The sequence below is a fragment of the Enterococcus lactis genome, assembly GCF_015751045.1.
GTDB lineage: Bacteria > Bacillota > Bacilli > Lactobacillales > Enterococcaceae > Enterococcus_B > Enterococcus_B lactis.
Map to the genome: position 1 here is coordinate 173015 of NZ_BNJW01000001.1, position 56412 is coordinate 229426.

At 38.8% G+C, this 56412-nt stretch carries 55 protein-coding genes, 2 pseudogenes and 1 other annotated feature (1 of these 58 running past the window's edge); of the genes and pseudogenes, 7 read left to right on the forward strand and 50 right to left on the reverse strand.

Translation table 11 applies throughout. The features are described from left to right. From KFO35_RS00835 to KFO35_RS00890, 12 genes and pseudogenes are all read right to left on the reverse strand, one after another. Window positions 1-165 carry the start of a hypothetical protein gene (locus KFO35_RS00835; protein ID WP_083314233.1) on the reverse strand. The gene continues 393 nt to the left of window position 1, outside the view, so the window shows 165 of its 558 coding nt (coding positions 1-165); it begins with the start codon at window positions 163-165; its stop codon lies beyond the left edge, outside the window. 97 nt (window positions 166-262) lie between these two features. Further along, entirely contained in the window at window positions 263-400 is a 138-nt protein-coding gene (locus KFO35_RS14085; protein WP_231401902.1) for a hypothetical protein, read from the reverse strand. 355 nt (window positions 401-755) lie between these two features. Continuing rightward, window positions 756-1091, reverse strand: coding sequence for a hypothetical protein (locus KFO35_RS00845; protein ID WP_025477227.1), 336 nt, complete (start codon window positions 1089-1091; stop codon window positions 756-758). A 105-nt stretch (window positions 1092-1196) separates the two neighbouring features. Continuing rightward, a complete protein-coding gene (locus tag KFO35_RS00850; protein WP_070704993.1) occupies window positions 1197-1802 on the reverse strand; it encodes a Phi-29-like late activator in 606 nt (201 codons plus the stop codon). 17 nt (window positions 1803-1819) lie between these two features. Next, a pseudogene (locus KFO35_RS00855) lies at window positions 1820-3104 on the reverse strand (replication initiation factor domain-containing protein). A 381-nt stretch (window positions 3105-3485) separates the two neighbouring features. Beyond that, a complete protein-coding gene (locus KFO35_RS00860) occupies window positions 3486-3710 on the reverse strand; it encodes a hypothetical protein (protein WP_002314821.1) in 225 nt (74 codons plus the stop codon). Next, complete coding sequence (locus KFO35_RS00865; RefSeq protein WP_002314820.1) at window positions 3703-4065, reverse strand: hypothetical protein; 363 nt, start codon at window positions 4063-4065, stop codon at window positions 3703-3705. The genes KFO35_RS00860 and KFO35_RS00865 overlap by 8 nt, the downstream gene beginning before the upstream one ends. A 121-nt stretch (window positions 4066-4186) precedes the next feature. After that, window positions 4187-5038 (reverse strand): GRP family sugar transporter, encoded by an 852-nt coding sequence (locus KFO35_RS00870; protein ID WP_156271826.1) that lies wholly within the window; start codon window positions 5036-5038, stop codon window positions 4187-4189. A gap of 12 nt (window positions 5039-5050) precedes the next feature. After that, window positions 5051-5836, reverse strand: a complete 786-nt coding sequence (locus tag KFO35_RS00875; RefSeq protein ID WP_002314819.1) for a glucose-1-dehydrogenase — start codon at window positions 5834-5836, stop codon at window positions 5051-5053. Between the two features lie 391 nt (window positions 5837-6227). Beyond that, entirely contained in the window at window positions 6228-7169 is a 942-nt protein-coding gene (ribF, locus tag KFO35_RS00880) for a riboflavin biosynthesis protein RibF (protein ID WP_002314817.1), read from the reverse strand. A 3-nt stretch (window positions 7170-7172) separates the two neighbouring features. Beyond that, the gene (gene truB, locus KFO35_RS00885) at window positions 7173-8096 is read right to left on the reverse strand and encodes a tRNA pseudouridine(55) synthase TruB (RefSeq protein WP_002314816.1); all 924 of its coding nucleotides are present in this window, start codon (window positions 8094-8096) and stop codon (window positions 7173-7175) included. 367 nt (window positions 8097-8463) lie between these two features. Beyond that, entirely contained in the window at window positions 8464-10827 is a 2364-nt protein-coding gene (locus tag KFO35_RS00890) for a phosphoketolase family protein (RefSeq protein WP_156271828.1), read from the reverse strand. A 114-nt stretch (window positions 10828-10941) separates the two neighbouring features. Here KFO35_RS00890 and KFO35_RS14445 point away from each other — a divergent pair, with 114 nt between their 5' ends. Then, window positions 10942-11166 (forward strand): hypothetical protein, encoded by a 225-nt coding sequence (locus tag KFO35_RS14445; protein WP_002314814.1) that lies wholly within the window; start codon window positions 10942-10944, stop codon window positions 11164-11166. 107 nt (window positions 11167-11273) lie between these two features. Here the strand turns inward: KFO35_RS14445 and rbfA are convergent, their stop codons facing one another. The 15 genes from rbfA to rpsB form a co-directional block, all read right to left on the reverse strand. Beyond that, window positions 11274-11621 (reverse strand): 30S ribosome-binding factor RbfA, encoded by a 348-nt coding sequence (rbfA, locus tag KFO35_RS00895; RefSeq protein WP_002308906.1) that lies wholly within the window; start codon window positions 11619-11621, stop codon window positions 11274-11276. 26 nt (window positions 11622-11647) lie between these two features. Further along, window positions 11648-13948, reverse strand: coding sequence for a translation initiation factor IF-2 (infB, locus tag KFO35_RS00900; protein WP_002314813.1), 2301 nt, complete (start codon window positions 13946-13948; stop codon window positions 11648-11650). Window positions 13949-13960: 12 nt separating this feature from the next. Then, complete coding sequence (locus tag KFO35_RS00905) at window positions 13961-14272, reverse strand: YlxQ-related RNA-binding protein (RefSeq protein ID WP_002314812.1); 312 nt, start codon at window positions 14270-14272, stop codon at window positions 13961-13963. After that, entirely contained in the window at window positions 14269-14562 is a 294-nt protein-coding gene (rnpM, locus tag KFO35_RS00910) for an RNase P modulator RnpM (RefSeq protein ID WP_002288501.1), read from the reverse strand. The genes KFO35_RS00905 and rnpM overlap by 4 nt, the downstream gene beginning before the upstream one ends. A gap of 21 nt (window positions 14563-14583) precedes the next feature. Next, window positions 14584-15759, reverse strand: coding sequence for a transcription termination factor NusA (gene nusA / locus KFO35_RS00915; RefSeq protein WP_002314811.1), 1176 nt, complete (start codon window positions 15757-15759; stop codon window positions 14584-14586). Window positions 15760-15781: 22 nt separating this feature from the next. Continuing rightward, the gene (rimP, locus tag KFO35_RS00920) at window positions 15782-16255 is read right to left on the reverse strand and encodes a ribosome maturation factor RimP (protein ID WP_002308902.1); all 474 of its coding nucleotides are present in this window, start codon (window positions 16253-16255) and stop codon (window positions 15782-15784) included. A gap of 143 nt (window positions 16256-16398) precedes the next feature. Continuing rightward, the gene (locus tag KFO35_RS00925) at window positions 16399-20751 is read right to left on the reverse strand and encodes a PolC-type DNA polymerase III (RefSeq protein WP_156271830.1); all 4353 of its coding nucleotides are present in this window, start codon (window positions 20749-20751) and stop codon (window positions 16399-16401) included. Between the two features lie 211 nt (window positions 20752-20962). Further along, a complete protein-coding gene (locus tag KFO35_RS00930) occupies window positions 20963-22672 on the reverse strand; it encodes a proline--tRNA ligase (protein ID WP_002314809.1) in 1710 nt (569 codons plus the stop codon). Window positions 22673-22739: 67 nt separating this feature from the next. Next, window positions 22740-24008 (reverse strand): RIP metalloprotease RseP, encoded by a 1269-nt coding sequence (gene rseP, locus KFO35_RS00935; RefSeq protein ID WP_002314808.1) that lies wholly within the window; start codon window positions 24006-24008, stop codon window positions 22740-22742. 160 nt (window positions 24009-24168) lie between these two features. Further along, window positions 24169-24969, reverse strand: a complete 801-nt coding sequence (locus KFO35_RS00940; protein WP_002308898.1) for a phosphatidate cytidylyltransferase — start codon at window positions 24967-24969, stop codon at window positions 24169-24171. Then, window positions 24966-25778: an undecaprenyl pyrophosphate synthase gene (gene uppS, locus KFO35_RS00945; protein WP_002314807.1), complete on the reverse strand. Its 813-nt coding sequence runs from the start codon at window positions 25776-25778 to the stop codon at window positions 24966-24968. The genes KFO35_RS00940 and uppS overlap by 4 nt, the downstream gene beginning before the upstream one ends. A 194-nt stretch (window positions 25779-25972) precedes the next feature. Then, window positions 25973-26530 (reverse strand): ribosome recycling factor, encoded by a 558-nt coding sequence (gene frr / locus KFO35_RS00950; RefSeq protein ID WP_156271832.1) that lies wholly within the window; start codon window positions 26528-26530, stop codon window positions 25973-25975. Between the two features lie 2 nt (window positions 26531-26532). Then, window positions 26533-27255, reverse strand: coding sequence for a UMP kinase (gene pyrH / locus KFO35_RS00955; protein ID WP_002293877.1), 723 nt, complete (start codon window positions 27253-27255; stop codon window positions 26533-26535). Window positions 27256-27390: 135 nt separating this feature from the next. Further along, entirely contained in the window at window positions 27391-28272 is an 882-nt protein-coding gene (gene tsf / locus KFO35_RS00960; RefSeq protein WP_002293878.1) for a translation elongation factor Ts, read from the reverse strand. Between the two features lie 97 nt (window positions 28273-28369). Further along, window positions 28370-29152, reverse strand: coding sequence for a 30S ribosomal protein S2 (rpsB, locus tag KFO35_RS00965; RefSeq protein ID WP_002293880.1), 783 nt, complete (start codon window positions 29150-29152; stop codon window positions 28370-28372). Between the two features lie 358 nt (window positions 29153-29510). Here rpsB and KFO35_RS00970 point away from each other — a divergent pair, with 358 nt between their 5' ends. From KFO35_RS00970 to phnX, 3 genes are all read left to right on the forward strand, one after another. Then, entirely contained in the window at window positions 29511-29990 is a 480-nt protein-coding gene (locus KFO35_RS00970; RefSeq protein ID WP_002316352.1) for an arginine repressor, read from the forward strand. A gap of 219 nt (window positions 29991-30209) precedes the next feature. After that, window positions 30210-31301 (forward strand): 2-aminoethylphosphonate--pyruvate transaminase, encoded by a 1092-nt coding sequence (phnW, locus tag KFO35_RS00975; protein ID WP_050397138.1) that lies wholly within the window; start codon window positions 30210-30212, stop codon window positions 31299-31301. Then, window positions 31294-32079 carry a phosphonoacetaldehyde hydrolase gene (phnX, locus tag KFO35_RS00980; RefSeq protein ID WP_070704984.1) on the forward strand — a complete coding sequence of 262 codons (786 nt, stop codon included), beginning with the start codon at window positions 31294-31296 and terminating at the stop codon, window positions 32077-32079. The genes phnW and phnX overlap by 8 nt, the downstream gene beginning before the upstream one ends. 178 nt (window positions 32080-32257) lie before the next feature. Here phnX and argS read toward each other — a convergent pair whose 3' ends face one another. The 4 genes from argS to arcA form a co-directional block, all read right to left on the reverse strand. Next, entirely contained in the window at window positions 32258-33949 is a 1692-nt protein-coding gene (gene argS / locus KFO35_RS00985; protein ID WP_002308891.1) for an arginine--tRNA ligase, read from the reverse strand. A 76-nt stretch (window positions 33950-34025) separates the two neighbouring features. Next, window positions 34026-34224 (reverse strand) — a binding site (T-box leader). Between the two features lie 148 nt (window positions 34225-34372). Beyond that, entirely contained in the window at window positions 34373-35320 is a 948-nt protein-coding gene (gene arcC / locus KFO35_RS00990) for a carbamate kinase (RefSeq protein ID WP_002314803.1), read from the reverse strand. Window positions 35321-35434: 114 nt separating this feature from the next. Continuing rightward, window positions 35435-36454 (reverse strand): ornithine carbamoyltransferase, encoded by a 1020-nt coding sequence (argF, locus tag KFO35_RS00995; protein ID WP_002288437.1) that lies wholly within the window; start codon window positions 36452-36454, stop codon window positions 35435-35437. 90 nt (window positions 36455-36544) lie between these two features. Next, a complete protein-coding gene (arcA, locus tag KFO35_RS01000; protein WP_002308888.1) occupies window positions 36545-37774 on the reverse strand; it encodes an arginine deiminase in 1230 nt (409 codons plus the stop codon). A 460-nt stretch (window positions 37775-38234) separates the two neighbouring features. Between arcA and KFO35_RS01005 the strand changes: the two genes are divergently transcribed. Next, window positions 38235-38936: a Crp/Fnr family transcriptional regulator gene (locus tag KFO35_RS01005; protein ID WP_002314802.1), complete on the forward strand. Its 702-nt coding sequence runs from the start codon at window positions 38235-38237 to the stop codon at window positions 38934-38936. 61 nt (window positions 38937-38997) lie between these two features. Here KFO35_RS01005 and KFO35_RS01010 read toward each other — a convergent pair whose 3' ends face one another. From KFO35_RS01010 to galE, 8 genes are all read right to left on the reverse strand, one after another. After that, a complete protein-coding gene (locus KFO35_RS01010; protein ID WP_002314801.1) occupies window positions 38998-39687 on the reverse strand; it encodes a CpsD/CapB family tyrosine-protein kinase in 690 nt (229 codons plus the stop codon). A 375-nt stretch (window positions 39688-40062) separates the two neighbouring features. Next, complete coding sequence (gene tsaD / locus KFO35_RS01015) at window positions 40063-41079, reverse strand: tRNA (adenosine(37)-N6)-threonylcarbamoyltransferase complex transferase subunit TsaD (RefSeq protein WP_002308884.1); 1017 nt, start codon at window positions 41077-41079, stop codon at window positions 40063-40065. Next, window positions 41076-41540 (reverse strand): ribosomal protein S18-alanine N-acetyltransferase, encoded by a 465-nt coding sequence (rimI, locus tag KFO35_RS01020; protein ID WP_002308883.1) that lies wholly within the window; start codon window positions 41538-41540, stop codon window positions 41076-41078. Before rimI (KFO35_RS01020) ends, tsaD begins: the two co-directional genes overlap by 4 nt. Window positions 41541-41546: 6 nt before the next feature. Beyond that, a complete protein-coding gene (gene rimI, locus KFO35_RS01025; RefSeq protein WP_002329349.1) occupies window positions 41547-42089 on the reverse strand; it encodes a ribosomal protein S18-alanine N-acetyltransferase in 543 nt (180 codons plus the stop codon). Next, complete coding sequence (gene tsaB, locus KFO35_RS01030; protein WP_033704982.1) at window positions 42073-42795, reverse strand: tRNA (adenosine(37)-N6)-threonylcarbamoyltransferase complex dimerization subunit type 1 TsaB; 723 nt, start codon at window positions 42793-42795, stop codon at window positions 42073-42075. Before tsaB ends, rimI (KFO35_RS01025) begins: the two co-directional genes overlap by 17 nt. Before the next feature lie 193 nt (window positions 42796-42988). Beyond that, window positions 42989-43969 (reverse strand): LacI family DNA-binding transcriptional regulator, encoded by a 981-nt coding sequence (locus KFO35_RS01035; RefSeq protein WP_002314798.1) that lies wholly within the window; start codon window positions 43967-43969, stop codon window positions 42989-42991. Between the two features lie 24 nt (window positions 43970-43993). Further along, a complete protein-coding gene (gene galT / locus KFO35_RS01040; protein WP_002314797.1) occupies window positions 43994-45478 on the reverse strand; it encodes a UDP-glucose--hexose-1-phosphate uridylyltransferase in 1485 nt (494 codons plus the stop codon). 11 nt (window positions 45479-45489) lie between these two features. After that, window positions 45490-46479, reverse strand: a complete 990-nt coding sequence (galE, locus tag KFO35_RS01045) for a UDP-glucose 4-epimerase GalE (protein WP_002314796.1) — start codon at window positions 46477-46479, stop codon at window positions 45490-45492. 246 nt (window positions 46480-46725) lie between these two features. Here galE and KFO35_RS01050 point away from each other — a divergent pair, with 246 nt between their 5' ends. Then, the gene (locus tag KFO35_RS01050) at window positions 46726-46893 is read left to right on the forward strand and encodes a DUF3042 family protein (protein ID WP_002288457.1); all 168 of its coding nucleotides are present in this window, start codon (window positions 46726-46728) and stop codon (window positions 46891-46893) included. A 62-nt stretch (window positions 46894-46955) separates the two neighbouring features. Here KFO35_RS01050 and KFO35_RS01055 read toward each other — a convergent pair whose 3' ends face one another. From KFO35_RS01055 to KFO35_RS01100, 10 genes are all read right to left on the reverse strand, one after another. Beyond that, a complete protein-coding gene (locus tag KFO35_RS01055) occupies window positions 46956-48767 on the reverse strand; it encodes an FAD/NAD(P)-binding protein (protein WP_070704981.1) in 1812 nt (603 codons plus the stop codon). Continuing rightward, window positions 48764-49129, reverse strand: coding sequence for a DUF488 domain-containing protein (locus tag KFO35_RS01060; protein WP_002314794.1), 366 nt, complete (start codon window positions 49127-49129; stop codon window positions 48764-48766). Before KFO35_RS01060 ends, KFO35_RS01055 begins: the two co-directional genes overlap by 4 nt. A 164-nt stretch (window positions 49130-49293) precedes the next feature. Further along, on the reverse strand, window positions 49294-49689 hold the full coding sequence (locus KFO35_RS01065; RefSeq protein WP_002308872.1) for a rhodanese-like domain-containing protein: 396 nt from the start codon (window positions 49687-49689) through the stop codon (window positions 49294-49296). A 17-nt stretch (window positions 49690-49706) separates the two neighbouring features. Further along, a complete protein-coding gene (locus tag KFO35_RS01070) occupies window positions 49707-50669 on the reverse strand; it encodes an ROK family glucokinase (RefSeq protein WP_002308870.1) in 963 nt (320 codons plus the stop codon). Then, on the reverse strand, window positions 50669-50881 hold the full coding sequence (locus KFO35_RS01075; RefSeq protein ID WP_002293902.1) for a YqgQ family protein: 213 nt from the start codon (window positions 50879-50881) through the stop codon (window positions 50669-50671). The genes KFO35_RS01070 and KFO35_RS01075 overlap by 1 nt, the downstream gene beginning before the upstream one ends. Window positions 50882-50901: 20 nt before the next feature. Beyond that, window positions 50902-51600: a rhomboid family intramembrane serine protease gene (locus KFO35_RS01080; RefSeq protein ID WP_156271834.1), complete on the reverse strand. Its 699-nt coding sequence runs from the start codon at window positions 51598-51600 to the stop codon at window positions 50902-50904. A 19-nt stretch (window positions 51601-51619) separates the two neighbouring features. Then, window positions 51620-52153 (reverse strand): 5-formyltetrahydrofolate cyclo-ligase, encoded by a 534-nt coding sequence (locus KFO35_RS01085; RefSeq protein WP_002320135.1) that lies wholly within the window; start codon window positions 52151-52153, stop codon window positions 51620-51622. A 142-nt stretch (window positions 52154-52295) separates the two neighbouring features. Next, window positions 52296-53306 (reverse strand): FecCD family ABC transporter permease, encoded by a 1011-nt coding sequence (locus tag KFO35_RS01090; protein WP_070704975.1) that lies wholly within the window; start codon window positions 53304-53306, stop codon window positions 52296-52298. After that, complete coding sequence (locus KFO35_RS01095; RefSeq protein ID WP_156271836.1) at window positions 53303-54292, reverse strand: FecCD family ABC transporter permease; 990 nt, start codon at window positions 54290-54292, stop codon at window positions 53303-53305. The genes KFO35_RS01090 and KFO35_RS01095 overlap by 4 nt, the downstream gene beginning before the upstream one ends. Then, window positions 54289-55095: an ABC transporter ATP-binding protein gene (locus KFO35_RS01100; RefSeq protein WP_070704969.1), complete on the reverse strand. Its 807-nt coding sequence runs from the start codon at window positions 55093-55095 to the stop codon at window positions 54289-54291. The genes KFO35_RS01095 and KFO35_RS01100 overlap by 4 nt, the downstream gene beginning before the upstream one ends. Window positions 55096-55260: 165 nt before the next feature. Here KFO35_RS01100 and KFO35_RS01105 point away from each other — a divergent pair, with 165 nt between their 5' ends. Next, window positions 55261-56217, forward strand: coding sequence for an ABC transporter substrate-binding protein (locus KFO35_RS01105; RefSeq protein WP_002344363.1), 957 nt, complete (start codon window positions 55261-55263; stop codon window positions 56215-56217). Window positions 56218-56277: 60 nt separating this feature from the next. On the opposite strand, the pseudogene KFO35_RS01110 reads toward KFO35_RS01105, so the two are convergent. After that, window positions 56278-56412, reverse strand: a pseudogene (locus tag KFO35_RS01110) (IS30 family transposase); the annotation flags it as partial.

Genomic DNA, 56412 nt, shown 5'->3' on the forward strand with positions numbered 1-56412 from the left:
AGAAGTTTCTGCTTTACGCATTTCTGCTCTTAATAAAGCTTTTATTTTTTCTGCATCAAAATCTACAAAAGACAATTCACTTAACACATGCCGAATCATTTCTTCGTAACGATCCATATATTCGCCAAATCTGATTGGTTCTCCAAGTTGTTCAAAGTTCATCATTATCGTTACTCATCAATAGTTAAACGCCACGCATATTCTTCCCACACTTCTCGCAAAAGCTCTTCATATCGAAGTTCTCTGATTTGATGAAATCTTTTCACCATAATCTGACGGCTATTTCACCTGTCAGACCTTTTTTCTCTAAGTCAGTCCAAAAATTTTTTTCAAAATCTTCCATTTCCAACTCAAAAATCTCATCAGCCATCAAACTAATTCTTTCTCGTACGTCTCGCATTTTCTCACTCCTGTTCTATTTTATATTTTCATTTATCCTGAAAAAACTTTTTTAACTTATTAATAGCTATTCAAATAAACACCGAAAAAAGCAAGAACTAACATTCTCACTCTGATAAAGATTATTCTCATTGTTCGTTCTCTCTTTTGTTTTTTGTATTAAAAAGAGAATTAGTTCTTTCAATAAAAACTACTAAAAAAGAGATACCCAAAACTGTTTGAAAAATATCTAATAAATAATAGGGTAAGGCTAAAAATATGATTAAACAAGAAAATCCTAGACTATAGACAGTAACTTTAAAATTTGAAAATCTAAACTCAATTTCCTGATCAGTAACCTTATTTTTCCGTATCTGCTAAATATAATAACAGCCATGAAAAAAAGTTAAAGAGAATAAATTTAACATGATCAACATGGCACCTAATAACATAGTCATACTACCAATTATTTGATATATTTTTGCATGTTCAAAATTTAAATCACTTTGCTGAGGAAAATGGAAATTTAAAATAATCAAAACTGTATTTCCCAGTAATACTAAAAAAGCAATTGAAGTCACTGGGGATAAAAATCTCCAGATCCAAACATCATCCGGCTTTAACTTTATCTTAACTTTCATGATTACTGCTACTAAATTAATTAAACTGATACAAAAGCAAAAAATCAACCAAGACCAAACCTCACTACTCATCCCATCATCTCCAATAAAATTTATTATTACTGTCATTTTATCAGAGAATATTAACCATTTTTCACTATGTTTTTATTTAATTATAAATATATGATTCGTTATTTTTCAGACTATTTCATTGTCTTTTATTTCCCATTCAAACCATTCTGCAAAATCTTGTTTGAATCCATCTACTCTATGCTTATTCTGTAAATATGCTTCTTTCTCATTTGTCGGATCTAGATATGTCGGTTTATCTTCTGGACGAGCGTATACCCCAATCCAAGTGACATAATCTCCTTCAAAGTAACCATCCACGATATAGCCCATTTTATTCAAAATAGTGATTACTTTCTGTTTCAACCCTTCACTGTTTGGCGGTGTATAATATTTATACTGCTCTACAAAATTTTTAAAATCTTCAACGACCAGATGAAATTTCTTTCTTAGTTTCATATAGTCAGACCAGACAATTGTATCCCGCCAATTATCTTCTTGTTTCCCTAGAAAAGTTAAAGAGTTGATTCGTTTTATTTCATTGTTGCATGCATCTATTTCAGAAGCTCTTTTCTCAATTATTTTTTTCAAGTATGGCAGGGTCAATTCTTGCGATTCATCTAACGCCTTCACTTTGTTCATCGTGTTTAATAAACGAGTAATGACCTTTTCCAATGTTTCTTTCATCCTAAAACTTTCCCATGTGATTCTTTCAATAAATTTGTGTTCTACCACCTATTTTACCTCCTTTTTTAGAGCTGATATTCTTCTTCCAAGTCAAATTCTTGTTTCATGTAGTTACGAACTTTGCTTTGTGTTTCATTGGTAAATAATAAGTCTTTTGCACTCACACATACCTGTTCAATCATTTCTTCGTGTTTTTCTTTCAATTCAGCAAAATCGATCCGTTCCATCAATTCATTGGTTCCTAAACGAAGATCAATCAGTTTGAGCATTTTTAGCGAAGGCGCAAGATAATTGGAGACCCAGCGCAACGTTTTATCGACGGATGGTTTTTCTCCCTGGACGGACAATTTCAGACCTTTCATTTTGTCTATTACGTCATACCAGGATTTACAGTAAACTTGCATCCCATCTTCTATTTCAAAAACTGTTAATGATTGATTGACTATTTCCTTGACCAACCAATCTAATGTTTCACCACTGGATAAAAAATATTCGACAAATAAAAAAGCTTTCTCGTCAGAAAGCCGAATTTCATATCGATTCTTGATTTCATATTTTTTCCGTGCTTCTTCTACGGAAAGACTTTCTTTTCGTGCTAGTTCAAAATCTTTTTTGATAGAAGTTGAAGTATAGCGGAGATTGTCGACTGCCAAAATATAGAGACAAGCCTTTATTGACCATTTGTCCTTTTTCATACGAAAAGCCACCACTAAAATCAAAATTTTTGAATGTGGTATGGACTAATCCTTGCTCCATTTTTTCTTTCAGACTGTAAAGATCAAAATTTTCTTTTCCTTCAACAATCAATTCATCCAGAGCAATATCGATCCGAGTGATTTTTGTATCCACGATAAGATTTTTTCCAAAGATATCATCCTCATACAGCGAACGAAAAAATTCTGTCCAACTTCGGTCATTATCCTCTTCAAAAATTTCTTCCAACTGACGACAGCCTTCACCAGACAGATCCAGCATGATTCCCATATTTATATCTTCTGGATTTCGAAACAATCGAATGGCTCCATAAGAAAAGGTTTCTGTATAATGATAAAATCCACGAGACTCATGTGTGAACCAAGCTTGATCCATATGCAGCAGCTTTTCGATAATCGTTTGAACATCTAAGGTTTTGAATCGAATTCTTAAAAAATCGATCTTGGCTTCTACTGTAGCTTTTCCACCATCTAAATGGAGAACATCAATGATTTTTGCCTCTAACTCTTTGGAAATTAGACGTTTGCCAGATTCGATTTTAGAGATCAAACTACGTTCGATTTCTAGTTTAACTGCTAATTCTTTTTGTTTTAAACCTAATTCTTTTCTAAATCTCTTTAAATCAACACCTCTCACTGTTTTAAACCCTACTTCCAAAAATGTGACAAGATTCCTTAAAAAATGTGACAAAAACCAAAACGCGCAATCCCTTGTGGGACAAGGCTTAAACGTGACTCTTTATAGCGGTAATTAAAATTCTACCCCCATGTTATAAAAAGGGGGGTAGATTGTGTGTGGTGGGACAAGCCCACCACACACAAACCTTGCAGTACTTGGGATATTTGTTACTACTTACGGCTACAAAGAATAGAGGGCGAGCGCTCAGGCGCTGCCCTCTATTCTTTGACCGAAGGACGCAACAATCCCTGGCGACTGCTCGTTTAGCTAAACTTTTTGACATTTGTTAATGACCTATTCATATCCATCCACCTGATACATAGCCAATTTGCCGTTCTATTAATAACCAAATAAAATAGCTCCAAACAACCAGACAATTGTAAAAACAATCCAACTGATACTTCCCACATAAAAGATTTTGTTTTCATCTTCAAACGATTTTGGTATAATTCTATCCAAGATCGTTTTTTGTATTTGAAATAATTTTTTTATAAAAAAGACATGCAAAAAAACCCATATAAAGAATGCAATGATCGGCACTAATCTTATTATTTCTTCAATCATTTAAGAGTTTATCCTCCAATTTTAGTAGCCTTTCTCGGAACTTTGTATTTTCATGTAAGAGATTTTTGGTCAATGTGATTAATTCTTTCATATCTCTTTTATTCTCTTCGTATTCCAATTTTGAAAGTAAAATCTCTTCCCGTTTCTTCTTCTCACGTTCAGACATAAATACTTTTTTCATAGCTTCTTCTAAAGGGATGTTTTCTTCTCTCAATAAAATGAGCTGCTGAAAATCTTCTAGATCAGTTTCTGTAAATACTTTGTAGCTATACACATTTCCAGCAGTATTTTTGGCAGAATCTCGTTTAAACTTTCGATCAGTTACCTTTTCAATTTTGTTTGCCCAATTTTTCATGGAAAATTATTGATGCAGACAGATATTTCACTTGTTTCTTAAACGATTAAAAGTGCTAGAATTTCCAATGGTGTTGGAAATTCTAGCACTTTTTATAAGTATTCTTTTGCTCTCTTTATCCTCAAATAAAGACCGTGACCATACTTCCTACTACGATCAGCAACAAGCCGATAATCGTTAATTTTTTTTCTTTTGGTGTCTTATTTTCATGCAGGATGTACATACCGCCTAATGTAGAGATAACTACGTTTAGCTGTGTAATGATATATGCAGTAGCAACCCCATTTTCATTCGCTGAAAAAATATAAGCCAACGCTGACACACTGAAGATGGCTCCAACTATTGTTGCTTTCCAACTCTTATCTTCAGAAAATGCAGTTGGTTTTCGGAAAATCACATAAATAACTGCCCCTAAAAAGACACCGATCATTTGCGGAAAGAAAATGGAAAGTCCGCTTGCATCAACTAGTTTGGGCAATGCACTGTAAACCCAATAACCAATACTTGTTGATGCTAATAGACTGATTCCTTTTGTGATACCGCCTTTTTTTCCAGGATCATCACTGATTGCCGTTAAAGCAGAACCAAATACAAGAAGAATGATCGCTGCTGCACCAATGATTTTCCCCATACTTCCAGACCATTCTCCAAAAGCGAAGACACCAATCAACGAGGTTCCGACTAACTGTAATGCAGTCGTGATAGGCATCGTTTTAGAAACACCAATCAAGTTGAAAGATGTATACTGTCCTGTTTGTCCAATAACCCAAAATGCACCAGAAAGTAAACTAATCAAAAATGTAGTCACTGAAATACCAGCTGGAGAAGCGAATAATTGAACGAGTAAGCCAACGAGCACCGCTCCAATACCAGTTCCTAATATCTCATTTGTTGGTCTGCCGCCAATCTTTTTCAAAATCAGTGGCTGGATCCCCCACCCAACTGCCGGGATCAATGCAATCAATAAACCCATTTTTATTCACCCTTATCCTTTTCCACCTTGGAAAGAAGGATATAAAGTCATCCCACCATCTGCAAATAGTGTAATACCTGTAACATAACTGGATTCGTCTGAAGCCAACCATGCAGCTGCCGCTGCTATTTCTTTTGGTTCACCTACGCGTCCTAGTGGGATCATACTTTCCAAGAGTTCTTTTTGTTCAGGATCATCAAATTTTGCCGCATTAATAGGTGTACGGATAGCGCCAGGTCCTATACTATTGATTCTGATTCCCTTAGGTGCGTACTCCATTGCTACCGTTTCGGTAAATAATTTTACTCCGCCTTTTGAAGCAGCGTAATGAGCAAATGTTGGCCATGGGATTTGTTCATGAACAGAAGACATATTGATGATATTTCCTTTTTTATCATTCTCTGTAAAATAATTCAAAGCTGCTTTCGTTCCGATAAAAACGCCAGTCAAATTGACTTTTAATACTCTTTCCCAATCTTCAAGGCTAAGTTCATGGGTCGGATGCTGATTTTCCATCCCAGCATTATTAACCCAAATGTTCAGTGTCCCAAAATTTTCTAAAGCCGTATCAAGTAAACGCTGTATTCCTTCTTCAGAACTGACATCTGCTTGTACAGAGACTGCTTTTCCGCCTGCTTCTTCGATTGCTTTGACTGCTTTTTCTGCCCCTTCTTTATCCGAATTATAGTTGACGACTACATTCATTTTTTCTTTCCCGAATCGTTGAGCAATCGCTGTTCCAATCCCTTTTGAGCCGCCAGTTACTACTGCGACTTTGTTTTCTAATTCCTTATACATAGTACCCACTCCTTTTTTATACCTAAACCTGTTATTACGGATAACTTTTATTTCCGCCTTAAAGTGAGTGTACACCAATATATATAGTCTAAAGCAAATGATACGCTCTAGTAATCGTTTTCATCAATTGGCAGCATCCTTCTATTTTTATAAAGAAAGAGGTTGTGACAGAAGTGGTCAGCTTCAAGAAATAAGAAGGAATTGACGAAAATTGCTTTTCAAATTTTGTGAAATTTCGGCTTATTTCCGAAGAAGCTACTTCTGGAACATCGTTTATTCGGAAAAAGGGCTGTGACAAGACTTTTGCCACAGCCCTTTCATGCACTTATTTATCAACCATTTCGTTGTAATTGCTAGTTATGCATAAAGATTAGCTCTCACGGACATTATTTTATTGCTGAGAAAAATATTCAGCTGTTGCTTGTTCATCCTCCTTGAGTTGTTCGATCAATTCCTCTGCACTTGAAAATTTCACTTGATCTCTTAAAAATTGATTCCAACGGACTTTGACGTGCTCGCCATAGATATCTTGATTAAAGTCCAAAATATACAGCTCTACAGTCAGCTCCCGTCCTTCACCGAATGTATCGTTATGTCCAATTGAACCCATGGCTGGATACCAAGTTTCCCCAATTTTTATTTCCGATACATAAACACCTTCTTTAGGTAAATGGACTGTGCTCTTTACTTTGACATTTGCTGTAGGGAATCCTAATAATCTGCCTCGTGCATCGCCATGAACAACTACCCCTTCCACCTCGTATATGCAACCTAATAGTTTTGCCGCTTCTTTTACTTGACCGCTGTCTAGCAATCCTCGAATACGTGTAGAGCTGATTTTTTCGCCTTGTTCTTCTTCTTTAGAGACTGTGACGATTTTGAATCTTCCCTTAGCATATTCAGGAAAATGAGCGACATCTGCAATGTCTTTTGGTCCATAGGTGTAATCAAAACCGGAAACAGCATATTTCGCATGTAATCCTACGATATATTGATCAACAAACTCTTGTGGCGCTAAATGAGCAAAAGAAGAAGTAAAATCGACTTCATATAAATAATCGATACCCAAAGCTGCCATTTTTTCTTCTTTTTGCTTCAGGCTAGTCAAATACTTCACACTGCTAGGATCGATCTTCTTAAAAACAATCGATGGATGTTGATTGAAAGTCATCAATGCTAATTTCAATCCTTCTTTTTGTGCAATTTCCATACCTGTCTTTATGACTTTCTGGTGTCCGATATGCACGCCGTCGAAAAATCCCAGTACTAAAACGACATCGTCTTCTGGAATTTGTTCTGGTTGGTAAGGATGTCTGATCTTGATGATATTCATTCGTTATTCCTCATTTCTCAATACTTTACTAGGTTTTAGTTTATTTTTTTCTTTCGGGTTTGGCTGGTAGATACTTACGACTTTTTCTTTATAAAACAAGGCAATTTCCTCTGAAGGCATTTCTGGGAGCGCAAATACAGTATAATAAAGTCTCATACCGTTTTTTACTTTCTGCCATACCTCATCAGTAATATCTACTCGTTTGAATCGTTCCACTCCTTTTTCAATTGGCAGCAAATACTCATCGATTGTACCGTTTTCTACAGCTTGAGCTACTTCTTCTAATGTTAACGCTTCTTTTTGGGTCATACCGGCACTTGCTGTTCGAGTGAGATCAGACATGTGTGCAGGGTAACCAAGTTTCTTTCCTGTATCCACAGCTAATGTACGGACATAGGTTCCTTTCCCGCATTCTACTTCGAAACGCCAAGAAATGGTTCCTGCCACTTCGTCTCTTGTCAGTTCACTTGTTCGGATAAAACGGTAAATTTGAGCCTTTCTAACAGGCCGCTCCACTGGTTCATTATTCCGTGCATATTCATATAACCGTTTACCGTTTACTTTTACCGCTGAGTACATTGGCGGTATCTGGGTGATCTCACCAATAAATGAAGCCATCACTTCATCTATTTTTTCTTCAGATAAAGACATATCCACTGGTTTTGTTTCTACTCGTTCTCCGGATCGATCTTCCGTCGTTGTACTGAAACCTAGAGTCATCTCGCCCACATAGATTTTCCCAGAATCAGTCAAATATTCGATAACTTTTGTGGCTTTTCCGATACAAATAGGCAATACACCGTCTACATCCGGGTCAAGCGTACCCCCATGTCCGATTTTTTTCGTATGTAAGATTTTTCTTAATTTGAATACGCAATCATGACTTGTCATTCCGCGTTCTTTCCATAAAGGTAATAACCCGTCCATGTCTTTTCTCCATTTCATTTTTGATTTAACTGAATTATTATAACACATTGCATCTATTACTGACGAATTTGACATCATAATGAACGGTTTTTATTTTTCGGCAATAAAAACGTAACAAAATTCATGCTCATGTAAATAGAAACCATGTTATGCTTTTTTTAAAGGAGGGAATAGAATGGAAGATTTTTTCTTTGCACCATTTGATTGGATTTATGGGTGGCTTACAGGTAAATAGATTGGTTCTCACTTCCCAAAAACGAAAAAAAGACTGGTCATTCTTCCAGTCTTTTTTCCGTTTTTTTTATTTATTTTTTCAGTTTCTTGATCAATGTAAAAAAATCTGTTTTTCGGGGTTGATTTTATCACTTTATTGGTCAAGATTTTTCCATTTCCAATCCAATACTTCTGGCAGATCAATACCATTTTCACGAATATAGTTTTGATGTTCTTGTAATTTCTGATCCATTTTTTTTGCAAAATCTTCTGCTTGACTTCCTTTGATTTTTAAAGCTGCATCTTTTGCCAAATGATAACGGTCAAGTTCATTTACCACACGCATGTCAAATGGTGTCGTGATATCTCCGTTTTCTTTGTAGCCATGAATCATTAAATGATGGTTATGACGATCAAAGAAAATCGTGCGGACCAATGTTTCATAACCGTGGAAAGCAAATAAGATCGGTTTGTCTTTTGTAAAATATTGGTCAAATTCTTCATCGCTCAACCCACGCGGATCTTGACTTGGATGACGTAATTTCAATAAATCTACAACATTGATGAACCGGATTTTTAGTTTTGGGAATTCTTCCAGCAGCAAAGTCACAGCTGCTAATGCTTCTAAGTTAGATTCCGTTCCTGCAGCAGCAATGACCAATTCAGGTTCCTCCTCTTTTGCTGTCGAAGCCCAATCAATGATTTTCAAGCCTTCATTCACTAAGACGGCTGCTTCTTCTGCTGAGTAAAATTGAGCACGCGGATGTTTGGAAGAGATGATCAAATTGATTTTTTCTGACGAGCGGAATGCTTTATCCATGACTGCGAGCAATGTATTTGCATCCGCAGGCAGATATTCACGGATGAACTCCGCCTTCTTTTCTGCCAAATGTGTCAATATTCCTGGATCTTGGTGGCTATATCCATTGTGATCTTGCTGGAAGACTGTTGAGCTTGCAATGAGATTCAGCGAAGGATAATCATTTCGCCAAGAAAGGTCATGTGTTTTCCGCATCCATTTGAAGTGCTGAGTCAACATAGAGTCAACCACTCGCAAGAATGATTCGTAACTTGCAAAAAAACCATGCCGTCCAGTCAGAACGTACCCTTCTAAGAACCCTTCATCTTGGTGTTCCGATAATTGACTGTCGATGACGCGACCAGATGGCGAAAGCCATTCATCATTTTCTGGTTCGATTTTTTCCATCCATTGGCGATTTGTCGTTTTGAAAACTTGATTCAATCGGTTCGATTTTGTTTCATCTGGACCAAATATACGGAAATTTTCTGGATTTTTCTCAATGATCTCGCGAACGAATTTACCAAGTTCGGTCATATCTTCTGCTTTAACGGAGCCCGGTTGTTCAAATTGTAAAGTATATTTTTTCCAATCTGGCATAATAAGCGGTTTTGGATCGATTCCGCCATTGGTGATAGAATTTTTTGCCATTCTTTGGTCACCAGTGGGCGCAATTTCTCTGATTTCTTCTAAAATACGTCCTTGTGCATCAAATAATTTTTCTGGTTCATAGGATTTCAACCAACGGAGTAAAGCATCTGCATGATCCATATGTTCTTGATCTACAGGAATCGGTACTTGGTGTGCTCGGAAGGTTCCTTCAATTGGCTCCCCGTCCCATTCTTCTGGACCGGTCCATCCTTTTGGTGTGCGTACGATCAATACTGGCCATTTTGGCATCACGACGTCTGTCGCTGTCTTCAGGCGAGCTTCTTTTTGGATGGATTTGATTTTCTCGATTGCTTGATCCATTTTTTCAGCCATAACAGGATTTAATTTTTCTGGATCATTTCCTTCAATAAAGAAAGGTTCCCAGCCAAGTCCGTTAAAGTAATTTGCTAATTCTTCATCTGATTTACGTGCCAAGATCGTTGGGTTGGCTATTTTAGCACCATTTAAATGAAGGATTGGTAAAACAGCTCCATCTATCACCGGATTGATAAAGACATTTGAGAACCAGCTTCCAGCTAAAGGACCGGTTTCTGCTTCACCATCACCAATCACGACAGCAGAGATTACTTCAGGATTGTCTAATACAGCTCCGACTCCATGTGAAAGAGAGTATCCAAGCTCTCCCCCTTCATGGATAGAACCTGGTGTTTCTGGTGCTGCATGAGAAGCAATGCCTCCAGGAAATGAAAATCGCTTGAATAATTTTTGCATTCCTGTCTCATCTTCCGTTACTTCTGGATAGATCTCTGTGTAACTTCCATCTAAATAAGCATTCGATACCATGACTTGTCCGCCGTGTCCTGGCCCTTCGATATAAAACATGTTCAAATCATATTTATTGATGACTCGGTTCAAATGGACATAAATAAAATTTTGGCCAGGAATCGTTCCCCAATGACCGATTGGATGTTTTTTGACATCTTCTGGTTTCAATGTACGTCTCAGTAAGGGATTATCTTTAAGATAAATTTGCCCGACAGAAAGATAATTGGCAGCACGCCACCAAGCCGTCATTTTATCAAAGTATTCTTTACTAGAATAATCCATACGTAACACTCCTTTTCATTATTACTCTTATTCTAGCGCAGATACTCCTAATTGAAACCTAATAAGCACTTCTGTTCATTTGCTTGGATTTTATATCTTGTCAATAACTCCAACGTGATTTTTCTTTTAACTGGTGGCAGACCGACAAATTCAAACTTTTATGGTGCAGGTTCCACTGATCTTCTAGTTACTTGGCTATATAACCTGACTGTCACTACAATGGATTACAATCTAGCTTCCGTCATCGGTATCTTGATCTTTATCTATATGCAAAAATTTATATACTATAGAAAAAAGAAAGTCGAATTTTTTACTTTTCTTTTTCTCTTTTTTGGTTAACTGACACGCCGCAAGACTAAAGTCATGGAACTCTTAAGTAATACGTCTTAATGAAAACAAAAAAATCCCGCAACCCCTGATTTCACAGGATTTGCAGGATTTTTTGATTAGTCTTTGTTCAAGTCACGAAGTAATTCATCGATATGGTTGCCATAGACAACTGATTCATCTAATTCAAAGGACAACTCAGGTGTTTTGTAAATACTTAGATTGTGCCCTAGCTCTCGACGAATCAATCCTGATGCTTTATCCAATCCTTCTTGTGCTTTTTTCTTTTCAGATGCTAAATCAGAAAGGATGCTGTAATAGATTGTTGCTTGTTGAAGATCGCCTGTTACGTGTACATCAGTGATCGTTACATCTTGCACACGAGGATCTCTTACTTTTTTACGTAGGATCGCATTGACTTCTTTTAAGATTTCTTGACCGACTCGGCGGTCACGATAGTTAGCCATAATGATTGGCCTCCTTTTATCAGTTTTTAGTCATTTTTGACTTCTTCCATGATAAATCCTTCAATTACGTCATCTACTTTGATGTCATTGAATTTTTCAATCATAGCACCGCATTCATAGCCCATTTTGACTTCTTTTACGTCATCTTTGAAACGTTTCAAACTTGCCAATTGGCCTTCGTAGATAACGATACCGTCACGAATCACACGGACACCGCTGTCTCTGCGGATATAGCCTTCTGTTACATAAGCACCAGCGATCGTGCCGACTTTGGATACTTTGAATGTTTCACGTACAATCATTTGACCAGTGATTTTTTCTTCAAATTCAGGATCTAGCATTCCTTTCATCGCTGTTTCGATTTCATCAATAGCTTTGTAAATGATACGGTGTAAACGAATGTCTACTTCTTCAGCTTCTGCTTGCGCTTTTGCTTGAGGTGTAGGACGGACGTTAAATCCAATGATGATTGCATTACTTGCTGCTGCAAGTGTTACGTCACTTTCATTGATTGCACCTACCGCTGAATGGACGATTTTCACACGTACGCCTTCAACTTCGATTTTTTTCAGCGAGGCAGCTAATGCTTCTGCTGAACCTTGAACGTCGGCTTTGATAATGACGTTAACTTCTTTCAACTCGCCTTCTTTCAAGCTTTCAAACAAGTTGTCCAAGGTTACACGGCTGCTTGCAGCACGGTTTTCCAATAATGCACGTTTTGCGCGTTCTTCACCCGCTGCACGTGCTGTCTTTTCGTCTTCGAAGACTACGAAACGGTCACCTGCTTGAGGTACATCATTCAAGCCAGTGATTTCTACTGGCGTTGCAGGTCCTGCTTCTTTATCGCGACGGCCAAGATCGTTTGTCATTACACGGACACGTCCGTAAGTATTACCGACAACGATTGGGTCACCCACATGAAGTGTTCCTTCTTGGACAAGTAAGGTTGACACAGGACCTTTACCTTTATCAAGACGTGCTTCGATCACTGTTCCGATTGCGCGTTGTGTTGGATCTGCTTTTAAATCTTCTACTTCTGCGACTAACAGGATCATTTCCAGCAATTCTTCGATGTTTTGGCCGAATTTCGCTGAGATCTCAACAAAGATCGTTTCGCCACCCCATGCTTCAGGAATTAACTCATACTCACTTAATTCTTGCATAACATGTTGAGGGTTTGCACCTGGTTTATCAATTTTGTTTACAGCGACGATAATTGGAACGCCTGCTGCTTTGGCATGGTTGATTGCTTCAACGGTTTGCGGCATGACACCGTCATCTGCAGCGACAACTAAAATCGTGATATCTGTGATACTTGCTCCACGTGCACGCATACTTGTAAAGGCCGCATGTCCTGGTGTATCCAAGAAAGTGATTGGTTTGCCATCAATATCAATCTGATAGGCACCGATATGCTGTGTGATTCCGCCGGCTTCGCCGCTTGTTACACGTGAATGGCGCAATGTATCCAATAAGGTTGTTTTCCCGTGGTCTACGTGTCCCATAATCGTTACTACTGGCGGACGTGAGACTAATTTGTCTGGATCAACTTCTTCTGACTCGAAGAATTTATCGATATCTGCAATATCAACTTGGACTTTTTCTTGTGGTTCCATACCATAGTCCGTGGCTAACAGTTCAATCGTATCTTTATCCAGTGCTTGGTTTTGATTGACCATGACGCCAAGCATAAATAATTTTTTAATGATTTCTGCTGGCTCACGATGAATTTTTTTCGCGATGTCTGCTACGTTCATGCCTTCAGTATACTCTAATACATCTGGCAATTCACGGAATTTGCGTGGTGGTACAGCTGGCTTAGTTGATTGTTGCTGTTTGCCTTTTTTACCCTTTTTATTATAACGATTACGGTTGTTATTATTAAATTTGCCGCGATTGTTATTGTTTGGTTTGTTGTTGGTACGGTTTTGATTGCCGCCTTGGCTCGTTCCTGGACGATTTTGACTGCTAGTATTCCCCGTATTATTTTGGTTTGTTGTTGGTTTTTTTCCTTGATTCACTTGACCGCTCCCTTGACCGCGATCTTGATAACTGCGGTTATTTTTATTTTTTTGTTGATTATTTGTTGCTTCTTTTTTACGTTGATCGTTCGGCTGTTGATTGGCTGGTTTTCTGCTTGCTTGTTGTGCAGCTTGTTGTTTCGTGCTTGGGTTTTTGAACGCTTGTTGCAATTTCTTCTCATCACTGCTAGTAATCGCACCCATATGGTTTTTCACATCGATGCCAAGTTGTTGTGCTTTTTCCACGACATCTTTACTAGATTTTTTGAGTTCTTTTGCTAATTCATAGATTCTTTTATTGCCCATGCAATCACCTTCCTAACCTTCAATTAGCTCCTTGGTCTTCTTCGCAAATCCGGCATCCATTATTCCGAATACCTTGCGAGGTTTTCCGATCATCTGCGTGATTTCTGCTTCAGAAAATAGCTCAAAGCAAGGAACTTCATAGTATGAACTCTTATCTTTTATCTTTTTTCTTGTATTCTCACTTGCATCTGTTGCCACAAACACCAATTTTGCTTTTTGTTTGCGGATTTCAGCAATGGTCAGTTCTTCGCCCGTGATCAGTTTTCCCGCGCGCATCGCCAGACCCATGAGATTCATGGCTTTTTGCCGATTGACTGTGTTCATTTTCCAAATAACTCTTTACGTGCTTTTTGGTGAGTGACATAGTCAAGTAGTTCTTGATAAAACTCATCTGTTAAAGTTGTTTCGAGTACTCGATCGAGAATTTTTTTATCCCAAGCTTGTTGTACTTCTTCCGGCTCAAGTGAGACATACGCTCCTCGTCCAGGCATTTTTCCAGTTGGATCGATCGATACTTCCCCTTCTTTTGAACGGGTGATTCGGACCATCTCTTTTTTAGGTTTCATTTCACCTGAAACCACAGATTTGCGTAAAGGAATTTTCCTTTGTTTCATCTCTTTGCCTCCTTACTAAAGTTAAGCTTCTGGTTTTTCTTCGACCGTTTCATTATTGAACGCAATTGCTTCATACTCATCGTCTGTCAAATCTGACTGAACGATTGCTTCGTCATGCAATTCTTCTGTTTCGTTTTGTTGTTCTTGTTTTTCATAAAATTCCGCCATATCAGATTCTGATTTGATATCGATTTTATGGTTAGTCAATTTAGCAGCTAAACGTGCGTTTTGTCCACGTTTACCGATTGCTAACGATAATTGATAGTCTGGAACGACAACTGTGCAAGCTTTAGGATTGGTTTCATCAAAAATCACATCCATGACTTGTGCAGGATTCAATGCATTTGCAATGAATACAGCTGGATCTTCATTCCATTCAACGATATCCATGTTTTCACCTTTTAATTCATTGACGATTGCTTGGACACGTTGTCCTTTTGGTCCAACACATGTACCGACTGCGTCAATGTTCTGATCGTTTGAACGGACAGCTACTTTTGATCGATCGCCGGCTTCACGAGCAATGCTGACGATTTCAACGATTCCATCATAAACTTCTGGGACTTCTTGCTCAAATAAGCGACGCAATAGATCCGGATGGCTGCGGCTAACAAATACTTGCGGACCTTTAGACGTATTTTCTACTCGAGAAACATAGACTTTGATACGATCGTGAGGTTGGTAAAATTCGTTTGGCATTTGATCTTGTTTAGAAAGAACTGCTTCTATTTTGCCAAGGTTGACATAAATATAACGTTTATCCTGACGTTCAACGATTCCTTGCATGATGTCTTTTTCATAAGCACTGAATTCGTTATAAATGATCGTTCTTTCTGCTTCACGTACACGCTGCAAGATAACTTGTTTAGCTGTTTGCGCAGCGATCCGCCCAAAATCTTTTGGTGTGACTTCAAAACGGATCGTATCACCGATCTCATATGCTGGATTAATCAAAAGTGCATCTTTCAATGAGACTTCCAACTGTGAATCCATCACTTCTTCCGTTACTTCTTTTACTGCATAGACATGGATCTTTCCTTTTATCTGATCAAATTCCACTTCGACATTTTGTGCTTGGCCATAGTGGCGTTTGTATGCAGAAACCAATGCTGCTTCTAAAGCATCGATCACGATTTCTTTTGAGATCCCTTTTTCAGCTTCTAAAGCGTCTAACGCATTTAACATTTCTTTACTCATTTTTTCTGATTCCTCTCCGTGATTAAAATTGGATAGCTAAGCGAGCTTTTGCAATATTTTTTCGGTCAAAAGTCAATTCTTTTTCTCGTGTTTTTATGCGTATTTTCAATGTAAGCTGTTCAGCATCAAATGATTGAAGAAATCCTTCGTATTGTTTTTCGCCATCTACTGGTTGGTATAAGGAGACATGGACATAATCGCCAAGTGCCTTTTCATAGTCGCTTTCTTTTTTCAATGGCCGCTCTGCTCCAGGGGAGGATACCTCCAGGAAATAAGCTTGAGGAATCGGATCTGGATCTGCTGCATCAAGTTTTTCGCTCAGTTTCTCACTGACAAAGGCACATTCTTCGATATCGATTCCGCCTTCTTTGTCAATAAATACTCGTAAGAACCAGCTTTTTCCTTCTTTTACAAATTCGACTTCGACAAGTTCAAAATGTTGTTCATCTAAAATCGGTGTCACCATTTCCGTGACTGTTTCAACGACGCTACTCAAAAGTTTCGCCTCCTTAAAAATTAAGTGCGTAATTCCATTAAAAAGAGTGAGCGAAAAATCCGCTCACTCACAGTTAGTATCATTACCTATAAAAACTATACCATACTCTGCTTAAAATTACAAGCAGACAAGATAACAGATGCTTATAACATATCGAATAACGATAATTGGTTTTCGTCTGGTAAATCCTTCAATACACCATTATCGTTCATATATTCGATCAATGTTTTTGAAACTTTCCCGCGAGTAGCAAGATCTTCTTTAGATAAAAATGGACCATCTTTTCTTGCCTCAACGATTTGTTTTGCTACATTGGTTCCCAAACTAGGGACAGCTCTAAATGGCGCAATCAACGTATCTCCTTCGATAACAAAATTAACTGCATCCGATTTGTACAGATCGATCATCCCAAATTTGTATCCTCGTTCTAACATTTCATTGGCTAACTCTAGCACGGTCAGCTGATTTTTTTCTTTTACGGAAGCATCTAGCCCTTTGTCCGTGATTTCTTTCATTGCTTGCTTCACAGCATCTTTTCCTTTGCACATGGAGACTAGATCAAAATCATCTGCACGTACAGAAAAGTATGCACAGTAATACAAAATAGGGAAATATACTTTGAAATAAGCAACACGAAGAGCCATCAATACATAAGCTGCAGCATGGGCTTTCGGAAACATATACTTGATCTTCGAACAAGAGTCGATATACCAATCAGGCACATTATTTTCTTTCATCGCGGATAGATAGGTTTCTCTCAATTCATCAGGAATCTTGTTCCATTGTCCTTTACGAACAGTTTCCATGATCTTAAATGCCATCCCGCTGTCTAATCCAGCATGAATCAAATAAACCATGATATCATCACGACAGCCGATTACTTCCGCCAATGTCGCATCCCCACGTCGAATCAATTCTTCGGCATTTCCTAACCATACATCTGTACCATGAGATAGTCCGGATATTTGAAGTAGTTCTGCAAAAGTTGTAGGATGTGTTTCTTCTAACATTCCTCGAACAAAACGAGTGCCGAATTCTGGAATACCTAATGTTCCTGTTTTAGAATAAATCTGTTCCTGGGTTACCCCTAGTACTTCAGGGCCAGCAAATATCCGCATCACTTCCGGGTCATCTGTGGGAATCGTTTGTGGATCAATCCCTGATAAATCTTGAAGCATCCGTATAACAGTTGGGTCATCGTGTCCTAGAATATCCAATTTCAATACATTATCGTGAATTGAGTGGAAATCAAAATGGGTCGTTTTCCATTCCGAATTTTGATCGTCTGCTGGATATTGGATCGGCGTAAAATCGTAGACATCCATATAATCTGGAATAACGATGATCCCCCCAGGATGCTGACCAGTTGTCCGTTTGACTCCTGTTGCACCCTTTGCCAATCTGTCGACTTCTGCACTTCGAAACTGCAGATTATTGTCCCTTTCATAACCTTTTACATACCCATATGCTGTTTTATCGGCGACTGTACCAATCGTTCCGGCACGGTAAACATAGTCTTCACCAAACAATACTTTCGTATAGTTATGTGCTTCTGCTTGATAATCACCTGAGAAGTTCAAATCAATATCGGGCACTTTGTCTCCATGGAATCCTAAAAATGTCTCAAATGGGATATCATGACCATCTTTATTTAAGCGTGCACCACATTTTGGACATTGTTTTTCTGGCATATCAAATCCAGAACCGTATGTGCCATCTTCAAAGAACTCGGAATATTGGCACTCTGGACAGTAATAATGGGGAGCTAAAGGATTCACTTCAGTGATCCCAGTCATCGTTGCAACAAAGCTAGAGCCAACAGAGCCACGTGAACCTACTAGATAGCCATCTTCATTACTTTTATGCACAAGTTTTTGGGCGATCAGATAAATAACCGAGAAGCCATTACCATTAATAGAATTCAACTCTTTTTCTAATCGTTTTTGGATAATTTCAGGTAACGGATCTCCGTACATTTGTTTTGCTTTTGTGTAACTCAATTCTGATATCTCATCTTCTGAACCTGGAATCTTCGGTGTATAAAGCTCATCTTTGACTGGAATCACTTCTTCGCAGATATCTGCGATTTTATTCGTATTATCCACTACGATCTCTTTTGCTGTTTCTTCCCCCAAAAAGTGAAAAGCGGTGAGCATCTCATCGGTTGTTCGGAAATGGACATCTGGCAAACTATGACGATTCAACGGATTCGCTCCGCCCATAGAATTGATCAAAATTTTTCGGTAAATGGCATCTTCTTCGTTGAGATAATGAACGTTGCCTGTTGCAACAACGATTTTATCCAAACTTTTTCCGATTTCTACTAAGTTTTGGATAATTTCTTCCAAATCATGTTCATTTTTTACCAATTCTTGCTCGATCAAAGGTGCATAGACTGCTTTTGGCATAACTTCAATATAATCGTAGAATTTTGCTCTGTTTCTTGCCTCTTCTACCCCTTTTTGCATCATGGCTTCGAAGATTTCTCCCTTATCACAAGCTGAGCCGATCAATAGATTTTCCCGCATCTTTTTCAATTGGGAGCGTGGTATTCGCGGGACACGTTCGAAGTATTCGACATTCGACATTGAAATCAGTTTGAACAAATCTTTCAGTCCTGCCTGATTCTTTGCTAAAATCGTTACATGGAAAGGTCGGGCTCGTTTGTAAGAATCTCCTTCTCCGATATGCTCATTTAGCTGATCATGATAAAGCATGTGATGATTGTCCATTGCCTCTTTCACAAAGATCCAAGCTAAATGACCTGTTGCTTCAGCATCATAGATTGCTCGGTGATGCTGTTCCAAGCTGACACCAAATTTTTTGGATAACACACCTAATCCGAAACGTTTGAATTGCGGATATAGATATCTGGCTAATTCTAAGGTATCAATAACTGGATTGGCTGCTTCAGGAATGCCATATCTTGCGTAGCTAGTATTCAAGAATCCCATATCAAAAGCCGCGTTGTGGGCTACCAGAATTGTACCTTTTGAAAATTCAAGGAACATCCGCAAGACTTCTTCTTCTGACTTCGATCCTCGAACCATTTCATCTGTAATACCTGTCAAATCCACCGTTGTTCGGGATAAAGGATGTCCTGGATCGATAAATTCATCAAAGCTTTCGATCACATTTCCTTTGTACATTTTGACTGCAGCGAGCTCGATAATGGTATCGTATACCGCAGACAATCCTGTCGTTTCCACGTCAAATACGACATATGTGGCTTCGTTCAATGCTTCATGCGCATCATTATAAGCAATAGGTACACCATCATCTACGACATTCGCTTCCACACCGTATAAGATTTTCACGCCTGCTTTTTTCCCGGCACTATGAGCTTCTGGAAAGGCTTGTGCGCCACCATGGTCTGTAATGGCGATGGCACGGTGTCCCCATTTTCCTGCTTGTGCCACCAGATCAGAAATGCTATTCGTTGCATCCATCGTACTCATATTGCTGTGAACATGAAGTTCTACCCGTTTTTCCCCTTCAGGAGCATAATCTTTACGAGGGGTATGTTTGACTTCAACGATATCTTGGGCATTCATGACCAAATCACGGACAAACGTATCTTCTTGGATACTTCCACGTACCTTTAGCCAACTGCCGACACTGATCGCATCAAATATCTGTTCATCTTTTTCGCCATTTGAGAATTTTTTGACGATAAATGATGAAGTATAATCTGTGATTTTCAAAGTCAAGATCTTGCGTTTTGAGCGTAGTTCTCTGACTTCTTTATCGAACACATACCCTTCAAGAGTGACTCGCCGTTCTTCTTCGACGATATTGATCATTGGTGTTGTGGGCTCATCTGCTGGAATATTTCGTCCTAGCTGGATGGGTCCTTCAAGAGCTGGTGACTGTTCTTTTCTTTCTTTTTTCTTTTGCTCATGAACAACTAGACTTTCAGCTGCTTGCTTCATAAAGGCTTCTGCCTGTTCTTGTTTACGTTCTTCAAAAAGTTTCAATACACGTTCCGCTTGCTGCTCATCCACTTCTGGTTCGATACGAAATTTCGGGAATCCGTAACTGACGAACAACTCTTCTACTAACGGTAAGTATTGCTGTTTCAAATATGAAATAGCCCCTGTACTGTCGATTGGCAAGATGACTTTACGATCTTTTATCACAGGTACTTGCGTTTTCACTACTTGCTGTGCTAGTGGTGTATCGCATTGCTGATTTTCCAAAGCTTGGGCCCAGTAATCTTGCAAGAGCTGTTCATCGAATGTCTGGTCATCTGCTAAGATGTTCAATTTGACTTGTGCAATCTCTTTAAAAGCGACAGTCAGATGCTGAGCCAATGACCGATACAGCATAATAGGCAAAATTTTAGAAAAATGCAGCGTAAATTCCCATAAACGCGATTTACGATGGACCACTACACTATCCATTTCACCAGCAGTAAGCAGTGGATGATTTTTTTCTGCTTCCTCTAGTTGGATTTGTTCCAACAGTTTTTCAAATAAATCTCGTTTTTCTGACAAAGATATACGCCCTTTCTGATGAGAAACTATGCAATTGATTACATCGTATCCTCTTCTTTTTCAGTACCTTTTAGTATACTCGTTTTTTCTGAGTTTTACATTAAAAAATTGGAACTGTGATTCACATCACAGTTCCAATTTTAAAAGCGAAACATCAGGTTGTCAAAAACAGCTGATCCAGCTATTTTACTTTTCTGTGTTTTAACGCTTATTATTCGCCTTGGTTCAAGAGGATTGGTAAAGTATTCGCCAATTCTTCTTTACGTACTTCAACCATTTCGCCAGTTTTCTTGATTTTCACTTCTACGATTCCATCCACTGCTTTTTTACCGACAGTAATTCTGATTGGACAGCCAATCAAATCAGAATCCGCGAATTTCACTCCTGCGCGTTCATTTCTGTCATCAACCAGTACTTCATAGCCAGCTTTTGTCATCGCTTCTTCTAGTTCATTCGTCAAGTTTGTTTGGTATTCGTCTTTTAGATTCATTTGGACGATATGCAGATCAAATGGCGCAATTCCTTTTGGCCAATTGATTCCTTGTTCATCTGAATGTTGTTCTACGATTGCTGATAATAAACGGCTCACACCGATACCATAACAGCCCATAATCACAAATTTTTCCCGTCCGTTTTCGTCTAGAACGGTTGCTCCCATAGATTCACTGTAACGAGTGCCAATTTTGAAGATATGTCCGATTTCGATTCCTCGTGTAAAGGCAAGAACACCGTTGTTGTCTGGTGAAGGATCGCCTTCTTGTACAAAACGAAGATCTTCATAAGAAAGCACAGTGAAATCGCGTTCTGGATTCACATTTTTATAGTGGAATCCTGTTTCGTTCGCTCCAGTAATGGCATTCGCTAAATCTTGGACATAACGGTCTGCGTATACTTTTACGTCATCTGAAACACCGATTGGTCCGACAGAACCAAACTCAGCACCTAGATATTTTTGTGCTTCTTCTTCCGTCGCTTCTTCTAAAAAGTCAGCAGATAGATAGTTTTTCAGTTTTACGTCATTGACTTCATGGTCTCCGCGTACCAAAACAAGGACAGGTTGTTCATCCGCAATGAACAATACAGACTTGATAATTTTTTGAGGTTCAACAGAAAAGAAATCTGCTACTTCATCAATTGATTTTACGTTAGGTGTAGCTACTTTCTCTAATTCAAGCTGTGTTTCATGCGATTTTTTTGATACATAGTAGCTTGTAGCCATCTCCAAGTTTGCAGCATAATCACTTTCAGTCGAATAACAGATCGTATCCTCCCCAATCTCTGAGATCGCCATGAATTCCTTTGAGTCTTTTCCGCCCATTGCGCCACCGTCTCCGATGATCGAACGAAATTCCAAACCGCAACGCTTGAAGACTTCGGTATAGGCTTTTTCATAATCTTTATATGTTTCGTCTAAACTTTCTTCTGTTGCATGGAAAGAATACGCATCTTTCATGATAAACTCACGTCCGCGAAGCAAACCAAAACGAGGACGTTTTTCGTCACGATACTTAGGTTGGATTTGATAAAGATTCAAAGGTAATTTCTTATACGAATTGATTTCATTACGCATCAAATCAGTGAAAGTTTCTTCGTGAGTTGGTCCAAGAATCATTTTTCGATCATTACGGTCCTTGAAACGATACAAGTTTGGGCCATATGTTTCATAACGTCCTGACTCTTCCCAAAGTTCTGCTGGTAAGATGGCAGGCATCAGCATCTCTACCGCACCGATTTTTTCAAATTCTTCCCGCATGATACGTTTCAGCTTTTCTAACACACGATTTGCTAATGGCAGATAAGAATAGATACCCGCTGATACTTGACGGATATATCCAGCTCTTAGCAAGATTTGATGACTTAATACTTCTGCATCATTTGGAACTTCACGTAATGTTGGAATCAACATTTTTGATTGTCTCATTCTATATACTCCTTTATTTCCTCAAAATAGTTATCGTTTGTTATTATACCCTATTTGTCAACTTTTTCTAGAAAAAGAATCGTTGAATATCGTTCCATGTAACTAGCACCATCAACAACATTAAAAATCCAAAGCCAGCTAATGTCAATATTCCTTCTTTTTCTTGACTTAATGGTTTCCCACGAATCCCTTCAAAAATATTCAACACTAATTTCCCACCATCTAAGGCAGGGATTGGAAGCAGATTGACGATTCCCAGGTTCATTGAAAGAAGCGCCATCAAACCAATAACAGTTGTTACACCTTGGTTTGCTGCTTCTGAAGACAATTGGTACATCATAACAGGTCCGCCTAATTTATCTAAACTAAAACCTGTAAACAGTGATCCTAAGGCTTTGAAAATTTCCAATGAACCGCTAAAAGCTTGACGTGTTCCGCCGATGATCTTATCCATAAAACCTGTATTCATTGGGGCTTGTATGCCAAGTTGGCCAACTTTTTCGCCATTTGACTCTACAGATTTCGGTGTCACTTCGACAGATTGCATCTTACCTTCTCGTTCGATCTCAAAATCTAATGTTTTACCTGGATTTTTCGTGATGACTGTTGTCAAATCGTTCCAAGAGTGGATTTCTTTACCGTCCACACTAACTACCTTATCATTTTCTTTTAAGCCTGCTTCTGCCGCAGCACCATTAGGGATAATCTCTCCTACACGATTAGTATTTGTCACTTGAACACCGCCTTGCATGAATGCAAGAATAATGAATAACACGATTGCCAAGATAAAGTTATTCATCGGACCGGCAAAATTGGTCAGCATACGCTGCCACAGTTTAGCCGATTGGAACTGTACATCTTTTGGTGCAATTCTGATTTCTGTTCCGTCGGTTTCAATAATCGTCGCATCGTGATCGACAGGATAGGTCACTACTTCTGTTTCATCCCCATTCACATAACCAGTGATAGTCAGCTCATCTTCTAAATCATAACGGCTCAATTCCATCGGGATAGCATTTGTCAATTGGATTTTCTTACTTAAATTTATCTTCTCTACGATGCCGTCAGAATTTAGTAAAAGAGAAAGAGGCATACCTGGTGCCATTTCTGTTTCATCATCCCCATTGCCTGCCATTCGAACATAACCGCCAATAGGTAATAGGCGAAGCGTATATGTTGTCCCGTCTTTTGCTTGATGCCCATAAATTTTCGGACCCATACCGATAGCAAATTCGCGAACGAGGATTCCTGATCGTTTCGCAAAGAAGAAATGACCAAACTCATGAACAATCACTAATATACCAAAAACAATGATAAATGTTAGTATCGTTTTCATAGCTTTTTTCTCCTTTACTTGTTTTTTGTGTGTTTTTTTAAACAACGTTAAAACACTATAATTTTACCATAGTATACCTAAGACACCAATAGTATCAATAAAATGAGAAACAAAAACCTGCGTCTTTTATGAAAATCACAAAGAAACGCAGGTATACTTACTAAATAATGCCAAATAAATGCATGATAGGGAATACAAACAGCAAGCTATCGAAACGGTCTAAGATTCCTCCGTGGCCCGGTAAGATATTTCCTGAGTCTTTCACATCATAATGGCGTTTGATTGCTGATTCGACCAAATCGCCAAATTGTCCGACTGCCGAAAAAATAATCGTCATCAGAAGCATGACAAACATACCATGATTGAATAGTTCTTTTGCTGGGTATAGCAATAAATAAAGAAATGCGACTACAACAGCACTTCCGATCCCGCCTAGCGCACCTTCAATCGTTTTGTTCGGTGAAATATCCGGACTTAACTTGTGTTGTCCATAACGACGGCCAACCATATAAGCACCAATATCAGTTGCCCAAACAATAAACAGACCAAAAATCAAAACAGCTAAACTTTCTGTTCGTGCATTGACGAAATTCTGGAAGCCTATTCCTACATACAAACTGACAAGTACTGGGAAACCTGCTTCATCAATCGTATACGTATTTTTAGAAATAACTGACGTCCCTAAAAGGATCATAACGATAAGATAAAATAGCATAAATGTACTGACGTTCTCTGGAAGAAAGAAGAACCATCTTTCTTTTGGCAAGACAAGGAGCACTGCACCAATAGCGGATAAAACTCCTTCAAAACTTAGGAGAGTCAATCCTTTCATCCGGAAAAGCTCATAAACTCCTACCACAGCTAAGACTGCTGCGGTAAGCTCAACCGCTATGCCCCCAATCCATATAATCGGAATAAACAAGACAAGCGCCACGGCTGCTGTGATTACGCGTTGTTTCATGACTGATCCCCTTTCTCATTTTCTGTTTTTTTTACACCGCCGAATCGACGATCTCGATTTTGATAAGAGGCAATTGCTTCTTCAAGATGCGCACCGTCAAAATCAGGCCAAAGTGCTTTTGTAAAATACAATTCACTATATGCAATCTGCCATAACAGAAAATTACTGATCCGCTCTTCTCCGCTTGTACGGATCATCAACTCAGGATCTTGTAATTCTTTGGGCAAGAAACCTGTCATTAGATGGTTGGCAATCACTTCATCATCGATTTCTTCTGCCTGTATTTCTCCCTTTGCTACTTCTTCAGCAATGTTTTGGACTGCAGTCACGATTTCTGCTCTGCTTCCGTAATTCAAAGCAAAGTTTAACACCATTCCGGTATTGTCTTTTGTTTGCTCAATTGCACGTTTTACAGCGTCTTGCGTATGTTCTGGTAACACGTTCTCATACCCCATGACATGGACTTTGACGTTTTCTTTGATCAATTCTGGTACGAACGTATCAAAAAAGTCGACAGGTAGTTGCATGAGAAAACTTACTTCATCTTTTGGTCGCTTCCAGTTTTCAGTCGAAAAAGCATAAAGCGTCAATACTTTCACTCCAAGCCTTGATGCTTTCTTTGTAACTTTCTTTACTGTTTCCATACCTTCTTTATGACCAGCGACTCTTGGCAAACGCCGGTTTTGCGCCCAACGACCATTGCCGTCCATGATGATGGCAACGTGTTGAGGAATTGGTCCATCGGCATTAAATTGAAATTCGCTTTTTTCTTGAATATATTTGTTTTTTTGCGGAAAAAAACGTAACATTCTTTTTCCTCCTATACTTAAAAGATTCCCACTATCTTAAGTATTATAGCAATATCTAAACGTTTTTCCTATGAAATCATTGTTTTTTTATTTAAAAACTGAATAATTTTTTCTTTTTTTAATCTTTAAATAAAAGAAACATAAATAAAAACAGAGGAAGCGGAATGATCCGCCCCTCTGTTTTTATGGTTTTATTAAACTTCCAATAATTCTTTTTCTTTATCAGCAGCGATCTTATCTACTTCTTTAATGCTGTTATCTGTCAATGTTTGTACGTCTTTTTCTAGTCCGCGCAAATCATCTTCGGTAATGTCACCATTTTTTTGTTGTTTTTTATATTCGTCGATCGCATCACGACGGATGTTACGAATCGCGATTTTTGCATTTTCTGCTTCTTTTTTCACATCTTTAGCTAATTCTTTTCTGCGTTCTTCTGTCAGTTGCGGGATAACCAAACGAATAACATTTCCATCATTGGTAGGACTGATTCCGATATCACTTGCCATAATAGCTTTTTCAACATCTTGAAGAATGCTCTTGTCAAAAGGCGTGATCATTAAAACACGTGCTTCTGGGATTTGGATTGACGCCATTTGGTTCAATGGAGTTGGTGCACCGTAATAATTCACAGTGATTCGATCCAAAAGGCTAGCATTCGCGCGGCCTGCGCGGATTTGCCCAAGTTCACGTTGAAGATTTTGTGCTGCTTTTTTCATTTTTTCTTTTGCTTCTATCATAATTGCATCTGCCATTTTTATTTCCCCCTTACAGTCGTTCCGATATTTTCGCCTAAGATTGCCCGGCGAATATTTCCGTGTTCATTTAAATTGAAGACAAGCAATGGAATGTCATTATCCATGCTTAGTGAACTTGCAGTTGAATCCATGACTTGTAATCCTTTAGCAATCACTTCCAGATGAGTCAGTTCTTCAAATTTCACTGCATTTGCATCTACTTTCGGATCAGCAGAATAAACACCGTCTACATTGTTTTTAGCCATCAGGATAACATCTGCGCCGATTTCTGCTGCGCGTAATGCTGCCGTTGTATCTGTCGAGAAGTACGGGTTGCCGGTACCGCCCGCAAAAATAACAATCCGTCCTTTTTCTAAATGACGTTCTGCTTTACGGCGAATGTATGGCTCTGCGATTTGACGCATTTCAATCGAAGTTTGCACGCGTGTCGGTACACCCACGTTTTCCAACGTATCCTGTAAAGCTAAGGCATTCATAACTGTAGCTAACATACCCATGTAATCAGCTTGAGCGCGTTCCATACCCATTTGTGCTCCGATTTGTCCGCGCCAGATATTTCCGCCGCCCACAACGATTGCCATTTCAACGCCCAGTTCGTGAACTTCTTTGATTTCTTGGATGATTTCTTTGATTACTGGTGGTTTGATTCCAAATCCTGCATCCCCAGCTAAAGCTTCTCCACTCAATTTTAAGACTACACGCTGATATTTCGGTGTGACCATGTTCATTCCTCCAATATTTTCTATTGCCATTTTACCATACTTAGATGATTTCGACACGCTAAGCCTGGTTTTTCTTGTTTTGCTTAAAAAAAGGGAGCGCACAAAGCGTGCGTTCCCGTCTGTCATTCAACAGAATTATTTTTTCACTTGGCTCATAACTTCTTCTACAAAGTTATCTTCGCGTTTTTCGATACCTTCGCCAACTTCGAAACGTACGAATGTTTTAACAGTTGCGCCTTTTGAAGCAACGTATTTTTCAACAGTCATATCAGGATCTTTAACGAATGGTTGGTCAACCAAAGCGATTTCTGCTTTGAATTTCTTCAAGCGTCCTTCTACCATTTTTTCAACGATATTCGCTGGTTTGCCTTCATTCAATGCTTGTTCTGTAAGAACAGTTTTTTCATGTTCTAATTCAGCTTCTGGAATTTGTGATTCGTTTACATAGCGAGGATTGATAGCTGCTACGTGCATAGCTACGTCTCTTGCAACTGTTTCATCTGTTGTTCCGTCTAGAACAGTCAATACAGCAATACGTCCACCCATATGCAAGTATCCGCCAAATGCAGCATTGTCGTCTTTTTCTACAACTTCAAAGCGACGGAAGCTGATTTTTTCTCCGATAACTTGAGTTGCTTCGATCAAGTCAGATTCAATCGTTCCTTTATCTGTTTTGATTTTCATTGCAGCTTCCATGTCTGCTGGTTTATTTTCAGCAACAAGTTCTGCGATTTCTTTTACTAAGTCTTGGAACATTTCATTTTTAGATACAAAGTCTGTTTCTGAGTTTACTTCAACGATTGCTGCAGTGTTACCTTTCACAGCAACTGAAGCTAATCCTTCAGCGGCAATGCGGTCATTTTTCTTTGCAGCCTTTGCCATCCCTTTTTCACGTAAAAGATCAACTGCTTTTTCCATATCGCCTTCTACTTCAACTAATGCTTTTTTCGCATCCATCATTCCTACGCCAGTCATTTCGCGTAGTTCTTTTACCATTTTAGCTGTAACGTCTGCCATGTTTAACTCCTCCTGTGTGTGTTCTTTTTAAAAAAAGCTGCTTCAAAGGAGAGTGAGGCTTGTCGCCCAGCCTTTGAAACAGCTCCATCATTCAAAATTATTCTGCTGAAGAATTGTCGCCTTCAACAACATCTACGATTTCTTCGATTGATGTTGCTGTGTTTTCTTCTGTGAAATCTTCTTCAACTACTTGATCTTCACCTTGGTTTCCTTCGATGAAAGCATCAGCCATTTTTGAAGTAATCAATTTAACAGCACGAATTGCATCGTCGTTTGAAGGGATTACTACGTCGATTTCATCTGGATCGCAGTTTGTATCAACCATAGCTACGATTGGGATATTTAATTTGTGTGCTTCTTGAACAGCAATACGTTCTTTACGTGGGTCAACGATGTACATTACATCTGGGATTCTTGGCATATCAGCGATACCGCCTAAGAATTTTTCAAGACGTTCGCGTTCTTTGTTCAAACCAGCAACTTCTTTTTTAGGTAGAACTTCAAAAGTTCCATCTTCTTCCATTGCATTGATTTGTTTCAAACGGCTGATACGTTTTTGGATAGTATCCCAGTTTGTCAATGTTCCGCCTAACCAACGATGGTTAACGAAGTATTGTCCTGCACGAGTTGCTTCTTCTTTGATTGCTTCTTGTGCTTGTTTTTTTGTACCTACGAATAATGCTACGCCGCCTTCTTCAGCAACGCTCTTCATGTAATCATAAGCTGCATCTACTAATTTAACTGTTTTTTGTAAGTCAATGATGTAGATTCCGTTTCTTTCTGTGAAGATATATTTCTTCATTTTTGGGTTCCAGCGACGAGTTTGGTGACCAAAGTGTACGCCGGCTTCTAGTAATTGTTTCATAGAAATTACTGCCATGTTTGTTTCCTCCGATTTGGTTTTATTTTCCCTCTTCTTATCTTCTACCTTGCCGGCAAACTTTTTCAAGCACCTACCGACAATCCAATAAGAATGTGGATTTGCTGATGCATAAAGCACCCTCAGCTATTATACAGACAAAAGATCCGTATCGCAAGAGCAAATGTACTTTTCTGCTCAACATTCAATAGTTTACCTGAAAGACAAAAAGAATTCAAGAAAAACAGTAGATTTCTCTTTGTTTCTTTATTCTCTTTTTTCCATAAAATAATTTTAGATATAAAAGACGAATATTATTGGGCAATCCTTCTTTTTTTTGTTATGATACATGTGAAATCTTTCGTAAAGGAGAAAGAAAATGCGCAAAGCTCAAAGACATTTGCTGATTAAACAAGTCATTGAAGAATTCCCGATCCGTACGCAAGAAGAACTATTAAACAAACTTGGGCATTATGGCGTTACCGCAACGCAAGCAACGATTTCTCGAGATATACGTGATCTGAAAATCGTGAAAGCACCTGATGAAAACGGTATTTCCCGCTTTGTGTTGTTTCGCGAAAAAGGTACTCCTGATACTAAGACTGAAGAAGAGGATCGGCTGATTCAAATGATTGAAGACATTGTGTTGAAAGTCGAACGAGTCCACTTTTTGACAATCGTTAATACCTTGCCAGACAATGCTCATTTATTTGCATCTGTTTTAGATGAGATCAAGCCTCCTCCTATCGTCAGTACGATTGCTGGATTTGATACGATCATGATCATCTCAGAAAATGAGGAGGATGCAAAACGAGTAGAAGAATTTCTTCACCATCCGACTGAAGTATCACTTTTTTAATCAGAACACGTGTTCCTAATAAGGAATGCGTGTTTTTTTATTTTCAATATTTTCCTTGTTAAATAAACCTTTACACTCTTTACAAAAATACATCAGTTTTTATTTAAACTTTTCATAACTTTGATTAAATCACAATACTCATCATTTATATTGGATGTTAGCAAGAGCAGAGTCTTGCTCTTTGTGTATGTCAATAAAAAAGAAATGAAAGGAAATCGCATGTATAAATTATTAACGCCTGGACCATTAACGACTTCTGAAACAGTGAAAAAAGCGATGCTGACCGATCATTGTACCTGGGATCAAGAATACAAAGAGATGACACAATGGATAAGAAAAAAATTGCTGGAGCTTGCTCAAGTACCGGAAGAACTATACACAACGGTCTTGATGCAAGGCAGCGGCTCCTTTGGGGTAGAATCTGTTTTAAGTTCTGTGATCAGACCAGAAGATACTTTACTGATTTGTTCAAATGGCGCATACGGTCAACGAATGATTGCCATGTGCAAATGTCTGCAACTAAACTATGCAGTTTATGAAGTACCTGAACACCAAATCCCCCAAGCATATATGATTACACAGTTGATTGAAGAGAATCCGTCTATCTCCGCACTTGCAATGGTCCATAGCGAGACTACTTCCGGTATTTTAAATGATTTGGAAGAAATTGCTGCTGTCACACAGGAAAGAGATCTTTTGTTCATAGTAGATGCGATGTCTAGCTTTGGTGGGATACCGATTCATGTAGCGGAACTAGGGATCGATTTTTTGATTTCTAGCTCAAATAAATGTATTCAAGGTGTTCCAGGTTTTTCTTTTGTACTTGCTAATAAAGTGGAACTAGAAAAGCGAAAAAATGCGAGTCGAAGTTTGTCACTTGATTTGTATGACCAGTACCGCGTGATGGAAAACGAGAATGGCAAATGGCGTTTCACTTCCCCTACTCATACGGTTTTGGCTTTTCAACAGGCATTAAAGGAACTAGAGCTAGAAGGAGGGATTGAAACTCGATATTCACGTTATCTCGCCAATAATCATGTGCTACGACAAAAAATGACAGAGATGGGGTTCCAGCCTTTCATCCAAGAGTATCAGGGGCCATTCATTACCTCTTTTCTTTACCCTAAAGACTGGCGATTTGATTTCAATCATTTCTATCAGCATTTAAAACAAAACGGATTTGTGATCTATCCTGGGAAAATCAGCGATCATGAATGTTTTCGTATCGGTAATATTGGCGAGATTTATCCAGAAGACATTTTAGAACTGACAGCAATTATCAAAGACTATAAGGAGAACATTAATGATTAAAACTGTAATTTTTGATTGGGCAGGAACAACTGTGGACTTTGGCTGTATGGCTCCTGTCCACGCTTTTAGAAATGCTTTTCTAGAAAAAGGGATCCAACTGACTGACAAAGAGATCCGCGAACCGATGGGAAAATTAAAATGGGATCATATCCAACAGCTTCTTTCCCTCCCTTCTGTCAAAGAACAATGGATAGCGATTCAAGGACAACTACCTCAGGAAAAAGAGGTGGAGGAATTGTATCAGCAATTTGAACATTATCTGTTTAAAGATTTGGCCCAACATTCTACCTTGAAACCCGACACATTGGAAACGATCGAACAGTTGAGAAGCGCTGGGATCAATATTGGTTCCACGACTGGATTTACTGCTCCTATGATGGCAATCGTAGCAGAAACCGCAAAAAAAGAAGGCTATTCACCAGACTTCATGGCAACTTCTGAAGACGTCGAAGGATATGGACGACCATTTCCTTATATGATTCATAAAAATATACAATATTTCAAAAACAAGTCAGTTGATGAAGTAATCAAAGTCGGAGATACGGTCTCAGATATCCAAGAAGGGAAAAATGCTGGGGTGTTTACAGTAGGTGTGATTGAAGGTAGTTCGCTGATGGGACTTTCATATGATGCATACCAACAAATAGAGATGGAGGAAAAAGATCGCTTAAAACAGTCTGTTGCACTTAGATTCCAACAAGCTGGTGCTGATCTTTGCGTAAATAACTTGAAGGAGTTAACAGAGTACATTTTGTGCGCTGACAAGAATCCAGAATGACTTTTATACAAAATAAGAGCTGTGACAAAAATATTGTCACAGCCCTTATTGCGAATAAACGGTGTTCTCCTGCCAACTCCTCGGTCACAAGTCACAATATCCAACAAACATGAGAAGCTGTTTTTTGAAATTGTTCCTTGTGACTCGGAGCTGAACACTGATTTCACATTCTTTTTTCTTACATCTTATCTGGTGCATGAAGTCCTAGCAAACGAAGATCTTCTTTCAATAATACAGTCACTGCATACACTAAAGCTAAGCGTGCTTCTTTTTGTTCATCGTCAGCTAAAATCTTCGTATGAGCATAGTATTTGTTGAATGCCTGTGCTAATTTGATTGCATGTTTCGCAATCACTGAAGGTTCATATTTTTCCCCAGCGGATAAGACTGTTTCAGGATATTTTTGAACCAATTTGACTACTTCCCAGCTGATATCGTCATTCAACGCATAGTCTGCTGTTTCTGAAGGGACGAATCCTGCTTTTTCCAACAGACTGACTGCACGAGCATGTGTATATTGCACATAAGGTCCAGTTTCTCCTTCAAAACGAACAACTTCTTCTAAGTTGAAGTCAAATGTATTGAGACGATCGTTTTTCAAATCATGGAAGATGACTGCCCCAACCCCTACTTGTTTAGCTACAACATCTTTGTTTTCTAAATCAGGGTTTTTCTCGCTGATCTGCTCTTTAGCAGATTGGATTGCTTCATTCAATACTTCTTCTAGTAAGACGATTTTTCCTTTACGAGTTGATAATTTTTTACCACCTTGTGTGATCAAACCAAATGGGATATGGTGCATGTCGTCAGACCAGTCAAAGCCCATTTCCTTCAAGACAGCTTTCAATTGTTTGAAATGATAACTTTGTTCATTCCCTACTACATATAGAGATTGTTTGAAGTCATAGGTACGTTTACGATACAATGCGGCAGCTAAGTCACGTGTGATGTATAGTGTCGCGCCATCTGATTTCTTGATTAATGCTGGATTCAAGTCGTAAGCAGAAAGGTCAACGATCTCCGCACCTTTATCTTCGTTCAGCAAATGTTTTTCTTCTAAAAGTTCGACGATTTCATCCATTTTGTCATTATAGAAAGCTTCACCGTTCAATGAATCAAACTGTACTTCCAGTAGATCATAGATTTTGTTGAATTCTTTCATCGATTCATCACGGAACCATTGCCACAATTGGATAGCTTCTTCATCGCCTTCTTCTAGACGTTTGAACCAAGCACGAGCTTCTTCATTTAATTCCGGTTCTGTTTCAGCTACTTCATGGAATTGGACATACAAACGAAGCAGTTCATTGATTGGCTCTGCTTTGACCGCTTCTTCTGAACCCCATTTTTTGTAAGCAACAATCAGTTTTCCGAATTGCGTGCCCCAGTCACCTAAATGATTGATGCGGATTGGCTGGTATCCGATTTTTTCCATAATGAAGCCAATCGAATTACCGATAACTGTCGAACGTAAATGTCCCATTGAGATTGGTTTTGCAATATTTGGAGAAGACATATCGATCGGTACGGTTCCTTGATTCCCGATATTGCTGTCCCCATAATGTTCTTTTTCTTTCACTACTGTTTGCAAAACTTTTTTGCTGATAAGTTCTTTATTCATGAAAAAGTTCAAGTAAGGTCCAACCACTTCGATTTTTTCAAAGTTGGCAGAGTCGATTTTTTCTGCTAAATCTGCAGCGATTTGCTGTGGCGCTTTTCGGTAAACTTTTGCTAATGAAAAGGCTGGAAATGCCACATCCCCGTGTTCGGCTGATTTTGGATTTTCTAGTAATTGTTCGACTTGTTCAAGTGTCAAATCGTCTTTGACAACGTCATAGACGGCTTTAGCGACAAGATCTTTATTATTCATCTTTATTCCTCCTAAAATACTCTCTTATTTGTTCAACAAAAAAAATCTCTAATGACGACATACTTAGTATGCCATCATTAGAGACGAGATTTCCCGCGGTACCACTCCAATTGTCCTAAAAAAAGGACCAGCTCCATCTGATATCGGTAGACGACCGTCTGTTTAAAACAGAATTCTCCAAGTGCGCTTCGTTGTATCTCCTTCATTCGGCTTCCACCACTTCCGAATTCGCTAGCCAAGAATGATACAAGTACTCTCTTGTTCAACAAATCTTAATCTTATTAAACTTTCTTGAATTATATCAGAAAAAAAAACGAAAGGCTAGTCGTTTCTAATAAAAAAAACAATCCAGATGGCCTAAAGGAGAAGAAATACCACCTGGATAGTTATAAATCATTTCGTAAATACGAAAGACTTAACAAATTAATCAGCTACGATAATCGTTCCTTCTTCAGAAGCTAAAAGATTTTCGATATTTTCTAAAGAAGTGATGATTGCCTTAGCGTTCGGTTTTGCTTCAACAAATGCAATGGCTGCTTCTACTTTCGGAAGCATGCTTCCTGGAGCGAACTGTTTTTCATCAATGTATTGTTTCATTTCTGAAACAGTAACAGTTTCTAGTTTCTTTTGATCCGGTTTTTGGTAATTGACATACACATTGTCTACACCTGTCAATACGATGAGCAAATCTGCATCGATGATTTCGGCTAATTTTTCTGAAGCAAAATCTTTATCGATCACGGCTTCTCGCCCTTCTAATCCGGTCGCTGTTTCTACAACAGGAATCCCGCCACCGCCGACAGACACCGTGATAACTCCTTGTTCGACTAGCGTTTCGATGACACGTGCTTCTTTGATCGAGATTGGTTTAGGGGAAGCGACTACTTTTCTCCATCCACGTCCAGCGTCTTCTTTGAATGTCACAGTAGAATCAGCATTCATTTGTTCTTTCGCTTCTTCTTCCGTGTAGAATGGGCCGACTGGTTTACTTGGATTTTTGAAGGAAGGATCATTTTCATCCACAATAACTTGAGTGACTAAAGAAACTACATCTTTATCGATCCCTTTTTCCTTCAGTACTTCACCCATCGCGTTTTGGAGCCAGTAGCCGATTGACCCTTCCGTCATTGCGACACATGTATCTAAAGGCATTGCTGGTGTTTTCTCAGAATCAGCAGCTTGCTGCTGAATCAATAGGTTGCCGACTTGCGGACCATTTCCGTGAGAGATGATTAGTTCATCTCCTTGTTCGATAAATTTCACTAAATACTTTGCTGTTTCCGTTAACGCTTCTTGTTGGGCTTTTGCACTTGCATCCGTAGACAAGATGGCATTGCCTCCTAAAGCGACAACTACTTTTCGTTTGACCATTTCATTCGTCCTTTCTTCAGTTCTCCTGAATTTTCTAGATAACAAAACGAGCCAGCGTTTTGTGATTTTCCCTCAATGCTGACTCGTTTTTTCGTGAGATGAATGTGGTTATGCTTAAACACGAGGGATAAACAAGTTACCTAATGTTGCTGCCATGATTGCTTTGATTGAATGCATACGATTTTCTGCTTGGTCAAATTGACGAGCATATTTGCTGCGGAATACTTCATCTGTTACTTCCATTTCAGTGATGCCAAAGCGTTCTTTCATTTGTTCACCGTAAACAGTGTTTGTATCATGGAAAGCTGGTAAGCAGTGCAAGAAGATCAAACGATCTGTATTGTGTGTTTTTTCTACCATTTCCATATTGATTTGGTAAGGTTTCAACAATTTGATCCGTTCTTCAAATTTATCTTCTTCACCCATTGATACCCATACATCAGAATAAAGCACGTCTGCTCCGTCTACACCTTTATCAACATCGTCGGTAATCATCAATTGTGCCCCTGATTTTTCAGCAAAACCTTCTGCCATTTTGACGATTTCTTCTTCAGGTTGTAATTCTTTTGGTGCAACAATACGCATGTTTGCTCCCAAAATTGCACCTGTTACTAATAAAGAGTTAGCCATATTGTTTCGACCATCTCCACAGTATGCAACAGTGATACCTTCTACAGTTCCAAAGTTTTCTTGGATAGTTAAAAAGTCAGCGATCATTTGTGTTGGATGCCATTCGTCAGTCAAACCATTCCAAACTGGAACGCCAGAGAATTCTGCTAGTTCCTCTACCATTTTTTGACTGAATCCACGGAATTCGATTCCGTCAAACATACGACCTAACACTTTAGCTGTATCTTCTGTTGATTCTTTTTTACCTAATTGGATGTCATTTGCACCTAGGTATTCAGGATGTGCACCTAGATCGATTGCTGCAGTGGTAAATGCAGAACGAGTACGTGTAGATGTTTTTTCAAATAAAAGTGCGATATTTTTTCCTTCTAGATAGTGATGTGGGATCCCACGTTTTTTCAAGTCTTTCAAGTGTTCTGAAAAATCGATCAAATATTGTAACTCTTCTTTTGTAAAATCTTTTTCTGCTAATAAACTTCTTCCTTGGAATACTGATTCTTTCATATTAAACATTCTCCTTTAGATTGTTTTTATTTAAGATTAAAGAGGAAATCCTGACGACAGCTGACAGTAAGACTGTCGTCAGGTTATAAACTACTTCAAGTCTTCACGGACAAGTGGTTGGCTCATACAACGTGGACCGCCACGACCTCGTGACAATTCACTAGAATTGATTTCCAACACTTTGATACCATAGCTACGAAGCAATTCGTTCGATACGTAATTCCGATTGTAAGTGACTACGACACCTGGAGCGATTGCCAATGTATTGGATCCGTCATTCCATTGTTCTCTAGGGGCAACGATCTCATCCCCATTACCAGTTGGAATCAATACAAGATCATCTAATCCAAGAGCAGCTTTCATCGTTTCGTGTAAGTTATCTGAATGAGTGATCTTGATATCATCACCATCTGGTTCGATCGTAAAGACATCCATCTTACCGTCTTTACTTTGGATTGCTGGATGGATAGTGAATTTGTCATGATCTACCATTGTGAATACGGTGTCCAGATGCATCATTGCACGGTTGTTCGGGATTTTGATTGCTAATACTTTTTCAAATCCTGAATTTTTTGCGAATAGATGGCGTGCTAATTTTTCTAAAGCTTTTGCATTTGTTCGTTGAGAAATCCCAACTGCTACTACTTTGTCGCTTAAGATTAATTCATCTCCACCTTCGATATGATCAGGATTTTCACGATCCAACCATACTTCGATCCCTTTATTGGCAAATCTTGGATGATGTTTCAAAATATATTCTGTAAACATCGATTCACGACGACGTGCTTCAAAAGTCATCTTATTGACGGTCATTCCATTTCCCATTGATGCGGAAGGGTCGCGTGTAAAGTACAAGTTTGGCATTGGGTCCATGTAAAATGGATAGTCGTCGTCTGCTGAAAGATCATACAAGCTGCTAGAACGTACTTCGATATCTTTTGTACGAACCCCAGCCATGATTTTATCTACCATTTCTTGTGTTTCCATTGATAGAAGGAACTCATGAAGACCATCTCTTACTGCATTCGATGCGATATGAGATTCATCCAACATTTTATTCAAGAATTGTTCTTTGACGTTGCCTGCGTCAATCGCTTCTGCTGCTAATTTTTCCAAGTAAAGAGTTTCGACGCCTTCGTTTTGCAAGGTCTTTGCAAAGTTGTCATGCTCTTCTTGAGCAATCGGAAGATATGGAATATCATCGAACAACAGACGATCCATAATATCTGGTGTCAAATTTTCCACTTCTTGCCCAGGCCGTTTCAGTAAAACTGTCTTTAATTTCCCTATTTCAGAGAAAACGTGAATAGGTTTATCCATGTTGTGTTGCCTCCTTCTTTTTGATTACATGTATAGGATAGCCTCCTTTTGTAATCACTTTCATAATTTTGTCTCATTCAAAATGAGACATCCCTCACATTAATATTCGATAATTAAATAATTAAACGTTTTTCTAATTTTAAGCGTAATTTATTCATTTTTTATTCTGTATACACTTCCAAAAAAATATTTATTCATCTAAAAAATTTTTTTGAATAAATCAAAAAAATAAACTATACTAATATTGTTAGCGTTTGCTATATGTATTATTGTTGTTTTTTATACACAAATACTTATCTTCAAAATAAATTATTCAATGTAGATGTATATTTTTTACATAATAACAAATTTTATTTGTAAAGTATTAAAACTTATGTTTAATCCAGATGTGTTAAAACTTTACAAATTCTTTAAAAAAAGTAACAATAACTATAGTGAACAATAAGGAGAGGACTTTTTAATGCGTGTTAATAAAATCGATTTTCACTTTTCAAAACTCAGATATCAACCTGATTTTGAACATTTCTCGGATGAAGAGTTCCAACAGATCAAGGAACATACTGTTCTTCGTTCCTATAAGAAAGGACAAATCCTTTTTGATGATGGAGATCCTAGACAACGATTATATATCTTGACCAAAGGACTTGTTCGTTTAGAACGTTACGATGAAAGTGCCACCTATTATTATTATGATTACGTGACTACCAATAACCTTTTTCCTATGTCAGGAATGTTTGGAGAAGATACCTACACTTATACAGCTCAAGCGATGACTGATATCGAAACTTTCTATCTTCCTGTTTCCTACTATGAAAAATTAGCACGAAAAAATCCTGAACAACTGATCTATATGATCCAAAAAATTTCTAAAGTAGTCGAAATACATGAGTTACGTATCCAAATTGGATTAACCTCCAGTGCTTTTGATCGAGTGAAACAAAATCTATTCATTTTGAAAGAAGAACTTGGCGTACCAACAGAAGACGGCCATATCACCATTCCTTATCCAATTACCTTAAAAGAATTAGCAGTGAATAGCGGTACGACACGTGAAACTGCTGGACAAGTAATCAAACAACTACGTGATTCAGGACTGTTAGATTATCACAAAAAGCATTTTACTTTCTGTAAGACCGCTACTACTCCAGCTTTGAGAGAATAACGCGACAAAAAGAAACAGCGATCCTGATATTTATCGGGGGCGCTGTTTCTTTTTGTTTCGTCTATTCAAATGATTGGTAATAATAAGTGAGATCACTCTCTTTTTTTGTTCCATTGTAAACTACACCTAATATATTTGCTTTTGCAATCTGCAACAGTTCTTTCGCTTTTAACAACTCTTGTTTCTTTGTCTTTCTTTCTCTGACAACAAGTAGCGTTCCATCCGTTTTTGCTGCAAGGATTTGAGCATCCGTTACAGTCGCTACCGGAGGCATATCAAAGATGACCAGATCAAAGTCAAGTATCAGTTCCTCTATTATCTCTTCCATTCTTTTCGTCCCTAAAACTTCCGAAGGGTTGGGCGGCTTTGGACCACTGGGCAAGATCCAAAGATTTTCTATATGTGTTTCAGTTATGTAATCGTCCGCTATCCGTTCACGCTCACTAAGTAAATTACTCAATCCTTCATTATGCGGCAATTGAAAAGACAATGCTACAGTTGGTTTCCTCAAATCGGCATCTACAAGTAAGACCTGTTTTCCACTATTTGCAAAAACTACTGCTAGATTAGCGGCAGTAATAGATTTCCCTTCATCTGGGCCGGAAGAAGTGATGACCAATGTCTTCAATTCACGATCAATCGCTGCAAACTGGATATTGGACCGGATCGTTCGATATTTCTCGGCAGTAATCGATTGATCAGCTAGTGCAACTAAAGGAACCGGAGAGGCAGCTATTTTCTTTTTCTTCATATTCTCTCTACTTTCTTTTTTCATTTTATATTCAGACTTTCTATGTACACGAATAAATCCTATGATTTATTGAATTAATCATAGCACAGGAAAAAAACGAACACAATTTATATAATAACTATTTTTTATTACAGATATCAGCATAAAACATTTTTAAAACAAGTTATCTCATAAATTTAAATAACACATTCAATTAAAAATAGGCAAAAAATAGGGTTGTGACAAAAATCTGTCACAACCCTTATTACAATAAATAGTGTTCAAAAGCTTGCATCTACGGTAATAAGTTCAACCAAGTCAAAAACATGTGAAGCTGTTTTTTCTTTGCTGTTCTTATAACTTGATGCAAGGCAGCTTTTTCACACTCTCTTTCATTTATTCAGATAAAACCAAGCTTGGATCAGCATTTAACTGATAGCTGGCAAAATTTCTTTTTTGCATTTCCACATGTGCTGCTGCTCCAATCATTGCAGCATTATCTCCACAAAGTCTCAGAGGCGGAATCACTAATTCTACTTCAGGGAGTTTAGCTGACAGAGCAGCTTGCAATCCTTCACGCAACCCTTGATTGGCCGCTACACCTCCAGCTACAACCAGTTGCTTGACTGGATAATTTTGACAAGCTCGAAGTGTTTTAGTAATCAATACATCGATCACACTTGCTTGAAAGCTAGCTGCTAAATCATTTTTGTCTAAATCTTCTCCACGCTGTTGTGCATTATGCACCAAATTGATAAATGCACTTTTTAATCCACTAAAACTGAAATCATAATTATCTTCATGGATCATCGCTCGTGGAAAATGATAATTATCTTTTCCTTGATGAGCTAGCTGATCGATTTCTTTTCCACTTGGATAAGAAAGACCTAATACTCTTCCAACTTTGTCATAAGCTTCTCCTGCTGCGTCATCTCTTGTCTCCCCAATGATTTCATATGATCCATCTTCTTGCATATAGACTAATTCTGTATGTCCTCCGCTAACAAGAAGTGCCATCAATGGAAACTGGAATGGTTTGACCAGACGTGCGGCATAAATATGACCTGCCATATGGTTCACAGGAATCAGCGGCAATTGGTGTGCCCAAGCAAAAGCCTTAGCTGCAGAAATACCAATCAACAAAGAGCCGACGAGTCCAGGCCCATAAGTGACAGCGACTGCCGATAAATCTTCTGCCGATACACCAGCTTCTACCAGTGCATCTTCCAAGCATAAGGTTATTTGTTCTACATGATGGCGGCTAGCTACTTCAGGCACCACTCCGCCAAAACGTTTATGACTGTTTATTTGGGAAGCAACGATGTTAGATAAGATCTCTGTTCCATTTCTAACGACCGCTACACTCGTTTCATCACAACTTGATTCAATTGCCAGAATCAATTCTTCATTCATTTCATCGTCTCCGTTTTTAACTTTCTGCTCATAATGATCGCATCTTCTGTCGGATTGCGATAATATGATTTCCGTTTACCTAATATACGGAACTTTTCTGATTCATAAAGTTTCCTTGCTGCTTCATTAGACAGACGTACTTCTAAAAAAACATGCAGCGAATCTTTTATTTGTTCCGCAATCAGCAGATGTAGCAAATGCCGTGCATAGCCTTTTCCTTGTTCTGAAACTGCAACAGCGATATTCGTGATTTCGACTTCATCCATTACTTTCGAATACCCGACAAAACCACAGATCTGGTTATCTTCAACTAAAAGCAGATAATCCGTGTGGGGCTGTTGGATATCTGTCAAAAACTGCATCTTCGTCCAAGGTGAGCCATATGGATAAGCATTTTCGCTAATTGCCCATACGCATTCTGCCAAATATGCTTCATCAAAATCTTTTTTTCTGCAAATCAACTAATCTCACTCATTTTCTAAAATTTTTATCATATCCAACGCATCTTCTTTTGTTTCAGTGTAATATCTTTTTTTGATCGTCGTTGCTTGAAACCCTAATTTCCGATAAAGTCTTTGCGCATCCTGATTACTCATGCGTACTTCCAATGACATCGTCTCACAGCGATTCATTATAGCAAAGTTCTCGATTTCGTCAATAAGCAGCGAACCGATTCGTTTACGCTGATATGCCGGTCGAACAGCAATATTCGTGATATGACAATCTAAACCGAACGCCCTTGAGCCAACAAACCCGATCATTCTTCCATTATCAAAGATCCCTAAATATAGATGAGGAAGTGGTGACTTCAATTCTGACATAAAGGCACTTTTGGTCCATGGCAATTCGCCATTATAGACTTCTCGTTCGACATCCAACAGCTCTTTGATATCTTCTGTAGTCAATTCTCTTAGTATATAGCGACGATCGATTTGTTCGATTGTTTTTTCTGCATAGATCATTTTATCTTGAAAAAGGCTTCTAGCATATGCTTTAAATTTTTTCAACATAGCTTTCGTCTCCAGGTGTGTGCGTCTCTAACCATTTCTCTTCAGCTTCTACTCGTTTTAAATAACGAGGGAGAAAAGCTTGTTTATCTGCAACTGGTTCATCCAACGCACCTAATTGAGCCACAGTCACACCACTTGGGATATCCCATGCTGGAACTGTATTAATCATCGCATCAGGTAGCATTTCTTTTATTTCAGAGATGAATTTATGACAATCACTCCCAACGAAATAAATAGCTTCATTCAGCTCTTGTAGTTGTGCAAACAAATCAGAAGCAGCAATATGTACATCTTCAAGTACAGTTTCTAATCTATTTTCTTTCCAGCGGTATGCCCCAGCATAGACATTTTTTCTTCGAGCATCAAACATGGGCACAATCATTTTATCCACCCCGACACAATTAGCCGCGATGGCTTTCAGGCTAGATACTCCTATTAGATCTTTATCTAGTGTATAAGCAATCGTTTTCGCTGTCGTTACACCTATACGAAGTCCTGTATAAGAACCAGGACCATCAGAAACCGCGATTCGGTCAATGTCTTGGGGACTCATTTGAAGATCTGCAAACAATTGGTCAATGGCAGGCATCAGCGTCACACTGTGGTTGCGTTTGATATTTGTCTGTATTTGCCCAAGAATTTGTTTATCTTCCACCACACCGATCGCCAAAGTTTGATTTGCAGTATCTATTCCTAATGTAATCATATATTTGATCCTTTCTGCTATAACATTCTCGCCTTCCATTGTAGCATACTTTTTTATTCCAATGATGAAAATATCAAAGGCAAAACTAGTACAATGATACATGATTATCTGCTGACCGGCAAATCTAGTTTCTTCCTTACATACACAAAAAAAGTTGCGGTATCACGACACTTTACCACAACTTTTTCTTTTTTTATTTCGTCGACTCTCGAACAATCAACTCTGTTTCCATAATGATTTTTCTTGAAACTGGTGCTTTGGAATTACTTAGTTGAAGGATCGTCTCCACTGCTAGCTCTCCCATCCATTCCGTATAAACTTTCACAGTAGAAAGAGAGGGTGTCACATATTTCGCTACACTGACATCGTTGAAACCCATCACGGAAATATCTTCTGGCACCGCTAAACCTGTTTCTTGAATCGCTTTCAGCGCGCCAATCGCTAATGCATCATTAGCCGCAAAAAGTGCGTCAGGAATCTGCTCGTTTGTTTTTAAATATTTTTTAACCGCTTGATAGCCTGACTCGACAGAAAAATCTGCTTCGATAATTGAACCTTCGTCGTAGCCTTTTTCTGCTAAAACTTGTTGGAATGCCATGATTCTAGGATCCCTTAGTCGCTGATGGTTTTTCTTTGTATATTCTGTTCCAGCAAGCATAGCGATATGTTGTGCATTCTGGGAAACAAAGTGCTCAATGACTTTTTGAACACTCGACTTAAAATCGACAACTATAGAATCGATTCCTTGAGAAGTGCCATCAGAATCTACCAGAAGCAAGGCTTGTTGGGATTGTTTCAAATCCAACAGCTGAGCTTCATCGAATTTCCCTAATGCGATCGTTCCATCTGCTGGAAGCTCACTAATGGAATCCCACGTTTCTTTCAACAAAGTAACGTTTGCTTCTTCTGCCTTTTTTTCGATTCCTAAACGAATAGACAAATAATAAAGATCTTCAAGTTCTTCTGTATCATCGTACCATTGGATCAGACGAAGGGTTTGCTTAGCATTTGCTGCATTTTTGCGGTGCTTCGTATAATTCAAGCGTTCCGCTGCTTCAAAAATTTTTTGCTTTGTGGCTAAGCCGACGGAAAGTTCAGGATCGTAGTTGAGCACTCTTGAAACAGTAGCAGGAGAAACTCCTGCCAACTGAGCAATGTCTTTAATTGTTGCCATTTGTCTCTCCTCCTTTTTTTCCGTTTATAAAATCGCAGTAAACCGCTCAAACGCTGCTTGTCCTTTTTCATCTCGCTTGAACACTCCAGCATCTTCTAGGACACGAGCAAAAACCTGACCTACAGCTTTTTGTACAACATCAGTGACCGCATCTTTCGTCAAATCAGGATGCTCTTTTTTCAACTGTTCTGCCCATGGACGATGATATTCAGCCATCTGGTTCTCTTCTCCCAATAAGAACCGCTCTACTTCTGCTAGTTCCGATTTCAAACGAGGTGGTAAAACAGCAAGTCCCATTACTTCGATCAATCCAATGTTCTCTTTCTTGATATGTTGGACATCTTTATGCGGATGAAAAATACCATCAGGATGCTCATCTGAAACATTATTGTCTCGAAGGACAAGATCCAGCTCAAAATAATTGTCCCTTCTTCGTGCAATTGGCGTAATCGTGTGGTGTGGTGTACCATCTGCTGAAAAAGCCCGGATTTCTACAGTTTCATCCGAATATCCTTTCCACTTTTCCAACACTGAATTAGCTGCTTCAATCAGCAACTCTTTATCTGTTGATTGCAAACGGATCACAGACATCGGCCATTTCACAACTCCTGCGATGACTTGCGGATAATCTGCTAATTTGATGAGTTTTTCTATCGGTGCTTTTGCCATAGGAAATTCATGACGTCCTGCCTGATAATGATCATGAGAAAGAATCGATCCTCCAACAATCGGCAAGTCAGCATTTGAACCAACAAAGTAATGAGGCAAGACTTCAGTAATCCGAAGCAGTCTAACAAATGTTTCCTTTGAAATTTTCATTGGACGGTGCTGCTCTGATAAAATGATCGAATGCTCATTGTAATAAGCATAAGGAGAATATTGGAATCCCCAGCTTTCACCATCTAGATTCATTCGAATGATTCGATGATTGGTGCGGGCTGGATAATTCAAGCGTCCTCTATATCCTTCATTTTCCATGCACAGCATACATGTAGGATAATCTACTTTGGCTGCCTCGCGTTCTGCCGCAATTTGTTTTGGATCTTTTTCTGGTTTAGATAAATTGATCGTGATTTCCAATTCACCATATGCTGACTCTGCTGGAAATTTGATATTTTTAGCGATGGCTCTTGTTTTGATGTAATCATTTTTCTTACTTAAATCAAAGAAATAATCAGTTGCTTCCTCTGGACTTTTCGAATAATGCTGTGCAAAGAATGCATTGACAACGGAAGGCGGCGGTGTAAGAAAATCCATCAATTGTGCTTCAAAAATCTCTTGTTCTGCTGGTAATTCTGAAAGAACACCATTTTCTCTTGCCTTAGCGACAAGCTGATCCAATAAGTCTACTGATTCTTCCTTAACTGGTCTTACTTCGACGCTTTCTAGAGCGTCTTCTCCTACCATCCCTAAAAGACGATTCTGTAAATATAAGCGGTCCATTTCCATCCATCCGCCAGCTTCGATCGCAAGTGTGGCAAAATCACAAATCGTTTGACTGATTGACATATCTCATTCCCCTATTCTTCATAACCATTTGGATGGCTGACGTGCCAATCCCATGCTGTTTTGATAATTTCTTTGATATCTGTGTATTCAGGTTTCCAGCCCAGAATCTCTCTCGCTTTTTCACTTGAAGCGACTAATCGGCTAGGATCTCCAGCTCTTCTTGGTGCTATTTCTGCCGGGATTTCTTTCCCTGTCACTTCTCTCGCTGCTTCTAACATTTCCTTGACCGAGTACCCTTTATTACTGCCTAAATTGAAGAAGTTGCTTTCGTTTCCTTCTTTCAAGTATTCCAAAGCTAAAATATGTGCGGCAATCAAGTCTTCTACTTGAACATAATCTCTAATACATGTTCCATCTGGTGTATCGTAATCGTCTCCATAAACAGCCAATGCTTTTCTTTGACCAAGAGCTACTTGTAAAATGATTGGGACAAGATGCGTTTCTGGTGTATGATCTTCTCCGATAGATGCATCTGCTTTTGCTCCGGCTACATTGAAGTAGCGCAAAGCGACATAGCGCATGCCATACGCTTGATCACACCACTTCATCATTTTTTCCATCATCAATTTGCTTTCACCATACGGATTTTTAGGATCAGTTGGTGTATTTTCCGTGATTGGAGACTCTTTCGGCTCTCCATAAGTTGCTGCAGTAGAAGAGAATACGATTTTATTCACGTTGAACTCGTGCATGACTTCAAGCAAGATTTGCATACCGTATACATTGTTGTTAAAATACATCAATGGTTTTTCGACAGATTCTCCTACTAAAGAGCTTGCAGCAAAATGGATTACTCCTTCAATCGGTTCCTTTTCAAATACGGAACGTAGAAATTCTTTATCCCGAATATCTCCTTCATAAAAATGAGCATCTGGATGTACTGCTTGTTTGTGACCTGTGAGTAAATTATCTACCACAGCGACTTGATACCCCTTTTGAACTAGCTGGTCTACAGCGTGCGAACCGATATAACCGGCTCCGCCTAGTACTAAAATTGTCATAAAAAACACTCCTTTGATTAGTGAAATTGTGTTTGTTGATTCTATATAATTTAAAAAACGAAGTCTACTTTATGGTAGAAAAGAAGAAAGTAAAATTTCGTAAATTTATCTGGTAAATTTATAATAAAACATTTAGTAAACATTTTCAAGGATTTTTTGCAAAGGTTTACAAACAAACGTAAAACTAGCCTTTTTTTCTCTTTTGTTCCATAATAGATATAACAAATAATAAATGAGGTGGATTCAATGAAAAAATTTGTATCTGGAATATTAGTAGGTAGCTTGGCAACAGCCGCTGCCGTTGCTGGTTTGGTCGCTTCTGTGAAAAAAACAGTGATCGATCCGATTGACGAAAAAGAAGCAATGATCGAAGAAAATCGTAAAAAAGCAATGCGCAAACGCGTTTCTCGTTAATAATTATTTAAAAAATACGCATGAAGACTTGTGAAAGAACAGATAAGTCATCATGCGTATTTTTATTTGTCAGTCAATATAAGTTGTGCTATTTTATCTGCTTGTCTCAAATTCCATGGATCTGTATAAGGTCTAGCTGCTGCTGCAGTTAACCAATCCACACCTTCAACTGGTATTCCATAGCAATAAAAGCCAGACTGGATTTTCCCGGAAGCATCAATCACGCGATTCGTACCTCGCTCAACATCTATAGCTTCTGAATGATAACTTCCTGTATTATCTGAAAACGAAAAAGAGCGAACAAGTTTATTTTCCTTCAAATTTTTTATGACAGGATTACTTGAACGAGAAAAGCTTGTTTGTGGCAAACGAGCTTCGATCAAATAGCGACTGCTGATTTCTTTATCTTGTAGAGAAATAACATAACGGTTTTGCTTTTGCTGAATATCAAGTGGCGGTTCGATCAAATGAAAAATACCCGCATCTATCAGTGCTGCTAACTCTTTCGTCCGAATAACTGGCGGACCAATCGTTAAAAAGCTGTTTAGATGAGTAAACCATCCCCACAGTATTTCTTTGTATTCCTTAGCCGAAAAAACGTGCCATTCAATAGCCTGCCGGATTGGATCACGCCAGTCTTTCAATGCATCAAATGTCGAAGTCAATGCCCCTGTGCAATTGCCTTTTTCCGCTTCTTTTATCTGCCTTTCAATAAATGCTCGGCTAGCTTCTGCAAAGGACTCATCCAGATAGGTAAGAGGAGTTTCTAGCCACGACCAAGACCATTTGTAAGGAAGTAATGCTGGATACTTTCCAAGACACTCTTCTGAAGAGAGGGAAAGAAAATCATGCTCAAAAGTTTTCATTGAAATCGGCAAGTGATGTTCTTCGATGATTTTCTTGTAATAAAACAACTCAGCGTCTTTTTTCAGATAGTCAAAAAATGTTTCGCCAGTCAAAAGTCCCGATCGATGCCATTGCTCAAGGTTCTCTTTTGTAAGTAGCCGTGGCCATGCCATTGCTCCACCTTGCTTTTGATTTCTCCCTCGAGGATAGTAAGGCAGACCTCTTCTTGACCCGCTGTATACAATCGGTTCCTTGCCAGATGGATGATAGACCAGTTTTCCCTTTTTGTTTTCGAAGCACCCTCCTCTTGATACCGTAAACAATCCGACATAATCGAAAAAGCTTAAACCAAGCCCTCTTAGAAAGACATTTTCTTTTGGCGGTATCTTTGAAAGATCGACATCTGCAGGATTAGAAGGAAGCTGATACAGTAAATCATTTTTCTTTGCATAGTCTATCCAGGCTCTTTCCTCTTCTGTCTGATCATTTTCCCAATGACCACTCGCTAAAATGAGCTGATCGACAGGATAGCTTTGCTGATCTGTCTGTAATAGGAAACCGTCTTTTTCTTTGCTGACCTTTTTCACTAAAGAATAGACAAGCTGAGTAGAAGTTGGAAATTCTTCTTGCAACTTTGAGAAAAACCAGCGTTGATAAAGTCCGTATAGGCAACGAGTAGATTGTTGGTCTTTTTCCAGACGGTTAATTTCTTCTATAAATAGTTGCTTATTTTTGGTTACCGTCTGTTCGATATAATCTGTAGCAGGTCCTTTACTCCATTGAAACAAATTAGGTCCCGGCATTACCGTTCCCTCACTGGACAACGTCTCGTCTGTAAAAAGCGTCACTTGTTGAGAAACAGAGTTCATTAATAATTCTGGCGGCTGATTCAACCGCCAAACTCGACCGCCTGGACCTTCTGGATCAAAAAGAATAAGTTCAAGAGAATGTCTGCCCTGATTATTATACAGAATCCTTTCTGCTACACTTAATCCTCTAGGTCCGGCACCAATGATCCCTATTTTCATTTGTACACCTCCTTTTCGATAAATTCTTTTAACACAACGGCATGGTTCTGGTGCTCGTTTTTTGCACCATAAACGAAAGTAATGACTGGATGTTCTTTCATAAGTTGGATGAGTTCGGAAACAGCTCGCGTCTTTTCTTCTTCAAAAGACAATTCTTGCTGATATTTCTTTGCAAATAAAGCAAAACGTTCTGGTACGTGGTCAAAAGCTTTGCGTGCTTCATTACTAGGCGCAATTTCTTTCAACCATAGATCTAAGTGTGCTTTTTCTTTTGAAATCCCTCGTGGCCAGAGCCTATCTACGAGTATCCGAAAGCCATCCTCTTCTTCAGCATCAAGGTAAACACGCTTTAATTTGATCATAGTTGTTTCCTTCTTTCTGCCTTTTTTCTTTTATATTTTATATGTAGATAATAGCACAAAATAAAAAATGAACGACACAACTATCCCTCGCGTCGTTCATTTTTTCTTAGTCAATACCTGATTATTGATCTAGTTTTTCCAAAGCTGTCATAAAAATATATGCTTTATACTTTTTTGCTTTTGATTTTTCCAGACCAGCCGTCATAACCACCCTTAAGCAAATAAATCTCTTTATAACCTGCTTTACGTAATTTATTTGCCGTGCGGATACTCAAGCTTTTCTTTTGATCATAGATATAGACAGGTTGGTCTTTTCGAATCGATCCTAGTGAATCTTTCAAAACAGTGTAAGGGATGTTTCTTGCACCTAAGATATGCCCTGCATCAAACACATCTTTTTCGCGAACATCGATTACTTGTGCTTTTCTCATTCCTTCTCGAAACTCTTCTTCTGTCAAAGTCGTTGCTGAACGCTTGGCCATTACTCGTAGATAGACTTCCCAAAAGATGATTGCAAGCACAATCAATAGCAAAATGATATTAATTACCCATAAAACCATGTAATGCCTCCGTTTTTTTAAGCAAATTTCAAGGCTAATGAGGCAGCGCCAATGACACCAGCTTCATTTCCAAGCTCTGCTAATTTGATTTTTGTTGATTCTCTTACTTGCGGGAAAGTGAATTCTTTAAAATATTTCTCTACACGGCTGCGTAAAAATTCTCCTGCCGCCGATACTCCGCCGCCTAACACAATACTTGACGGATTCAATGTATTCCCCAAGTTTGCGCAAGCTAAGCCTAAATAGAAGCATACGCGATCAACAACCATCAATGCAAACGGATCGTCTTCTTGAGCCATTTCAAAGATATCTTTACTTGTTACTTCTTCACCGTTATCTAACATTGCTTTCAGTTTTGAATCTCCTGCGTATTCTTCTGCCAAGTAACGTCCTAGACGTACCACACCAGTAGCGCTAGATACAGTTTCTAAACATCCGCGTTTACCGCAAGTACATTCGAACCCTTCAGGATCCACAGTGATATGGCCGATCTCTCCGCCTGCTCCGCTCACGCCATGGATCAAATTCCCGCCAGCAACGATACCACCGCCAACACCTGTTCCTAGAGTAACGAATACAACGTCTGGATCGTTTTCTCCAGCACCTTTCCATCGTTCACCTAAAGCAGCCACATTCGCATCATTATCGATAGCGAATTTAATTCCTGTCCCTGCTTCAATCAGTTTTTTCACAAATTGTACTTCTGTCCAGTTCAAGTTATATGCACCAATAACTGTTCCAGCGTCACTGTCCACGCTTCCTGGAGTACCCATACCGATTCCAATAAAGTCTTCGGCTTTCATATTATATAAATTCAATCGATGGTTGATTGATTCGATGATTTCAGGAACGATATGTTTGCCATCATCCAAAATATTGGTATCGATGCTCCATTTTTGTTGAATCTCTCCTTCTGGTGTTAAAATTGCAAATTTTGCTGTTGTTCCACCTAAATCAATCCCAATAATTTTCTTGTCCATTACAAATTTCCTTTCTTTCGGCTTTCTTCAATTCGGTGCTCTCTTTTTAATATGCGCCACGCTGTCATGTATGTATCATGATCGATCAAACGGCTATCATACAGATTCCGCAATTCAATAGTCATCAATTCAATATCATAGATGCGTGCACCCACATAGATAAAGATGCCAAATTTTTTGAACAGCTGCTGTACATCATATAAGCTCTCCATCTTTAAGCACTTCCTTCATATTATACAAGTAAACCATATTTTTTTAAACCCAGTAAAATACATATTACAAAAAGAAATACAAAAACTAGTGTAGAAAGAATCTTCTGGTGTATCGAATAGCTTGTCTGCTGTTTCGGTAGCCCTAAAATGTTCCCTAATACTAAACCGCCCACCAGTCCGCCGAGATGTCCCCAAACATCTACAGAGGTGTCAAGAAGACCAAAAACAAATGTCATCGCAATAAATAAAAGAAAATGTCTGACTAGTTGTTGGATCGCCGTATTATATTTAAAATGAAATCCTAAAATAAACAACGCACCAAACAATCCGAATATCGAAGTGCTTGCACCACCAGACAAAACATTCGCTTCGTTGAAAGCAAAACTTGCTGTATTTCCCATTATCCCACTGAACATATAGATCAGGAAAAACCGCCAGTGACCGTATATTGCCTCGATTTGTTGCCCCATAAAATACAATATCAGTGAGTTCATGACGAAATGCATCACTCCAAAATGGATGAAGATTGGTGTCACTAAGCGCCACCATTCATTGAAGTGAACAAGATAAGGACCATACATTCCAGTATAATAAGGAATTTCAAGACGCGGAAACAACTCCATTATAATGAAGACTATTGTCTGTATCCCTAAAAAAACATAGGTCCATAACGGTCGCCTCAACCATGCACGCATTTTTATTTGCTGTTGATAATTCATGAAAACCTCCCATTTCATTTTAGTCAATAAATAATTGTTGGATCTTCTGATCAAAACTCTCCGGTTGCCATTGTTCATTCAATTGTTCTCGAAAAACGAGGCTGCATGTTTTTCGATGGAAATTTTTTAAATACCGGTCGTAATAACCACCGCCAAAACCAATACGATAACCGGCTCTATTGTAGATAATCCCTGGTACAATGAGGAGGTCGATCATTTCCGGCAAATAAAGCTTCTCTGATTGTGGCTCAAGAACGCCAAAACTCGAACGTTCAAAAATGGTGTGTTCATCCATTTCATAAAACGCCATCTGTCGTTTTGGTAAAGTTTTAGGAACAACTATTTTCTTTTGTTCTTTTTTCGCCCGTTGGATAATCGGCTGTGTATCCAGCTCAATTTCATTTGACAAAGTCGTCCCTATCACTTGTGCCGACTTCCAGTACTCGCTTGCGAATAGCTGTTCATAGATTCGCTGTTCTTTGCCCTTTTTCTTGCCGCTTTTGGCCAGATTTTTCAGCTTTTCAATTCCTTGCCGGCGTAATTTTTCTTTCATTTGCTCCAAAAAATCACCTTTCCTTCTCTCATAAAATGGTATAGGAAAAAAAGAAAAATAGCAATCGAACTTTCAAATAAATGTATAAATAAAAGAAAAAGAAGACCTAACGATGATTGGCCTTCTTGCCTTTTAATGAACTTCAACTGCTCAGCACGTGTTTTTGTCTGATAAACAATACATACAGAAAATATGGCGCACCAAAAAAGGCGATCAAAATCCCTGTCGGTATTTCCCCACTTGGTAGAATCACTCGTGCAACAATATCTGCGCTAAGTACAAAAACGGAACCGAACAAACTGCTCAAAATAAAGGTCCAATGATTTTCTTTACGTACGACTAACTTCGCAGCATGAGGAGCCAGTAGTCCTACAAAGGATAAACTCCCTGTCACCGCTACGCTACCGCTTGCTAAAGCAACAGCTAACAACAAAAGGATTTTTTGACTTTTATTCACATTTAGCCCTAATCCTTGCGCGCGTTCTTGGCCAAATGATAGCAAGCCAATCCGTTGCGCATAAAATCCTCCTAGCGGAATCAAGATAATCGCCCATGGAAGAAGCGCCCAAACATAGGACCAGCTCGCACCCCAAATCGATCCCGCCAACCATGCATTGACAAATCCATAATTTTCCTTTGACAATTGGATGGTGCACAACAACGTTAATGCAGAAAGACCAGCATTAACGGCAATACCAGACAATAAGATACGATTCATCCCTAAAAATCCATTTCGATCATAGGCCGCAAGATACACACAGCAAGCAGCGAGAATACCACCTATAAAGGCTACAACTAGCAACAGAAACGGCAGAGAATATTGTGAAAAGAAACCTAAATAAAGCATCACTAGAAATCCAGCTCCCGCATTAATCCCCAATATGCTAGAATCTGCCAATTCATTTCTCGTCACTCCTTGCAAGATATAGCCAGAAACGCCAAGACAAGCTCCTGCTAATAAACTGATCAGTAATCGGGGAACTCGAAACTCTCCAACAATCAGCGCCAAAGCCAAAGAAGAGGAGCCTTTCCCTATGAACGTGTCAAAAAGCTGATCAAGATAAATAAAAGGCGTGCCAATCATCAAACTACCTACAGACAAGACGATAAGTAGAAAAAGCAAGAAATACAACGTCCAATATATTCTTTTCACCGTCGTTCCCTCCTTACTTGTATCAGTAAAAACGGAACGCCAATCAATGCAATGACTAATCCAAAAGGTGTTTCAAAAGGTGGATTGATCATCCTTGCTACAAGATCCGCCAACATGACCAGTCCGCCTCCAACTAAAAAAGAGACAGGTAGGACATAACGATAGTCTGTCCCAACCATTCCGCGAACAATCGGCGGAACCAACAGCCCAATAAATGAAACAGGTCCGACTAACGAAACGGCAATGGCTGCTAACACTGCAACTAGACAGAAAACAATCAACCGTGTTCGTTTAGGACGACCTCCAAGAGCTATTGCATGAGTTTCACTCAAACTAATCAAGGATATCGCTTTTCCTAATGAAAAAGAAACCAAGACAGCAAGCACATATACAGGGAACAACACTGTTAACTGTTTCCATGTGATATTGGCAGCTCCACCTACAAACCAAAAGGCAAGATCCTGCTGTAGATTAAAAAATTGGGTAAGTGCTTGACTGATTGCAGTAAAAAAAGAACTAATAGCTACGCCAGCTAAAATCAGCTGTAAAGGATTCATGCCCATTTTCGAAAACTGCAAAAAGCCAAATACGAGCAAAGTCACAGCAAAAGAACCTGCCAATGACACCAGAAACACAGAAAACCCAGAAGCTTTGGGCCAAAAAGCAAAACTAAGAGCCATTGCCAACGAAGCACCAGCGTTGATTCCTAGTAAACCTGAATCTGCTAACGGATTTCTTGTCACACCTTGCATCAATGCACCGCTCAATGCAAAACAACTCCCTACGAGAAATGCCCCTGCGACCCGAGGCAAGCGAATGTTTCTTATGATTTGATGACTTTGTTTTGATCCATCAAAATCAACCAAAGCCTGCCAAAAGGCTGTTTTTCCCACACTCGCTGCGCCATTTGAAAGAGCAATAAAAAAAATGATCAAAAGAACAAAACAGATCAAAAGCAAGAGTTTGTTTTTTTTCCTAGCCTTCATAATTGATCCTCCTGCTCTTTTGGCAACAGATCATACGTCAGAAAAACTGGTTTATTCGTTTTTGGTAGTGTGACAATCGTTGCATCAATCTCAAATATTTTTTTCATACACTCTTTTGTGATCACTTCTTCAGGTGTACCTTCCGTAATCAATTCACCGTCTTTCATGCCTAGTAAATAATCAGAAAAACGTGAAGCAAGATTAATATCATGGATCGACATCAAGATCGTTGTTTGTTTTATTTGATTGATTTGAGACAATAACTGTAGGATCTCTAATTGGTGTGACGGATCTAAAAACGTCGTCGGCTCGTCCAAGATCAAGATATCTGTTTCCTGAGCAAGTGCCATAGCGATCCAGACACGCTGGGTTTGTCCACCAGACAACGTTGCGATATCTCGCGTGCGATATCCAGACAAACCTGTTGCATCCAAAGCCCACTCGATTGCTTCATGATCTTGTGCATCCATACCACTAAACAGTTTTTGATAGGGATAACGTCCGTAAGATACTACTTCTTCTACTGTCATACCTATAGGATGTTCACTAGTTTGTGCTAATAAAGCAATTTTTTTTGCAAGTTCTTTTGAACTGTATGTAGATATATCAGAGTCATTGACAATGATCTTTCCTGATTTCACAGGTAGTATACGGGTAAAGCTTTTCAATAAAGTAGATTTTCCACTTCCGTTTGGCCCGATCAAGCTCGTGATTTTCCCTTCAGGAATCGTAACAGACATGTTTTCAATAATTTTTTTATTTTCGTAGCCGACTGCAATATCAGCTGCCCTTAGTCTCGTCATTTCACCCACCCTTTCGCTGAAAATCATTTTCAATTATGACGCTGTTTCACTATTTCGTCAAGCGCTACTTTCATATCTATAGCTAAATGAAGCGGTTGACAGCATTCGAAATATCAGGAATAATAACCAATGAGAAAGATTCTCAATTATGTCAGGAGGAAAGAAATGAACTTAAAAACAAAAGTATTCACCTTATCTAGCATGTTGCTGCTGGCTGGAGTATTGAGCGCTTGCTCCCCCTCTTCAGATAAAGAAACAGCTACAACTACCAATTCGACGACTTCATCCACCAGCACGCATACAGTCACAGATACGCTTGGACATAAAGTCGACATTCCAAACGCACCTAAACGAATCATCGGCAGTTACTTAGAAGACTATCTGATTTCCCTAGGAGAAAAACCTATCGCCCAATGGACAGTGGGCAGTGGTTCTATCCAAGATTATCTGCAAGATGATTTGAAAGATGTTCCAACTATTTCTTATGATCTTCCTTACGAGAAAGTATTAAGCTTCGAACCTGACTTGCTGTTGATTTCTTCTTCCGCTACTGTCGAAGGTGGAAAATACGAGCAATATAGTAAAATCGCGCCAACTTATGTCGTAAAAAATGGAACAGACGTCACATGGGAAGAACAACTAAAAGATGTCGGCAAGGCTTTGGCAAAAGAAAAAGAAGCGGAAAAAGTCATTTCCGATTATCAAAAATCCGTCGAGAGCACTCGCGAAGAATTAGCAGATAAAATTGAGAACAAGACAGCTGCAGTGTTATGGGTGACCAATAACTCCGCCTTCATGGTCAGCAAAAATCGGTCAAGCGGTAGAATCGTATATGACGATCTAAAATTTGGTGTGCCTGATTTAGTAGAAGAAGTGTCCAAAGAAGCCACTTCTGACTGGTCTGCTGTTTCTTCGGAAAAACTAGCTGAATTAGATGCTGATTACATCATTCTTGTAAACAGTGATAAAGATGCTGCTATGTTCAATGAACCAAGCTGGAAAAATCTCAAAGCAGTGAAGGACAATCACGTACTGCAATTCGGCCCTGAATCTAGCTGGCTATATAATGGACCTATTGCCAGTCAGGAAATGGTCAATGATATCAAAGAAAAGCTAAACTGATTTTAACTAAAAAAGCATCTTCACGTTCATTCGCGAGATGCTTTTTTATTATCTTAATTGTCAAATTAAGTTAGACAGATCATCAATACTTACGTAACTCAAAAATACTTCCAAAGGTGTTCGATAATCCAGTGATTTTCTAGGAATATTATTTCGTTTAGATGCGACAGATTGAATAAAAAATTCATCTACTGA

Bases quoted from the DNA above. Each gene is read 5' to 3' on its own strand.
- argF (WP_002288437.1), bottom strand. From the start codon at position 36,454: ATGAAAGAATCAGTATTCCAAGGAAGAAGTTTATTAGCAGAAAAAGAT.
- tsaB (WP_033704982.1), bottom strand. From the start codon at position 42,795: ATGATTACATTAGGAATAGATACTGCAAATCAAACTTTGGCGATCGGT.
- arcA (WP_002308888.1), bottom strand. From the start codon at position 37,774: ATGGATAAACCTATTCACGTTTTCTCTGAAATAGGGAAATTAAAGACA.
- KFO35_RS01105 (WP_002344363.1), top strand. From the start codon at position 55,261: ATGAACTTAAAAACAAAAGTATTCACCTTATCTAGCATGTTGCTGCTG.
- ribF (WP_002314817.1), bottom strand. From the start codon at position 7,169: ATGAATATCATCAAGATCAGACATCCTTACCAACCAGAACAAATTCCA.
- KFO35_RS00865 (WP_002314820.1), bottom strand. From the start codon at position 4,065: ATGAAAAATTGGGCAAACAAAATTGAAAAGGTAACTGATCGAAAGTTT.
- tsaD (WP_002308884.1), bottom strand. From the start codon at position 41,079: ATGAATGAAGAATTGATTCTGGCAATTGAATCAAGTTGTGATGAAACG.
- rimI (WP_002329349.1), bottom strand. From the start codon at position 42,089: ATGTTGAAAAAATTTAAAGCATATGCTAGAAGCCTTTTTCAAGATAAA.
- truB (WP_002314816.1), bottom strand. From the start codon at position 8,096: ATGGACGGGTTATTACCTTTATGGAAAGAACGCGGAATGACAAGTCAT.
- argS (WP_002308891.1), bottom strand. From the start codon at position 33,949: ATGAATAATAAAGATCTTGTCGCTAAAGCCGTCTATGACGTTGTCAAA.
- phnW (WP_050397138.1), top strand. From the start codon at position 30,210: ATGTATAAATTATTAACGCCTGGACCATTAACGACTTCTGAAACAGTG.
- KFO35_RS00875 (WP_002314819.1), bottom strand. From the start codon at position 5,836: ATGTATAAGGAATTAGAAAACAAAGTCGCAGTAGTAACTGGCGGCTCA.
- KFO35_RS01100 (WP_070704969.1), bottom strand. From the start codon at position 55,095: ATGACGAGACTAAGGGCAGCTGATATTGCAGTCGGCTACGAAAATAAA.
- KFO35_RS14085 (WP_231401902.1), bottom strand. From the start codon at position 400: ATGCGAGACGTACGAGAAAGAATTAGTTTGATGGCTGATGAGATTTTT.
- KFO35_RS01095 (WP_156271836.1), bottom strand. From the start codon at position 54,292: ATGAAGGCTAGGAAAAAAAACAAACTCTTGCTTTTGATCTGTTTTGTT.
- KFO35_RS00890 (WP_156271828.1), bottom strand. From the start codon at position 10,827: ATGGATTATTCTAGTAAAGAATACTTTGATAAAATGACGGCTTGGTGG.
- KFO35_RS00930 (WP_002314809.1), bottom strand. From the start codon at position 22,672: ATGAGACAATCAAAAATGTTGATTCCAACATTACGTGAAGTTCCAAAT.
- KFO35_RS01005 (WP_002314802.1), top strand. From the start codon at position 38,235: ATGCGTGTTAATAAAATCGATTTTCACTTTTCAAAACTCAGATATCAA.
- uppS (WP_002314807.1), bottom strand. From the start codon at position 25,778: ATGTTACGTTTTTTTCCGCAAAAAAACAAATATATTCAAGAAAAAAGC.
- frr (WP_156271832.1), bottom strand. From the start codon at position 26,530: ATGGCAGATGCAATTATGATAGAAGCAAAAGAAAAAATGAAAAAAGCA.
- KFO35_RS00905 (WP_002314812.1), bottom strand. From the start codon at position 14,272: ATGAACACAGTCAATCGGCAAAAAGCCATGAATCTCATGGGTCTGGCG.
- rnpM (WP_002288501.1), bottom strand. From the start codon at position 14,562: ATGAAACAAAGGAAAATTCCTTTACGCAAATCTGTGGTTTCAGGTGAA.
- KFO35_RS01010 (WP_002314801.1), bottom strand. From the start codon at position 39,687: ATGAAGAAAAAGAAAATAGCTGCCTCTCCGGTTCCTTTAGTTGCACTA.
- KFO35_RS01060 (WP_002314794.1), bottom strand. From the start codon at position 49,129: ATGATCAAATTAAAGCGTGTTTACCTTGATGCTGAAGAAGAGGATGGC.
- KFO35_RS01065 (WP_002308872.1), bottom strand. From the start codon at position 49,689: ATGGTTTTATGGGTAATTAATATCATTTTGCTATTGATTGTGCTTGCA.
- phnX (WP_070704984.1), top strand. From the start codon at position 31,294: ATGATTAAAACTGTAATTTTTGATTGGGCAGGAACAACTGTGGACTTT.
- KFO35_RS00870 (WP_156271826.1), bottom strand. From the start codon at position 5,038: ATGGGTTTATTGATTGCATTGATCCCGGCAGTTGGGTGGGGGATCCAG.
- tsf (WP_002293878.1), bottom strand. From the start codon at position 28,272: ATGGCAGACGTTACAGCTAAAATGGTAAAAGAACTACGCGAAATGACT.
- galE (WP_002314796.1), bottom strand. From the start codon at position 46,479: ATGACAATTTTAGTACTAGGCGGAGCCGGTTATATCGGTTCGCACGCT.
- KFO35_RS01085 (WP_002320135.1), bottom strand. From the start codon at position 52,153: ATGAAAGAAAAATTACGCCGGCAAGGAATTGAAAAGCTGAAAAATCTG.
- rpsB (WP_002293880.1), bottom strand. From the start codon at position 29,152: ATGGCAGTAATTTCTATGAAACAATTACTAGAAGCCGGCGTACACTTT.
- KFO35_RS01035 (WP_002314798.1), bottom strand. From the start codon at position 43,969: ATGGCAACAATTAAAGACATTGCTCAGTTGGCAGGAGTTTCTCCTGCT.
- KFO35_RS00940 (WP_002308898.1), bottom strand. From the start codon at position 24,969: ATGAAACAACGCGTAATCACAGCAGCCGTGGCGCTTGTCTTGTTTATT.
- KFO35_RS00970 (WP_002316352.1), top strand. From the start codon at position 29,511: ATGCGCAAAGCTCAAAGACATTTGCTGATTAAACAAGTCATTGAAGAA.
- rbfA (WP_002308906.1), bottom strand. From the start codon at position 11,621: ATGGCTAACTATCGTGACCGCCGAGTCGGTCAAGAAATCTTAAAAGAA.
- KFO35_RS01075 (WP_002293902.1), bottom strand. From the start codon at position 50,881: ATGGAGAGCTTATATGATGTACAGCAGCTGTTCAAAAAATTTGGCATC.
- pyrH (WP_002293877.1), bottom strand. From the start codon at position 27,255: ATGGTCACACCGAAATATCAGCGTGTAGTCTTAAAATTGAGTGGAGAA.
- KFO35_RS01070 (WP_002308870.1), bottom strand. From the start codon at position 50,669: ATGGACAAGAAAATTATTGGGATTGATTTAGGTGGAACAACAGCAAAA.
- KFO35_RS00860 (WP_002314821.1), bottom strand. From the start codon at position 3,710: ATGATTGAAGAAATAATAAGATTAGTGCCGATCATTGCATTCTTTATA.
- galT (WP_002314797.1), bottom strand. From the start codon at position 45,478: ATGTCAATCAGTCAAACGATTTGTGATTTTGCCACACTTGCGATCGAA.
- KFO35_RS01080 (WP_156271834.1), bottom strand. From the start codon at position 51,600: ATGAATTATCAACAGCAAATAAAAATGCGTGCATGGTTGAGGCGACCG.
- KFO35_RS01050 (WP_002288457.1), top strand. From the start codon at position 46,726: ATGAAAAAATTTGTATCTGGAATATTAGTAGGTAGCTTGGCAACAGCC.
- KFO35_RS01055 (WP_070704981.1), bottom strand. From the start codon at position 48,767: ATGAAAATAGGGATCATTGGTGCCGGACCTAGAGGATTAAGTGTAGCA.
- KFO35_RS00845 (WP_025477227.1), bottom strand. From the start codon at position 1,091: ATGAGTAGTGAGGTTTGGTCTTGGTTGATTTTTTGCTTTTGTATCAGT.
- rseP (WP_002314808.1), bottom strand. From the start codon at position 24,008: ATGAAAACGATACTAACATTTATCATTGTTTTTGGTATATTAGTGATT.
- infB (WP_002314813.1), bottom strand. From the start codon at position 13,948: ATGGGCAATAAAAGAATCTATGAATTAGCAAAAGAACTCAAAAAATCT.
- arcC (WP_002314803.1), bottom strand. From the start codon at position 35,320: ATGGTCAAACGAAAAGTAGTTGTCGCTTTAGGAGGCAATGCCATCTTG.
- nusA (WP_002314811.1), bottom strand. From the start codon at position 15,759: ATGAGTAAAGAAATGTTAAATGCGTTAGACGCTTTAGAAGCTGAAAAA.